The sequence below is a fragment of the Streptomyces sp. NPDC020422 genome (assembly GCF_044386705.1).
In the GTDB taxonomy this organism is placed as follows: domain Bacteria; phylum Actinomycetota; class Actinomycetes; order Streptomycetales; family Streptomycetaceae; genus Streptomyces.
The window spans coordinates 450,740-502,825 of the sequence record NZ_JBIRVJ010000007.1; the positions used below are offsets into that span (position 1 = coordinate 450,740).

General features: G+C 74.4%; 44 protein-coding genes (1 of these 44 running past the window's edge). 29 read left to right on the forward strand and 15 right to left on the reverse strand.

Annotated elements, in window-relative coordinates:
* Positions 1-2,872, forward strand: the 3' portion of a protein-coding gene (locus ACH414_RS21635; RefSeq protein WP_398942945.1) for an NHLP bacteriocin export ABC transporter permease/ATPase subunit. The gene continues 50 nt to the left of window position 1, outside the view; the window shows 2,872 of its 2,922 coding nt (coding positions 51-2,922); its start codon lies off the left edge, out of view; its stop codon occupies positions 2,870-2,872.
* Positions 2,873-2,923: 51 nt separating this feature from the next.
* On the opposite strand, the gene ACH414_RS21640 is transcribed toward ACH414_RS21635, so the two are convergent.
* The 4 genes from ACH414_RS21640 to ACH414_RS21655 are packed head-to-tail and all read right to left on the reverse strand — an operon-like array spanning position 2,924 to position 6,751.
* On the reverse strand, positions 2,924-3,379 hold the full coding sequence (locus tag ACH414_RS21640) for a MaoC family dehydratase (RefSeq protein ID WP_398942946.1): 456 nt from the start codon (positions 3,377-3,379) through the stop codon (positions 2,924-2,926).
* A 29-nt stretch (positions 3,380-3,408) separates the two neighbouring features.
* Positions 3,409-4,923, reverse strand: a complete 1,515-nt coding sequence (locus ACH414_RS21645; protein WP_398942948.1) for a long-chain fatty acid--CoA ligase — start codon at positions 4,921-4,923, stop codon at positions 3,409-3,411.
* Positions 4,924-4,934: 11 nt separating this feature from the next.
* Entirely contained in the window at positions 4,935-5,828 is an 894-nt protein-coding gene (locus tag ACH414_RS21650; protein ID WP_382536328.1) for an amidohydrolase family protein, read from the reverse strand.
* On the reverse strand, positions 5,828-6,751 hold the full coding sequence (locus ACH414_RS21655; RefSeq protein WP_391767962.1) for an SDR family NAD(P)-dependent oxidoreductase: 924 nt from the start codon (positions 6,749-6,751) through the stop codon (positions 5,828-5,830). The genes ACH414_RS21650 and ACH414_RS21655 overlap by 1 nt, the downstream gene beginning before the upstream one ends.
* A gap of 164 nt (positions 6,752-6,915) precedes the next feature.
* On the opposite strand from ACH414_RS21655, the gene ACH414_RS21660 reads away from it, so the two are divergent.
* On the forward strand, positions 6,916-7,365 hold the full coding sequence (locus tag ACH414_RS21660) for a MarR family winged helix-turn-helix transcriptional regulator (protein ID WP_382536322.1): 450 nt from the start codon (positions 6,916-6,918) through the stop codon (positions 7,363-7,365).
* A 47-nt stretch (positions 7,366-7,412) separates the two neighbouring features.
* On the opposite strand, the gene ACH414_RS21665 is transcribed toward ACH414_RS21660, so the two are convergent.
* Positions 7,413-8,138 (reverse strand): SDR family NAD(P)-dependent oxidoreductase, encoded by a 726-nt coding sequence (locus ACH414_RS21665; RefSeq protein WP_398942952.1) that lies wholly within the window; start codon positions 8,136-8,138, stop codon positions 7,413-7,415.
* 105 nt (positions 8,139-8,243) lie between these two features.
* Here ACH414_RS21665 and ACH414_RS21670 point away from each other — a divergent pair, with 105 nt between their 5' ends.
* Together ACH414_RS21670 and ACH414_RS21675 are read left to right on the forward strand one after the other, a co-directional pair.
* Entirely contained in the window at positions 8,244-9,083 is an 840-nt protein-coding gene (locus ACH414_RS21670; protein WP_398942954.1) for a LysR family transcriptional regulator, read from the forward strand.
* Positions 9,084-9,152: 69 nt separating this feature from the next.
* Complete coding sequence (locus tag ACH414_RS21675; RefSeq protein ID WP_391767964.1) at positions 9,153-9,770, forward strand: LysE family translocator; 618 nt, start codon at positions 9,153-9,155, stop codon at positions 9,768-9,770.
* A 19-nt stretch (positions 9,771-9,789) separates the two neighbouring features.
* Here the strand turns inward: ACH414_RS21675 and ACH414_RS21680 are convergent, their stop codons facing one another.
* Positions 9,790-12,255, reverse strand: a complete 2,466-nt coding sequence (locus ACH414_RS21680) for a discoidin domain-containing protein (protein WP_398942957.1) — start codon at positions 12,253-12,255, stop codon at positions 9,790-9,792.
* A gap of 120 nt (positions 12,256-12,375) precedes the next feature.
* On the reverse strand, positions 12,376-13,401 hold the full coding sequence (locus ACH414_RS21685; protein WP_398942959.1) for a LacI family DNA-binding transcriptional regulator: 1,026 nt from the start codon (positions 13,399-13,401) through the stop codon (positions 12,376-12,378).
* A 274-nt stretch (positions 13,402-13,675) separates the two neighbouring features.
* Between ACH414_RS21685 and ACH414_RS21690 the strand changes: the two genes are divergently transcribed.
* From ACH414_RS21690 to ACH414_RS21720, 7 genes are all read left to right on the forward strand, one after another.
* Entirely contained in the window at positions 13,676-14,968 is a 1,293-nt protein-coding gene (locus tag ACH414_RS21690) for an ABC transporter substrate-binding protein (RefSeq protein ID WP_398942960.1), read from the forward strand.
* 8 nt (positions 14,969-14,976) lie between these two features.
* Positions 14,977-15,855, forward strand: coding sequence for a carbohydrate ABC transporter permease (locus tag ACH414_RS21695; protein WP_398942962.1), 879 nt, complete (start codon positions 14,977-14,979; stop codon positions 15,853-15,855).
* A 4-nt stretch (positions 15,856-15,859) separates the two neighbouring features.
* The gene (locus tag ACH414_RS21700) at positions 15,860-16,699 is read left to right on the forward strand and encodes a carbohydrate ABC transporter permease (RefSeq protein ID WP_382536298.1); all 840 of its coding nucleotides are present in this window, start codon (positions 15,860-15,862) and stop codon (positions 16,697-16,699) included.
* A 49-nt stretch (positions 16,700-16,748) separates the two neighbouring features.
* A complete protein-coding gene (locus ACH414_RS21705; RefSeq protein ID WP_382536295.1) occupies positions 16,749-18,050 on the forward strand; it encodes a glycosyl hydrolase in 1,302 nt (433 codons plus the stop codon).
* Between the two features lie 103 nt (positions 18,051-18,153).
* Positions 18,154-21,186 carry an alpha-mannosidase gene (locus ACH414_RS21710; RefSeq protein WP_398942965.1) on the forward strand — a complete coding sequence of 1,011 codons (3,033 nt, stop codon included), beginning with the start codon at positions 18,154-18,156 and terminating at the stop codon, positions 21,184-21,186.
* A gap of 369 nt (positions 21,187-21,555) precedes the next feature.
* Positions 21,556-22,350, forward strand: a complete 795-nt coding sequence (locus ACH414_RS21715; RefSeq protein WP_398942966.1) for a maleylpyruvate isomerase family mycothiol-dependent enzyme — start codon at positions 21,556-21,558, stop codon at positions 22,348-22,350.
* 56 nt (positions 22,351-22,406) lie between these two features.
* A complete protein-coding gene (locus ACH414_RS21720) occupies positions 22,407-23,618 on the forward strand; it encodes an ROK family protein (RefSeq protein WP_382536286.1) in 1,212 nt (403 codons plus the stop codon).
* 265 nt (positions 23,619-23,883) lie between these two features.
* On the opposite strand, the gene ACH414_RS21725 is transcribed toward ACH414_RS21720, so the two are convergent.
* Together ACH414_RS21725 and ACH414_RS21730 are read right to left on the reverse strand one after the other, a co-directional pair.
* Entirely contained in the window at positions 23,884-24,882 is a 999-nt protein-coding gene (locus ACH414_RS21725) for a M23 family metallopeptidase (protein WP_398942968.1), read from the reverse strand.
* Positions 24,879-25,979 (reverse strand): SPFH domain-containing protein, encoded by a 1,101-nt coding sequence (locus ACH414_RS21730; protein ID WP_398942970.1) that lies wholly within the window; start codon positions 25,977-25,979, stop codon positions 24,879-24,881. Before ACH414_RS21730 ends, ACH414_RS21725 begins: the two co-directional genes overlap by 4 nt.
* A 208-nt stretch (positions 25,980-26,187) precedes the next feature.
* Here ACH414_RS21730 and ACH414_RS21735 point away from each other — a divergent pair, with 208 nt between their 5' ends.
* The 3 genes from ACH414_RS21735 to ACH414_RS21745 all read left to right on the forward strand — a co-directional run bounded on the left by ACH414_RS21735 (position 26,188) and on the right by ACH414_RS21745 (position 29,431).
* Positions 26,188-27,624 carry a WGR domain-containing protein gene (locus tag ACH414_RS21735; protein WP_382536280.1) on the forward strand — a complete coding sequence of 479 codons (1,437 nt, stop codon included), beginning with the start codon at positions 26,188-26,190 and terminating at the stop codon, positions 27,622-27,624.
* Positions 27,621-28,088, forward strand: a complete 468-nt coding sequence (locus ACH414_RS21740; protein WP_382536277.1) for a hypothetical protein — start codon at positions 27,621-27,623, stop codon at positions 28,086-28,088. The genes ACH414_RS21735 and ACH414_RS21740 overlap by 4 nt, the downstream gene beginning before the upstream one ends.
* A gap of 128 nt (positions 28,089-28,216) precedes the next feature.
* Positions 28,217-29,431 carry a serine hydrolase domain-containing protein gene (locus ACH414_RS21745; RefSeq protein WP_382536275.1) on the forward strand — a complete coding sequence of 405 codons (1,215 nt, stop codon included), beginning with the start codon at positions 28,217-28,219 and terminating at the stop codon, positions 29,429-29,431.
* Between the two features lie 13 nt (positions 29,432-29,444).
* On the opposite strand, the gene ACH414_RS21750 is transcribed toward ACH414_RS21745, so the two are convergent.
* From ACH414_RS21750 to ACH414_RS21760, 3 genes are all read right to left on the reverse strand, one after another.
* On the reverse strand, positions 29,445-29,867 hold the full coding sequence (locus ACH414_RS21750; protein WP_382536272.1) for a DUF350 domain-containing protein: 423 nt from the start codon (positions 29,865-29,867) through the stop codon (positions 29,445-29,447).
* 119 nt (positions 29,868-29,986) lie between these two features.
* Complete coding sequence (locus tag ACH414_RS21755) at positions 29,987-30,589, reverse strand: HdeD family acid-resistance protein (RefSeq protein ID WP_382536269.1); 603 nt, start codon at positions 30,587-30,589, stop codon at positions 29,987-29,989.
* A gap of 4 nt (positions 30,590-30,593) precedes the next feature.
* Positions 30,594-31,994, reverse strand: a complete 1,401-nt coding sequence (locus ACH414_RS21760; protein WP_382536266.1) for a dipeptidase — start codon at positions 31,992-31,994, stop codon at positions 30,594-30,596.
* 197 nt (positions 31,995-32,191) lie between these two features.
* On the opposite strand from ACH414_RS21760, the gene ACH414_RS21765 reads away from it, so the two are divergent.
* The 3 genes from ACH414_RS21765 to opcA all read left to right on the forward strand — a co-directional run bounded on the left by ACH414_RS21765 (position 32,192) and on the right by opcA (position 34,695).
* Positions 32,192-32,755 carry a DoxX family protein gene (locus tag ACH414_RS21765; RefSeq protein ID WP_382536264.1) on the forward strand — a complete coding sequence of 188 codons (564 nt, stop codon included), beginning with the start codon at positions 32,192-32,194 and terminating at the stop codon, positions 32,753-32,755.
* Positions 32,756-32,774: 19 nt separating this feature from the next.
* On the forward strand, positions 32,775-33,689 hold the full coding sequence (locus ACH414_RS21770; protein ID WP_382537360.1) for an NADP-dependent oxidoreductase: 915 nt from the start codon (positions 32,775-32,777) through the stop codon (positions 33,687-33,689).
* 94 nt (positions 33,690-33,783) lie between these two features.
* Positions 33,784-34,695 carry a glucose-6-phosphate dehydrogenase assembly protein OpcA gene (opcA, locus tag ACH414_RS21775; protein WP_382536261.1) on the forward strand — a complete coding sequence of 304 codons (912 nt, stop codon included), beginning with the start codon at positions 33,784-33,786 and terminating at the stop codon, positions 34,693-34,695.
* 253 nt (positions 34,696-34,948) lie between these two features.
* Here the strand turns inward: opcA and ACH414_RS21780 are convergent, their stop codons facing one another.
* Complete coding sequence (locus tag ACH414_RS21780) at positions 34,949-36,088, reverse strand: winged helix DNA-binding domain-containing protein (RefSeq protein WP_382536258.1); 1,140 nt, start codon at positions 36,086-36,088, stop codon at positions 34,949-34,951.
* Between the two features lie 179 nt (positions 36,089-36,267).
* Here ACH414_RS21780 and ACH414_RS21785 point away from each other — a divergent pair, with 179 nt between their 5' ends.
* The 8 genes from ACH414_RS21785 (at position 36,268) to ACH414_RS21820 (ending at position 47,974) form a co-directional block, all read left to right on the forward strand.
* The gene (locus ACH414_RS21785) at positions 36,268-37,587 is read left to right on the forward strand and encodes a nucleotide disphospho-sugar-binding domain-containing protein (protein ID WP_398942976.1); all 1,320 of its coding nucleotides are present in this window, start codon (positions 36,268-36,270) and stop codon (positions 37,585-37,587) included.
* Positions 37,588-37,727: 140 nt separating this feature from the next.
* Positions 37,728-38,738: an alpha/beta hydrolase gene (locus ACH414_RS21790; protein ID WP_398942977.1), complete on the forward strand. Its 1,011-nt coding sequence runs from the start codon at positions 37,728-37,730 to the stop codon at positions 38,736-38,738.
* Positions 38,735-40,870 carry a hypothetical protein gene (locus ACH414_RS21795; protein WP_391767976.1) on the forward strand — a complete coding sequence of 712 codons (2,136 nt, stop codon included), beginning with the start codon at positions 38,735-38,737 and terminating at the stop codon, positions 40,868-40,870. Before ACH414_RS21790 ends, ACH414_RS21795 begins: the two co-directional genes overlap by 4 nt.
* A 34-nt stretch (positions 40,871-40,904) precedes the next feature.
* On the forward strand, positions 40,905-41,843 hold the full coding sequence (locus ACH414_RS21800; protein WP_382536246.1) for an AAA family ATPase: 939 nt from the start codon (positions 40,905-40,907) through the stop codon (positions 41,841-41,843).
* Entirely contained in the window at positions 41,836-46,611 is a 4,776-nt protein-coding gene (locus tag ACH414_RS21805; protein WP_398942980.1) for a NaeI family type II restriction endonuclease, read from the forward strand. Before ACH414_RS21800 ends, ACH414_RS21805 begins: the two co-directional genes overlap by 8 nt.
* A 191-nt stretch (positions 46,612-46,802) precedes the next feature.
* Positions 46,803-47,363 (forward strand): SixA phosphatase family protein, encoded by a 561-nt coding sequence (locus ACH414_RS21810; protein WP_398942982.1) that lies wholly within the window; start codon positions 46,803-46,805, stop codon positions 47,361-47,363.
* A gap of 63 nt (positions 47,364-47,426) precedes the next feature.
* The gene (locus tag ACH414_RS21815; RefSeq protein WP_382536238.1) at positions 47,427-47,651 is read left to right on the forward strand and encodes a DUF6479 family protein; all 225 of its coding nucleotides are present in this window, start codon (positions 47,427-47,429) and stop codon (positions 47,649-47,651) included.
* A gap of 47 nt (positions 47,652-47,698) precedes the next feature.
* Positions 47,699-47,974 (forward strand): hypothetical protein, encoded by a 276-nt coding sequence (locus ACH414_RS21820; RefSeq protein ID WP_382536235.1) that lies wholly within the window; start codon positions 47,699-47,701, stop codon positions 47,972-47,974.
* Between the two features lie 145 nt (positions 47,975-48,119).
* Here the strand turns inward: ACH414_RS21820 and ACH414_RS21825 are convergent, their stop codons facing one another.
* Complete coding sequence (locus ACH414_RS21825; protein WP_382536232.1) at positions 48,120-48,263, reverse strand: hypothetical protein; 144 nt, start codon at positions 48,261-48,263, stop codon at positions 48,120-48,122.
* Between the two features lie 130 nt (positions 48,264-48,393).
* A complete protein-coding gene (locus ACH414_RS21830; RefSeq protein ID WP_398942985.1) occupies positions 48,394-49,461 on the reverse strand; it encodes a serine/threonine-protein kinase in 1,068 nt (355 codons plus the stop codon).
* A 310-nt stretch (positions 49,462-49,771) separates the two neighbouring features.
* Between ACH414_RS21830 and ACH414_RS21835 the strand changes: the two genes are divergently transcribed.
* The 4 genes from ACH414_RS21835 (at position 49,772) to ACH414_RS21850 (ending at position 51,864) form a co-directional block, all read left to right on the forward strand.
* Positions 49,772-49,996 (forward strand): DUF6458 family protein, encoded by a 225-nt coding sequence (locus tag ACH414_RS21835; RefSeq protein ID WP_382536226.1) that lies wholly within the window; start codon positions 49,772-49,774, stop codon positions 49,994-49,996.
* A 60-nt stretch (positions 49,997-50,056) separates the two neighbouring features.
* Positions 50,057-50,431 (forward strand): PRC-barrel domain containing protein, encoded by a 375-nt coding sequence (locus tag ACH414_RS21840; protein ID WP_382536223.1) that lies wholly within the window; start codon positions 50,057-50,059, stop codon positions 50,429-50,431.
* A gap of 85 nt (positions 50,432-50,516) precedes the next feature.
* Complete coding sequence (locus ACH414_RS21845) at positions 50,517-50,969, forward strand: SRPBCC family protein (RefSeq protein WP_382536220.1); 453 nt, start codon at positions 50,517-50,519, stop codon at positions 50,967-50,969.
* Between the two features lie 373 nt (positions 50,970-51,342).
* Positions 51,343-51,864 (forward strand): DUF6328 family protein, encoded by a 522-nt coding sequence (locus ACH414_RS21850; protein ID WP_382536218.1) that lies wholly within the window; start codon positions 51,343-51,345, stop codon positions 51,862-51,864.
* Positions 51,865-52,086: the final 222 nt, after the last annotated feature.

The following is a 52,086-nucleotide window of genomic DNA, read 5'->3' on the forward strand; positions in this document are numbered from 1 at the left end:
GCTCGGCACCCTCGGCACCCAGTTCACCCCCGTCGACGGCAGCGGATCGCGCAGCCTCACCCTCGAAGGGCCGCACGTGCTGTGGCTCGTCGAGCACGGCGCCCTCGACCTGTTCGCCGTCGACGCCGCCCTGCTCGGCACCTGGCACTTCCTCGGACGCCTGGAGCCGGGCACCCTGCTGCTCGGCCCCCCGGAGGGCCCCGCCCACACCCTCGTCGCCCGCCCGGCCCGCGAGTGTCTGCTGCGCCGCATCGAGCTGCACGAGCTGCGGCGCCCGCCGCACGGCACGCAGGGGCACGAGCCCGCGGGTCACGCGTCGCCGTGGCACGAACCCCAGTGGTACGAGCCGCAGTGGTACGAGTCGCAGTGGTACGAGTCGCAGGGCTACGGGACCCGGGGGCACGGCAGCCAGGGCGACGCCACCGGGCCGTACGGCACCGCCCCCGGCCCCCTGGAGAACGCCTTCGCCCTCGGCGTCGGCCGGGGGCTGCACCTCCTCCACCAGGCGCCGCTCGACGGCCGGGCCGACGACGCCATCGAGTGGCTGCGGGTCACGGCCGGAGCCGTGGCGTACGCCGCCGAGGGCCACGCCCTGCTCGTCGACCCGGCGCTCTGGCAGGGCCTGGTCGAGCAGCAGTACCGGCTGCTGCACGCCCTCGACCGCTGGATCGAGCACCGCGAACACACCCACGCGAGCCGCGCCGAGGCCGGTCTCGCGGCCGGCCGGCAGGCCAGCGACGACGCCGACCGGACGCTCCTCGCCTCCATCGGCCGCCCCCGCCGGGGCGCCCGCACGGGCGCGAACGCCGACGCGACCCTCGCCGTGTGCCGCCTGGTCGCCGCCGAGGCGCGCATCACCCTGTCCGACACCCCGGCCGACCGGGCGGGGAGCGGCGACGAGCACACCGACCCGGTCGAGGCCGTGGCGCTCGCCTCGCGCGTCCGCACCCGCTCCGTCCGGCTCGGCGGGCGCTGGTGGCGGGAGAACAGCGGCCCCCTGGTCGGGCGGCGGGAGCGGGACGGAGCGCCCGTCGCCCTGCTGTGGCGGCGCGGCGGGTACGTGGCGGCCGACCCGGCGACCGGCCGGCGGGAGAGGATCGACGCCACCCTCGCGAACGCCTACGAACGGCAGGCCGTGATGTTCTACCGCCCGCTCCCGGAGGGCCGCCTCGGGCTGCCGGCCCTGCTGCGGTTCGGCGTCCGGGGCACCGGCCCGGAGCTGCGCGCGATCGTCCTCGGCGGGCTCGTCGCGGTGGCCCTGGGCGCGCTGGTGCCGGTGGCGACCGGCACGGTGCTCGGCCGCTACGTACCGGCCGGCGAGACCGGGCTCATCGTGCAGACCGCGCTCGCGCTGATCGCCGCAGGTGTGGTCTCGGCGGTGTTCATGCTGCTCCAGAACGTGGCCGTGCTGCGGATGGAGGGCCGTATCGAGGCGACGCTGCAACCGGCTGTGTGGGACAGGCTGTTGAGGCTGCCCACGGGCTTCTTCGCCGGGCGCTCCACCGGGGAGCTCGCCGGCGCCGCCATGGGCGTCAGCGCGATCCGCCGGACCCTGTCCGGGGTCGGCTCCGTCTGCGTCCAGGCCGGTACCGTCGCCGTCGTGGAGCTGGCCCTGCTCCTCGTCCACAGCACCCGGCTCGCGCTCGCCGCCCTCGCCCTGGTGCTCGGGATCGCGGTGGTCTTCCTGGCGCTCGGAGCGGCCCAGCTCCGTTACCAGCGCCGCCTGGTGAAGATGAACCACCGGCTCGACAACCGGGCCTTCCAGACCCTGCGCGGTCTGCCCAAACTGCGGGTCGCGGCGGCCGAGAGCTTCGCCTATGCCGCCTGGGCGCGGGAGTTCGCCGGCACCCGGGTGCTCCAGCAGCGGGCCGGGCGCCTGCAGAACGTGTCCACGGTCCTGGGCGCGGTCTGTCTGCCGCTGTGCACCCTGGTGATGTTCATGCTCCTCGCCGGACCCGCCCGGGGCACCCTGTCCGCGGGGGAGTTCCTCACCTTCAGCACCGCCGTCACCCTGCTGCTCTCCTCGGTGAACCAGCTGACCGGGGCGCTGCTCTCGGTCGCGGCCGTGCTGCCCGTCTTCGAGGAGGTCGCCCCGATCCTGCGGGCCGAGCCCGAGGTGCGCGCGGAGGCGACCAGGCCGGGCGTCCTGAGCGGGGCCATCGAGGCCAGGGGCCTGTCGTACCGCTACACCGAGGACGGCCCGCTGGTCCTCGACGGCGTCGAACTCCAGGTACACCCGGGAGAGTTCGTGGCCCTCGTCGGGGCCAGCGGCTGCGGCAAGTCGACCCTGCTGCGGCTGCTGATCGGCTTCGACCGGCCCACCGCCGGCAGCGTCCTGTACGACGGCCAGGACCTCGCCGCCCTCGACCAGGCGGCCGTCCGCCGCCAGTGCGGGGTCGTCCTGCAGAACGCCCGGCCGTTCACCGGCTCGCTGCTCGACTGCATCCGGGGCACCGAGGCGTACACCCTCGACGAGGTCTGGGAGGCCGTCGCCCTGGCCGGCCTCGCGGACGACGTCCGGGCCATGCCGATGGGGCTGCACACGATGCTGTCCGACGGCGGCGGCACCGTCTCCGGCGGCCAGCGCCAGCGTCTGATGATCGCCCAGGCGCTCGTCCGCCGCCCCCGCGTGCTCTTCCTGGACGAGGCCACCAGCGCGCTGGACAACGAGACCCAGCGCGTGGTCATCGAGTCCACCCGCGCCCTGCGGACCACCCGCGTGGTGATCGCGCACCGGCTCTCCACCGTCATGGACGCCGACCGGGTGCTCGTGATGGCCGAGGGCCGGATCGTCCAGCAGGGCACCCCCGCCGCCCTGCTGGCCGACACCGGCGGACTCTTCCACGAGCTGGTGCGCCGCCAGCTGAGGTGACCCCCGGGCGTCCCGCGCGCGAGGACGCCCGGCGGGACCGGGCCGGGGCCGCTACGCGTAGAACCGCGAGAGGCTGCGCAGCACGCAGGCCGGCTTCGCGGCACCCTCGATCTCGATCGTGCCGTCGACCGCGATCTGCACGCCGCCGGGGACGTCCTCGACGGAGGCGAGCGTGCCGACCAGCCGCAGCCGGGAGCCCACCTTCACCGGGGCGGGGAAACGCACCTTGTCCAGGCCGTAGTTGACCTTGGTGGCGACCCCCTGGACGTCGAGGAGCTCCGTGAACAGGGGGATGAAGAGCGCGAGGGTGAGGTAGCCGTGGGCGATCGGGGCGCCGAACGGGCCCTCCTTCGCACGCTCGACGTCCACGTGGATCCACTGGTGGTCGCCGGTGGCGTCGGCGAAGCCGTTGATCCGCTCCTGGGCGATGTCGATCCACTCGCTGGTGCCGAGCTCGCTGCCGGCCAGCTTCTTCAGCGCGTCGATGCCGTCGACGGTGATGCTCATGGGAAGTCCTGCTCTCTGTTTGTCGGTTGTCAGTCGGTGGTGCCGTAGCGGGTACGGAGGTGGTGCTTGAGGAGCTTTCCGGAGGCCGTGCGCGGGAGTTCGGCCGCGATCACGATCGACTTGGGGATCTTGTAGCGGGCGAGACGGCCGCCGAGGGACGCGAGGATCGCGGCCGGATCGGGCGTGCTGCCCTCGCGGACCACGACGACCGCGCGGGCACTCTCGCCCCACTTCTCGTCGGGCACGCCGATGACGGCGCACTCGGCGACGTCCGGGTGGGCGAGCAGGGCGTCCTCCACCTCGGCCGGGTAGACGTTCTCCCCGCCCGAGATGATCATGTCCTTGAAGCGGTCGACGATGGTGACGTAGCCGTCGGCGTCGACCCGGGCCGCGTCGCCGCTGCGGAACCAGCCGTCGGCGAAGGCCGCGGCCGTCTCCTCGGGCAGGCCCCAGTAGCCGGCCATGACGTTCGGGCCCTGGACCAGCACCTCGCCCGTCTCGCCGGTCGCGGCGGGGGACAGGTCGGGGCGCACGACCCGGACGTCGGTGAAGAAGTGCGGCACCCCGGCTGACCCGGACTTGGCCACGGAGTGCCCCGCGTCCAGGAACAGCGCGCCGGGGGAGGCCTCCGTCATCCCGTACCCCTGGCAGAAGGTGAGACCCCGCTCCTGGTACGTGGCGATGAGACCGGTCGGCACGGGCGCGCCGCCGCAGTTGAGCAGGCGCAGGCTCGACAGGTCGGCGGCGGACCAGCGCGGATGCGCGGCGACCTGCTCGAACATGGTCGGCACGCCGAACATGAAGGTGACGCCGTGCCGTTCGACCAGGTCCAGCGTGCCGCCGGCGTCGAAGGACTCGACGAGCACACAGGCGCCGCCCTTGAGCAGGACCGGCAGGGCCAGCATGTTGAGGCCGCCGGTGTGGAACAGCGGGGCGGAGACGAGCGCGGTGTCGTCGGCGGTCACGTCGAGGTCGACGAGGACGTTGAACGCGTTCCACACGAGGTTGCCGTGGGTGAGCATCGCGCCCTTGGGGCGCCCCGTCGTGCCCGAGGTGTACATGATGATGCAGACGTCGTCCGGTGTGACTCTCTCGTCGAGCGGCTCCGTCGAGGCGGCGGCGAGCAGCTCCTCGTACGCGCTGCCGCCGACCTCGACGACGGTCCGGACGCCGACGCCCTGCTCGGCGGCCGCGGCGGTCGCGAGCGCCCCGAGGGCCGGGGAGTGGAGCAGGACGGTGCTGCCGGAGTCGCGCAGCTGGTACGCGATCTCGGGCGCCGCGAGGCGGGTGTTGAGCGGGACGAAGACCGCGCCGAGCTGGCCCGCGGCGAACAGGCACTCCAGGAAGGAGGGGTGGTTGGGGCCGAGGTAGGCGACGCGGTCGCCGCGCCGGACGCCGGCCGCCCGCAGGGCCCGGGCGAGCCGGGTGGTGCGTTCGTGCAGCTCGCCGTAGGTCAGGGTGGCGGTCCGGTGGATCAGGGCGGTGCGGTGCGGGGTCTTGCGGGCCCGGCGTGCGGGCCACGACCCCAGTCCCTCGTTGCGCATCACGTGCCCTTTCAGGAGGGGGAGTCGGAGCCGGTGAGGCCGAGCAGCCGGGCCGCGTTCTCCTTGAGGATCTTCGGGCGGACCTCGTCCTTGATCGGGAGCTTCTCGAAGTCGGCCAGCCAGCGGTCGGGGCTGAGCACCGGGAAGTCCGAGCCGAACAGGACCTTGTCCTTGAGCAGCGTGTTGGCGTACTGCACCAGCTGCGGCGGGAAGTACTTCGGGGACCAGCCGGACAGGTCGATGTGCACGCCCGGCTTGTGGGTGGCGACGGCGAGCGCCTCGTCCTGCCAGGGGAAGGACGGATGCGCCAGGATGATCTTCAAGTGCGGGAAGTCGACGGCGACGTCGTCCACGTGCAGCGGGTTGGAGTACTTCAGGCGGATGCCGCCGCCCCCGGGGACGCCCGCGCCGATGCCGGTCTGGCCGGTGTGGAAGAGGGCGATGGCGCCGGTCTCCTCCATGACCTCGTACAGGCCGTACGCCAGCCGGTCGTCGGGGAAGAAGCCCTGGATGCTGGGGTGGAACTTGAAGCCCCTGACCCCGTACTCCTCGACCAGGCGGCGGGCCTGCCGGACGCCGGCCCGGCCCCGGAACGGGTCGATGGACGCGAAGGGGACCAGCACGTCGGGGTGGGCCGCCGCGGCCTCGGCGATCTCCTCGTTGGGGATCGGCTCGGTGCCGGTGGCGTGCTCGGCGTCCACGGTGAAGACCACCGCGGCCATCCGGCGCTCGCGGTAGTAGGCGGCGGTCTCCTCCAGGGTCGGCTTCCGGTCGCCCTCGACCCCGAAGTACGCGCCGGAGGCCTCGTGCAGTTCGTCGGAGAGCGAGGCGTGGCCCTTGGCGGAGACCTCGCAGTGGGTGTGGACGTCGATCGCGACCAGGTCGTCGACGGAGAGCGGGCTCATCACGCCTCCGGCAGCTTCGGCGCGGGGATGCCGACGGTCTGCGGCTCGCGGCCGACCGAGGTGCCCCAGGCGGCGGCCAGCGTCTCGGGGCTCCAGCCGCCGTCGGCGAAGGCGGTGGCGACCTCCTGCGGATGCGACCACAGGGCGACCTTGTCCCCGCCGATGCCGATGCACTGGCCGGTGACCCCGCGGGCCGCCTCCGAGGCCAGGAAGGGGACGACGGCGGCGCAGTCCTCCGGGGTGCCGAAGCCCTCGCCCTTGCGCAGGAAGTCCGGCAGCGGCTCGCCCCGGCGCATCGCCTCGACGTACGGGGCGAAGGCGGGGATGGTCTCGGTCATGGCGGTGGCGGCCACCGGGATGACGGCGTTGACCGTGATGTCCGCGCGGGACAGCTCCATGGACCAGGTGCGGGCCATGGCGGCGATGCCGGCCTTGGCGGCCGCGTAGTTGGTCTGGCCGAAGTTGCCGCGCTGTCCGGCGGGGGAGCCGATCAGGATCAGGCTGCCGCCCTCGCCCTGCTCGCGCATGCGGACGGCGGCGGCCCGGGCGCAGGTGAAGGTGCCCTTGAGGTGGGTGGTGACGACGGCGTCGAAGTCCTCGTCCGTCATCTTCCACAGCACCTTGTCGCGCAGGATGCCGGCGTTGGTGACCAGGACGTCCAGCCGGCCGAAGGCCTCCACGGCGCGCGCGACGAGCCGGTCGGCGGCCTCGGCGGTGCCGACCGCCACGGCCTCGGCGACGGCCCGTCCGCCGGCCTCGACGATGGCGTCGGCGGCCTGCTCGGCGACCTTCGCGTCGAGGTCGTTGACGACGACGGAGGCGCCGGCGGCGGCGAGCGCGGTGGCGTAGGCGAGGCCGAGACCGCGACCGGAGCCGGTGACGACGGCCACCTTGCCGGAGAGGTCGACGGGGGAGTGCGACATGAGCTGTCCCTTCGGGAGCTACGGGGGCACAGAAGCGTTGGGGCGACGGCCGCCGGGAGAGCGTGGGGCTCGATCGGGACGGCGGTCCGCTGAATGGAAGGTAAGACCAATCATTGTTGTCGTCAACAGTTGTCAGTGACACTCGTTTGCTTCATGCTGGACCCATGGACGAACCCTGGATGCGCGGACTGCACTCCGACAGCGGCTATCTGCTCTACCGACTCGGCCTGCGCTCCGGGCAGCTCTTCAACACGGTGCTGCAGGAATCGGGCCTCCGGCTGCGCCACTACGCGCTGCTGCGCTACCTGGCCACCGTCGACGGCGCCCTCCAGCGCGAGTTGAGCACCCGCCTCGGCTACGACCCCAGCGCCATCGTGGGCCTCGTCGACGACCTCGAGGGCCTCGGCCTCGTCGAGCGCCGCCCCGCCCCGGGCGACCGGCGCAGCCGCATCGTGGTCCTCGTCCCGGCCGGCCGCGACTTCCTCCGCGACTCCGACCGCACCAGCCGCCGCGTCACCGACGAACTGCTCGAGCCGCTCACGGACGCCGAACGCACCCAGCTGCACGCACTGCTGCTGCGCGTCTCCGAGCCGGACAGCGCCGAAGGGCCGTAGCGCCCGGCACCCGCCGAGGCGCGACGGCCCGTCAGCCCGACCGCCCGTCACCAGGGCACGGTTCCGCCGTCGTCGAAGAAGCGGCCGGTCGGTCCGCCGGCGGGCAGGGTCGCGAGGCGAATCGCGATCGCCGCGCCCTGCCGGGCGGTGCGGACGCCCTGGAAGCCGTTGAGGTCGGTCGCGGTGAAGCCGGGGCAGCCGGAGTTGACCAGGATGCCGGTGTCGCCCAGCTCCTTGGCGTACTGGACGGTGACGGCGTTCAGGAAGGTCTTGGACGCCAGGTACGCGGCGGGAACCGGGCCCATGTCGACGCCCGGCGTGGTCTGCAGGGTGAGCGATCCGACACTGCTGGACATGTTCACGATCCGCGGTGCCGCAGAGCGGCGCAGCAGGGGCAGCATCGCGTTGGTGACGCGGATGACGCCGATCACGTTGGTCTCCACGACGGCCCGCACCGTCGCGGGGTCGACCGTGCTGGGCGTCTGCGGCGTACGGCCCGTGATCGCCGCGTTGTTGACCAGGACGTCGAGTCCTCCGGCCCGCTCGGCGACCAGCTCGGCCGCGGCGCCCGCACTCGCGTCGTCCGCCACGTCGAGCGGAACGCCGAACGCGTCGACCCCGGCCGCGCGCAGCCTCTCCACCGCGAGCTCGCGGCGCCGCCGGTCCCGCGCGCCCACACCGACGCGCCAGCCGAGCGCGCCGAGACCGGCCGCGATCTCGTATCCGATTCCCTTGTTCGCGCCGGTCACCAGCGCGATCCTCTGTTCACTCATGCCGTCGAGCGTGGTCCGGGCCCCGCCAAGACGTCCAAGACCGGCTGGGTCGGCGGCGATACCGCACCGATATCGCCCCTGGTGGGCGCCGGATACGATGACGCGGTGGAGACGCGGGAGCTACGGTACTTCGTCGCCGTCGCGGAGGAGTTGCACTTCGGGCGGGCGGCCCAGCGGCTCGCCATGGCGCAACCGCCGCTGTCGCGGGCGATCCAGCGGCTGGAGCGGCGGCTCGGAGTGGTCCTGCTGCACCGCACCCCCCGGGCGGTCACCCTGACCGAGGCCGGTTCGGTCCTCCTGCGGGAGGCCCGGACGGCGCTCGACGCGATCGAGGCCGCCGAGCGCCGCACCCGCCGCGCAGCCGCCGGACCGCCCGGCGTGGTGCTGGCCACGAAGGCCGGAGCCGCCGGCGAACTGCTGTCGAAGCTGCTGGACGCCTACGCCGCCGAGCCCGGCGCGGTCGCCGTCGAGGTCGTGCTGTGCGGGCCCGGCGAGCAGGAAGGGCTGCTGCGCGAGGGGCGGGCCGATGTCGCCCTGCTCCAGCGGCCCTTCGACACGACGGCCGGGCTCGACACCGAGGAGCTGCACACCGAACAGCAGGTCGTGGTCCTGCCCGCCGGACACCCCCTGGCCGACCGCCCCCGGCTTTCGATGGCCGAGGTCACCACCCTGACGGAGCTGCCCCTGCCCCGCTGGCCCCGACGGGGCGGCGGCTATCCGGACGGGCCCGGCCCCCGGGTGCGCGACCACACCCAGCTGTTCCAGCTGATCGCCCTCGGCCGGGCCTGCGCGCTCGTCCCCGAGTCCCTCGGGGCCCAGCTGCGCGACGCCCATGCCACGGTGCCGGTGCCGGACGCACCGGCCGTCACGACCGTCATCGCCTGGCCACCCCACAGCAGGTCCCGGGCCGTCGCCGACCTGGTCCGCACCGCGACCCGCCTCTAGGCCGTGTCCGGAAGGCGGCGCCGTCCGCCTCCCGCGCCACCCGGGTCGTGCGGGTGGCAGACTCGCCCCATGGGCTTCGAACTTCTCGCGGCGACGGGTGTGCTCGCGCTCCTGACGATGGTCCCGGGACCGGACATGGCGATCGTGACCCGCAGGGCCGTGGCCGTCGGACGGCGCGACGGACTCCTGACCGTCGGGGGCATCGCCAGCGGGCTGCTGGTCTGGGGCGTCCTCGCGGTGGCCGGACTCGCCGCCGTCCTCGCGGCCTCGGCCGCCGCGTACACCGTCGTGAAGTTGGTCGGCGCCGCCTACCTGGTCGTGCTGGGGGCGCGGGCGCTGTGGCGGAGCAGGCGCGGCGGGGCGGCGGCGCCCGTGGACGCGCCGCCGCCCGCCGGCCACCCGTGGCGGACGGGCCTGGTCGGCAACGTGCTCAACCCGAAGATCGCCGTCTTCTACACGGGACTGCTGCCGACCCTCGCCCCGTCCGGGCTCTCTCCGCACACCGGAATGGCCCTGCTCGTGCTGATCCATGTGGCGCTCACGGGCGTCTGGCTCTCCGGCTACGTGCTGTTGCTCGCCGGCGCCCGCTCCTTCTTCGCCCGGCCCGGGGTGCGGGGCGCCATGGAGCGGATCACCGGTGTGGTCCTGATCGGCTTCGGGCTGAAGGTCGCCACCGCCCAGCCCTGAGGCCGGCGCGGCCGGGCCGTCAGGAGCCCCAGGCCTCGAACTCGTAGATGCGAGCCGCCGGATCGGTGGTCTGCGTCGGTGTGGTGACCACCAGGCGGAGATGGCGGGCGGTCAGGGCGACCGGGTGGGTCGTGGTCGCCGCCGTGTTGCCCGTGACGGTGACGGCGGTGGTCCAGGCGGCGCTGGTGCTGTCACGGACCTCGATACGGAAGTCCCGGGTGTTCCAGCTCGCGCTCTCGCCGCCCGCAGCCGCGTGCTTCACCACGAAGCGGGTCAGTGCCCGGGGCGAACCGAGGTCCACCTCCAGCCACTTGGCCGAGGTCGTCGTGCACCACTTGTCGGCGTTGCCGCCCGAGACGCTGCCGTTGACCGCCTTGGCCGGCGTCTCGGAGGTGTTGCACTGGCCGGAGGCCGTCGCGGGCCGGTTCAGCGCCAGATCGGCCTCGGCGGTCGCGGACCAGGTGACCGTGGTGCTCGCGGCGGGGGAGCGGCCGAACTCGGTGGAGACGGCCTCGACGTCGAGCGTCGTCGTGGTCTCGGTGCCGACCCTCTCCAGCCTCGGCACGAAGTAGGCGTCGTTCGGGGTCGCGCCCAGGAAGGTGCGGCTTCCGTCGGGGTTGCGGCGGTACACCTCGTAGTGGTGGACGTCGCCGAGGGCGGAGGCGGTCCACCCGAGACGGAGCGACTTCACGGTGGTGCCGGAGTCCGTGGCGCCGAGGACCGTCGCGGCCGAGGGCGCGGCGGGCGCGTCCACCGCCCCGTCGTACAGGGCGAGTTCGCCCACCTTGATGTCGTACGACGAGGCGGTGCCGGTGGTCTGCAGCCCGATCTGGGCGACCGTGCGCCCGGCGTACCCCGACAGGTCGAGCACCTTGCGCTCCCAGCCCGCCGTCGTGGTGGAGCCGAGGTCGAGGGTGGTGAAGGCGGTCGGGGCGTCGGTGAAGGAGACCGCCGCCTTGAGCCGGGTCGGACCGGCGGACGGGGTCTTCACGGCGACCGACAGCCTGGTGTCGGCGGCCACGGGCAGCCGCGTCTGGTAGAGCCGTACGGTGTTCACCGCGTCCAGCGTTCCCGTCAGGCGCAGGGCGGACCCGCCCTCGTAGGCGTCGCCGAAGTCGATCGACGGCTTGAGCTTCGTGCCCGAGGACTGCACCAGCCAGCGGTAGGTGGGCGGCACGTCCTGGAGGGAGAGGTTGTTCCAGCCCGCGCCGGACACCCTGACCCCGCCCGAGTGGTAGAAGTCGCCCTGCCCGGCGTCGAAGTGGGTGACGAACGGCTTGGCGGTCACCGGCGAGGACTCGGCGACGTACTGCGCGAGTCCCTTCCAGGACGAGGAGGTCGTGGTGTCGGACGGGTCGCCGTTGGCGCCGTCCCAGTAGCGCGCCTCGCGGGCGACGGCGTCGGCCCGGTCGGCGGCGGACTTCCACGTCCACTCGGGGCGGTAGAGCCCGAGCGAGGTGGTGTGCGGCCGGCCGGCGGGGAAGAGCGCGTCCCAGTCGACGCTCGTGTTGTAGCCGTTGGACTCGGTGTCCACACCGCTGAACAGCTCGTACTCGCCGCGCCCCAGTCCGCGGGCCAGGGTGCGGGAGGAACCCAGCCCGGCGGCACTCCAGTTGAAGTTGAGGAACACCGAGTCGCTGGTGCGGAGCGAGCCCTCCTGGAGGAAGGCGTCGTTGGCGGAGGTCAGCGCGTTCTGCCAGCTGACCGAACCGGACTCGGTCATCGCGTCGTACCACATGAACTCGACCGGGCCGAGCGAGCGCGCGTACCGCAGGGTGTTGCGCACCTCGGTCGCGAGGGCCGAATCTCCCCCGGCCGTCTCCTGGTTGACGAACCAGCCGTCGAAGCCGTAGTGCCGCGCGACCTGGGCCAGCTTGTCGGCGACGGGGTAGCGGGTGCCGGACTTCTGCGTGAAGTCGCGCACCCACTGGAGCTGGCCGCCGTACGCGGTGGGCGGGAAGAACACCGTGCCGTAGACCTTCACCCCGTTGCGGTGGGCGGCGTCGATCACGGTCGGGTTCGGTGCCAGGATCAGCCCCTCGCCGGCCGAACCGCCCCAGAACACCAGCGTGTCCACGTACTGCCAGTGCCCGAAGGCGTAGTAGTTCGGGTCGGCCGAGCCCTGGGAGGGGTTGTTCGAGGTGGGCGCGAACGAGACCAGGGAGACGACCTTGCCCTCGCCCGTGCGGGAGTTGGCGTTGGCCTTGAGCGCCGGATCGGAGACCCGCGGCCTCAGCGGGACGCGGGAGCGGTTGAACCGGGCGTCGGGATCGGTCGAGGGGTCCCAGTTCAGGAGGGAGTTCGGGTACCAGTAGGAGGCGTAGGGCTGGCTGCCCGAGGCGGCGGGGGCGGCGGGGGCGGAGACAACGTTGTCGGGAGTCGAGGCGGACGCCGAGGTGGACGCCGAGGCGCCGGGTGCGGAAGTGAGGCCGAGGGCGGCCGCGGACAGGGCCGCGGCCAGGAGGAGATGCAGGGGTCGTCTCATCGGAGCTCCGGTCCAGCTGAGGGGGAAGGGGCTGGTGGTGCCGGTGGCGCGATGGTGCGGGGTCGGTCCGGAGCGGAGGCTAAAGTGCTTTAGCGACCAGGGTCAAGAGGGCCGCCGGGGTCAGCTGCCGGGCGGGGTCGTGCTCTCGCGGACGGTGAGCCGGGGGGTCGGGTTCCGGACGTCCCGGGCCGAGGCGGGGTCGTCGACCTGGGCCAGCAGCGCCGTCGCGACCTGCTCGCCGAGCGCGAAGGTGTCCCGGGACAGGGCCGTGAGCGAGGGGTGGACGATCCGGGTGAGGGCCGAGTCGTCGAAGGAGACGATCGAGAGATCGCCGGGGACCGCGACCCCCATCTCGGTGGCGACGCCGAGCCCCGCGACCGCCATGACGTCGCTGTCGTAGACGATCGCGGTGGGCCGCTGCCGCCCCGGGCGGGCGAGCAGGGTCCGGGTGGCCGCCGCGCCCTCCGCGTCGCTGAAGTCGGTCGGCACGGAGACGGCTTCGGTCAGGCCGAGCCTGCGCGCCGCGTCCCGCACCGCCCGGATCCGGCGCTGGGTGTGCTGGAAGGAGGGCAGTCCGGCGAGATGGGCGATCCGGTGGTGGCCGAGGGCCGCGAGGTACTCGACGATCGAGGTCATCGCCTCGCGGTCGTCGGCCCAGACGGCGGGCAGCCGCCCGTGCCGGCCGGGACCGCCGAGCACCACCGTCGGCACGCCGAGCTCCTCGAGGACCGGGATGCGCGGGTCGCGCACCTGGAGGTCGACGAGGACGAAGCCGTCCACCCGGTGCTCGGAGGTCCACCGCCGGTAGACCTCGATCTCGGCGGCGGTGTCCTCGACGACGAGCAGCTGCAGCGCGGTGCCGCGGCCCGAGAGCGCGGCCTGGATTCCGGAGAGCAGATGGCTGAAGAAGGGTTCGAGGCCGATGGTGCGCGCGGGGCGGGCGAGCACCAGGCCGACGGCCCCGGCGCGGGCCCCGCCCAGCGCGCGGGCGGCGCTGTGCGGTCGCCAGTTCATCCGCTCCGCCACCTGCAGGATCCGCTCCCGGGTCGCCTCGCTCACCCCCGGGCGCCCGTTGAGCGCGAAGGAGACGGCGCCCTTGGAGACGCCGGCCTCCCTGGCGATGTCGGCGATGGTCGGTCTGGCCACCGGACGCCCTCCCTGATCGGCCGATTCCGCATGCTCCCTTGACAGCGGAGTCTAGCCGGGAGCATAGTCCCGCATCGCTAGACCGGTTTAGTCAAGCTCCAGTCAGGACACGACACCCACGGCGCGACGACACATGCGCGACGACACATGCGTGACGACGCAGGCGCGACGACACATGCGCGCCGACGCAGCCACGCCGCCAAGGACGCGACGGCCTCCAAGGCGCGACACACCAGACCCTCCCTGCACCATCGATCAGCAAGGAGACACCCTCGTGCGAGTCATACGGAGAGGCCGCTGGGCCCGTTGGACGGCGATCGCGGTGGCGGCGGTGACCCTCGCGGGCTGCGGCCTCGGCGGCGCCGAGGACTCCGGCGCCCCCGGCCCGGTGGCCGGCGGCGAGGTGAAGGGCAAGGTCTCCCTCCAGACCTGGGCCCTCAAGCCGAAGTTCACGTCCTACATGGAGGGCGTGATCGCGGGCTTCGAGAAGAAGTACCCGGGCGTCGAGGTCGACTGGCTCGACCAGCCGGGCGAGGGCTACTCCGAGAAGGTCCTCAGCCAGTCGGCCGGCGGCACCCTCCCCGACGTCGTCAACCTGCCCCCGGACTTCGCCCTGCCGCTGGTCAGGCAGAACCTGCTGCTCGACATCGCGGGCGCCGACAAGTCCGCCGCCGCCGACTACGTCAAGGGCGGTCTCGACGCCTACCGCTTCCCCGGCCACGAGGGCACCTACGGCTACCCCTGGTACCTCAACACCGACGTCAACTACTGGAACTCCGAGCTGCTCACCACCTACGGCCTCGACCCGAAGAAGCCGCCGGCCACCCTCGACGAGCTGGTGGCGGCCGCCCGTACCGTCAAGGCGAAGTCCGGCGGCCGGACGTATCTGATGAGCCGCAAGCCCAACCTCATGGACCTCGCCAACGCCGGCGTCCCCCTCATGTCCGCGGACGGGCGCAGCTTCACCTTCAACACCCCCGAGGCCGCCGCCGTCCTCGACACCTACCGCGCGGCCTTCAAGGAGGGCCTGCTCCCCAAGGACGTGCTGACCGAGACCTACGCCGGGAACACCAAGCTGTTCTCCTCCGGCACCGCCGCCTGGACCACCGCCGGCGCCAACTACATCACCAGCCTCGCCACCGACAACCCGACGCTGGCCCCCAAGGTGGTCTCCTCGCCGGCCATGGGCACCCCGCCGCTGTACGTCCAGGGCCTGTCCGTCCCCCGGTCCACCAAGAACCCCACCGCGGCCCTCGCGCTCGCCCGCTGGGTGACCAACCCCGTCAACCAGGCCGCCTTCGCCCACGAGACCAGCATCTTCCCCTCCACAACCGCCTCCGCCGCCGACCCCTTCTTCAGCAAGAGCGACGGCACCAACGCCGCCGACGCCAAGGTCACCGCCTTCCGCTCGCTGGCCTCCGCGCGCGTCCTCGAACCCGTCCAGGCCAACGACGCCGTCAAGACGGTCGTCAACCAGCAGATCGCCCTCGCCATCAGCGGCCAGGCCGGATCCAAGGAGGCCCTGGACACGGCGGTCGCCCGCGCCAACCAGCTCATCAAGGACTAGACCCTCCGATGACGCTGACGCACCGGCGCTGGTTCACGCCCTGGCTGCTCGCCGCTCCCGCCCTGGTCTGGCTCGCCGTCTTCAACCTGTGGCCCGCGGTCAACACGCTGATCCTGTCCTTCACGAGCGCCAGACCGCTCGGCGGAGGCCGCTACACCGGACTGGCCAACTACCGGCGGGCCCTGGACGACGCGCAGTTGACGGACGCCCTCGTGAACAGCGTCCTCTACCTCCTGGTCTGTCTGCCCCTGCTCACCCTGCTGCCGCTGCTGCTCGCCCTCCTGGTGGAGAAGAAGCTGCCCGGCATCACCTTCTTCCGCACCGCCTTCTACACCCCCGTCGTCGCCTCGGCCGTCGTCGTCGGCCTCGTCTGGGGCTGGGTGCTCGACGACCGGGGGCTGGTCAACGGCCTCCTGCAGCAGCTGGGCGCCGTCGACCGGCCGGTCTCCTTCCTCACCGACCGCTGGCTGCTGCTGTTCAGCGCCATCGCCCTCACCGTGTGGAAGGGGCTCGGCTACTACATGGTCATCTACCTCTCCGCGCTCGGAAACGTCGGGCGCGAGCTGCACGAGGCCGCCGCCGTCGACGGGGCAGGCGCCGTCCGCAGGTTCTGGCACGTCACCCTGCCCGGCGTACGCCCGGCGATGCTGCTGATCTCCGTCCTCATCTCGGTCTCCGCACTGCGGATCTTCTCCGAGCTGTACGTGCTCTCCAACGGCACCGGCGGGCCCGGCGGCCGCGACATGTCGGTGGTCATGCTCATCCAGCTGTACAGCCGCGGCTTCACCGGGCACATCGGCTACGCCTCCGCCCTCAGCGTGCTGCTCTTCGTCCTCACCGTCGGCCCGATGCTCTTCCTGGCCCGGCTCAACCGGAAGGCGGCCTGACCCCATGGCCCTGAGCCGCACCCCCTCCGCCGGCGAGAAGGCGGTGCGCTACCTGCTGCTCGTCCTCGTCCTGCTCCTCACCGTCGGCCCCTTCCTGTGGCAGCTGTCCACCTCGCTCAAGGGGCCCGCGGAGGACGTCTTCTCGCGCACCCCCCGGTTCCTGCCCGAGGACCCCACCCTCGACAACTACGCCAAGGTCGCCGACACCATCCCGGTGTGGACCTACGCGGCCAACTCGCTGGTCGTGGCCGCGATCGCGGTCCTCGGCAACGTCGTCGGCGCCACCCTCGCCGGCTACGCCCTGGCGCGGCTGAGGTTCCGGGGGGCCCGGCTCGCGCTCGGCCTCGTCGTCGCCGCCCTCGTGCTGCCCGGCGAGGTCACCATCGTCTCCCAGTACGTGACCGTCCGCAGCCTCGGCCTCACCGACACCCTCCTCGGGGTCGCCCTGCCCGGCGCGATCGCCATGCTCAACGTCCTCCTGATGTACACGGCCTTCCGGGCCGTGCCGCCCGAGCTCGACGCGGCCGCGCTCGTGGACGGCGCCAACGTCTGGCAGCGGCTCGTGCACGTGGGGCTGCCCAGCGTGCGCGGCATGCTGAGCGTCGTCGTCATCTTCACCTTCATCGGGGCCTGGGACGACTTCCTGTGGCCGCTGATCGTGCTCAACGACCCCGGGCGCTACACCCTCACGGTCGGACTCCAGTACCTCGACGGCACCTTCTCCGCCAACCCCCGCCAGATAGCCGCCGGCACCATGATCGCCTTCCTGCCGGTGGTCGCCGTCTTCGCGGTGCTCCAGCGCTTCTTCTTCAAGGGGGTCGAGGAGGGCGCGATCAAGGGATGACCCCCAGGGCCTGCCAGCACCCCTCCTTCACGAAGGAACCGCACCCCGCATGACGAATCGTCCGCTCCCTCCCGGCCCGCGCTTCGGCGTCAACTACACCCCCAGCCAGGGCTGGTTCCACCACTGGCTCGACTTCGACCTCGACGCCGTACGCGCCGACCTGGACTCCGTCGCCGCCCTCGGCCTCGACCACATCCGCGTCTTCCCGCTCTGGCCGCTCTTCCAGCCCAACCGCACCCTGATCCGCCCCCGTGCCGTCGAACAGCTCGGGCGCCTCGTCGACGCGGCCGGGGAACGCGGCCTCGACGTCGCCGTCGACGGCCTCCAGGGCCATCTCTCCAGCTTCGACTTCCTGCCCGCCTGGACGCAGACCTGGCACCGGCGCAACCTGTTCACCGACCCCGAGGTCCTCGACGGACAGAGCGCGTACCTGCGCACCCTCGCCGCCGCCCTCGCCGACCGGCCCAACTTCCTCGGCATGACCCTCGGCAACGAGATCAACCAGTTCTCCGGCGACCCCCACCCCGACCCCGACCGCGTCACGCCCGACCAGGCCGCGAGCTGGCTGCGGCGGATGCTCGCCGCCTGCGCGGAGGGCGCCCCCGGCCGGCTCCATCTGCACGCCGCGTACGACGCCGCCTGGTACCAGGACGGCCACCCCTTCACTCCCGCCCACGCCGCCCGGATCGGCGACGCCACCGCCGTCCACTCCTGGGTCTTCAACGGCACCGCCCAGCGCCACGGCCACGACTCGGTGCCCGTCGCACAGCACGCCGCCTACCTCGTGGAGCTCTCCAAGGCGTGGGCGAGCGACCCCCGCCGCCCCGTCTGGCTCCAGGAGGTCGGCGCCCCCGCCCCGCACATCCCCGCCGACCGCGCGGCCGAATTCACCCGTACGACCGTCGCCGCCGTGCTCGACTGCCCCGATCTGTGGGGTATCACGTGGTGGTGCTCCCACGACGTCGACCGCGCGCTCGCCGACTTCCCCGAACTGGAATACAGCCTCGGCCTGTTGACCAACGACCGCCGGGTCAAGCCGGCCGGCCGGGCGCTCGCCGACGCCGTCGCCGAGGCCCGCGCCGGCGCGCCCGCCCCGGCGCCCCGCGGCACGGCGCTCGTGCTCGACCTGCCCGAGGACGGCACGGCCGGACGCGCCGCGTGCGCCCCCGGCGGTCCCTACTTCGAGGCGTTCATGCGGCTCGCCGGGGACGGAGCCCGCCCCTCGGCGGTCCTCGCCGCGCGCGCCGACGACCCCGCGTACCTCGCGGCCCGCGGCATCACCGAGCTGGTCACCCTCCGCGACCTCGGCGCCCTCGACCCGCTCGGCGCCACCGTGCCCCCCGTCGCGTAGGCCGTGCCCGGACAGCGCCCGGCCCACTCCGCCCGGCCCGCACGAGCGCCGCGTCGCACCGCCCCCGCCCTCCGCCCCTCCCGCGATCCGGAGAGACCCCGCCATGCATGACGACCGCACCCTCGTCGAGAACCGGCTCAAGCGCGTCCTCGACGAACGCGTCCGCCCCGCCGTGTACCCCGAGTCCGTGCCCCTCCGGGTCGGCATCTGGACCGCCCCCGGCGAGCCCGTGCCCGTCGCCGAGGGGCTCGCCGCACCCAGGAGCCCGATCGCGGTCGGCGACGCCTGGGGCGCCCCCTGGGGCACCAGCTGGCTCACCGTCTCCGGCACCGTGCCCGAGACGTGGGCCGGCCGCACGGTCGAGGCGCTGATCGACCTCGGCTTCGACGCCAACATGCCCGGCTTCCAGTGCGAGGGCCTGGTCTACCGCCCCGACGGCAGCCCGGTGAAGGGCCTCAACCCGCGCAACCAGTGGGTGCGGATCGCGGACCGGGCGCGGGGCGGCGAGGAGGTGCTGCTGCACGTCGAGGCCGCCTCCAATCCGGTCATCCTCGACTACCACCCCTTCCTGCCCACCGACCTCGGCGAGAAGGACACGGCGGGCGACTCCCCGCAGTACCGGCTGGCCCGGATGGACCTCGCCGTCTTCGACGAGACGGTCTGGCAGCTCGTCGCCGACCTGGAGGTGCTCGGCGAGCTGATGGCCGAGCTCCCCGTCGAGGGCGCCCGCCGCTGGGAGATCCTGCGGGCCGTCGAGCGGGCCCTGGACGCGCTCGACCTCCAGGACGTGGGCGGCACGGCCGCCGCCGCCCGCGCCGAGCTCACCACCGTCCTCGCCTCGCCCGCCGAGCCCTCCGCGCACCGCATCAGCGCCGTCGGCCACGCCCACATCGACTCGGCCTGGCTGTGGCCGCTGCGCGAGACCGTGCGCAAGGTGGCGCGCACCACCGCCAACATGACCGCCCTCCTGGAGGACGAGCCCGACTTCGTCTACACGATGTCGCAGGCCCAGCAGTACGCGTGGATCAAGGAGCACCGGCCGGAGGTGTACGCCCGGGTCAAGAAGGCGGTCGCCGAGGGCCGCTTCGTCCCGGCCGGCGGCATGTGGGTCGAGTCCGACACCAACATGCCCTCCTCGGAGGCGATGGCCCGTCAGTTCGTGCACGGCAAGCGCTTCTTCATGGACGAGTTCGGCGTCGAGAACCAGGAGGCGTGGCTGCCCGACACCTTCGGCTTCGCCGGCGGGCTCCCGCAGATCATCAAGGAGGCCGGTTCGCAGTGGCTCCTCACCCAGAAGATCTCATGGAGCCAGGTCAACTCCTTCCCGCACCACACCTTCTGGTGGGAGGGCGTCGACGGCACCCGCGTCTACACCCACTTCCCGCCCATCGACACGTACAACTGCTCCATGCAGGGCAAGGAGATCGCCCACGCCGTCCGCAACTTCAAGGACAAGGGGCGCGCCTCGCACTCCATCGCCCCCACCGGCTGGGGCGACGGGGGCGGCGGCACCACCCGCGAGATGATCGCCAAGGCGGCCCGGCTGCGTGACCTGGAGGGCTCCGCCCGGGTGCGCTGGGAGCGGCCCGCCGAGTTCTTCGCCAAGGCGCAGGCCGAGTATCCCGACCCGCCCGTGTGGGTGGGGGAGCTGTACCTGGAGCTGCACCGGGCCACCCTCACCAGCCAGGCGCGGACCAAGCAGGGCAACCGGGCGAGCGAGAACCTGCTGCGCGAGGCCGAGCTGTGGTCCGCCACCGCCGCCGTCCGGACCGGACTGACCTACCCCTACGCCGAGTTGGACCGCATCTGGAAGACGGTGCTGCTGCACCAGTTCCATGACATCCTGCCCGGCTCCTCCATCGCCTGGGTACACCGCGAGGCGGAGCGCACCTACGCCGCGCTCGCCGAGGAGCTCACCGCGCTCGTCGATCGGGCCCAGCGGGCGCTCGCCGGGCAGGGAGGCGGCGAGGTCGTCTTCAACAGCGCCCCGCACGCGCGCGGCGGGGTCCCCGCCGGTGGCGCCCGGCGCGCCGACGCCCTGCGGGAGGCCCCCGGGCGCTGCACGGTCGAGCCGCGCCCCGGGGGCGGCTTCGTGCTCGGAAACGGGCTGCTGCGGGTCGTGGTCGACGCGCGCGGGCTCGTCGTCTCCGTCGTCGACCTGGCCACCGGCCGCGAGACGATCGCCCCCGGCGCCGCCGCCAACCTCCTCCAGCTCCACCCGGACTTCCCGAACATGTGGGACGCCTGGGACGTCGACCGCTTCTACCGCAACACCGTCACCGACCTCACCGGCGTCGACGAGCTGACCGTCACCGCCGACACGGCCACGGCGGTCGCCGTCCGCGTCACCCGCTCCTTCGGTTCCTCCCGGGCCGTCCAGACCCTCACCCTCGCGGCCGGCGCCCGGCGGCTCGACCTCGACACCGAGGTGGACTGGCACGAGACCGAGAAGTTCCTCAAGGCCGCCTTCCCGCTCGACCTGCACACCGACCGCTACGCCGCCGAGACGCAGTTCGGGCACCTCCACCGGCCCACCCACACCAACACCAGCTGGGAGGCCGCCAAGTTCGAGGCCTGCAACCACAAGTTCGTCCACTTCGAGGAGCCCGGCTGGGGCGTCGCCCTCGTCACCGCCTCCACGTACGGCCACGACGTCACCCGTACGGTGCGCACCGGCGACCACGGCACCACGACCACCGTCCGGGCCTCCCTGCTGCGCGCCCCGCGCTTCCCCGACCCGCACACCGACCAGGGCGTGCACCGCTTCCGGCACGCCCTCGTCCCGGGCGCGGCGATCGGCGACGCCGTCCGCGAGGGGTACCGGATCAACCAGCCCGAGCGGCGGGTGCCGGGCGGCACCGACGTGGTTCCGCTGGTGAGCGTGGCCGACCCGGCCGTGGTGCCGAGCGCGGTGAAGCTGGCCGACGACGGCAGCGGGGACGTCGTGGTCCGGCTCTACGAGTCCGGCGGCGGCCGCGTCCGCACCCGGCTCGCCGCCGGCTTCGCCCTCGCCGGGGCACGCCGCTGCGACCTCCTGGAGCGCCCGCGCGACGAGGAGGTGCGGGTGGAGGGCGACGAGGTCCTCATCGAACTGCGGCCCTTCCAGCTGGTGACACTGCGGCTGAGGCGGGCTTGAGGCGGGCCTGAAAGGGGTCCGATCCCGGCCCGATCCGGGCCTGAGCCGGCCCTGAATGGGGTCTGATCCCGGCCTGAGCCGGGCCTGGGCCGGGCCTGGGCCGGGCCTGAGCCGGGCCCGATCCCGGCCCGAACCCGCCCTGAGCCGGGCCTGGATCGGGTCCGGCCCGGTCCCGGCCCGCGCCCGGCCGTCGGGGATTCCTCTGGCCACCAGGGGCTACCCCGCCGGGGACTCCCCTGGCCACCAGGGGTTACCCCGCCGGGGATTCCCCTGGCCACCAGGGGTTACCCCTGGTCACGGAGCGCCCCGCCCCCTACTCTTGCGCCCTGATCCGTCCTGATCCGTCGGGGCGCGAAGAGTGGGGGGACCATGGGTGTGCTGCCGGAAGGGCTCGGCGAGGCGATACGCGGCACCGCGCGGGACATCGCCGACGTCCTGCGCGGAGCGCCCGACACCGGGCTGCCCGTGCCCCGGCTGACCTGGACCGTCGGCGAGACCGCGGCCCACCTGGGCCAGGCCAACCTGCTGATGGCCGAGCTCGCGGCGGCCCGCCACCACCCCTACGGCGACGGCACCGTGGCGGGCATCGCCGCCGCCAACGAGGAGGCCCTGGCGGCCTTCCCCGAGCGGGCCGCGGCACCGCTCGCCGACCTCATCCTCGACCAGGCCCTGGCCTTCGTCGACGCCGTCGAGGAGCGCCGGCCCGACGAGATCGTCGAGACCCCGATGGGCCCGCTCGACCCGGCCCGCCTCGGCGCGTACCTGCTCACCCACATGCTGGGCCACGGCTACGACCTCGCCAAGGCGCTCGGCCGCCCGCACATGCTCGACCGCAGCCGCGTCGAGCTGACCCTGCCGTTCATGGTCGCCGCCATGCCCCGGGTGGCCGACCCCGCCGCCGTCGCCCGGCTCACCGCGCGCTACCGGGTGCGGCTGTGGGGCGGCGCCCAGTTCGGCGTGACCATCGCCGACGGGGCCGTCACGACCACGCACGGCCCCCTGGACCGGCCCGACTGCACCGTCCTGACCGAGCCGCTCGCCTTCTTCCTCATGGCCCTCGGCCGCATCGACCCGGTCCCCGTGATGGCCACCGGCCGCGCCCTGGCCTGGGGCCGCAAGCCCTGGCTCGGCCCGCGCTTCCCCGGCCTCTTCGTCGCACCGTAGGCCCCACGGCACTCGTACGGGACGTTCCGCCGCCCTCCGGATAGGCTCGTCGCACGATGAGCAGTCCCCACCACCCCTCGGAGCCCAAGGCCGACAAGGCGGGCGTACGCCGGCACAACCTGAGCCTCGTCCTGCGCACCGTGCACGAGGCCGGGGAGACGACCCGGGCGGCCGTCGCGGCCCGCGTCGGCCTCACCCGGGCGGCCGTCTCCTCACTGGCCGAACAGCTCCTGGAGCGCGGGCTGCTCATGGAGTCGGGCAAGACGTTCAGCGGTCAGGCCGGGCGCCCCGGCACCGTGCTCAAGCCCGCGGACACCGGTCCGGCCGGTCTGGGCGTCGAGATCAACGTCGACTACGTGAGCGCCTGCGTCGCCGACCTCACCGGAGCCGACCGGGTGCGCCGCACCGAACCGCTCGACAACCGCGCCCTCGCCGCCGAGGAGGTCCTGCGCCGGGCGGCGGACATCACCGCCGAGGTCCTGACGGAGGCGGCGGGGCAGGGGCTGCGCCCGACCGGGGTCCGGCTCGCGCTGCCCGGCCTGGTCTCCGGCGGCACCGTCCGGCAGGCCCCCAACCTCGGCTGGAACCGGGTCGACGCGGACGCGCTCTTCAGCGCGGCGCTCGCCACCGTCCGCCCGCCCGGGAGCCCGGTCCTGCCCGTCGCCTCCGACAACGAGGCGAACGTCGCCGCGCTGGCCGAGCTGTGGTTCGGGGAGCTCGGCGGCATCCGAAGCTTCCTGCACGTCACCGGCGAGATCGGGGTCGGCGGCGCGATCGTCCTGGACGGCGAACTGCTGCGGGGCGCCCACGGTTTCGCGGGGGAGATCGGGCATCTGCCCGTCAACCCGGACGGCCGCCGCTGCCGCTGCGGGTCCCACGGCTGCCTGGAGCAGTACGCGGGCCAGAGCGCCCTGCTGCGCGCCGCCGGGGCGCGCTCGCTCGACACCCTCGTCCAGCGGGCCGCCGCCGGCGAGCCCCGCACCCTCGCCGCCCTCGACGAGGCCGGCCGGATGCTCGGCGTCGCCCTCTCCGGCGCGGTGAACCTGCTCGACCCGCAGGCCGTGGTCCTGGGCGGCATCTATCCCCGGCTCATACGGTGGCTGGCCCCGGCCGCCGAGGCCGAGCTGGCCCGCCGGGTCGTCTCCGCCCTGTGGCAGCCCGCCGCCACGCGCCTGCGCCCGGCCTCCACCACGGCCACCACCGCCCGCGGCGCGGCCGCGCTGGTCCTGCGCGACATCCTGGCGGACCCCCTGACGTACGGCGGCTGAGTCCGGCGGGGCCGTCTCCCCGCGGGCGCCGGGCTCTCCCGCCGCCTTCCGCCCCGAGCCCTGTCAGGCCGTCACCGGGCGCGCCCCCCCTCACGCGACCCGCGCCGGGGCCGGAGCACGCCGAAGGACGACCGGCCCGCGGACGGGTCGGCGGCCCTGACCGCGGGCCGGGTTCCCCGGAGAGGGCCCTGGGCCGTGTCCGGAACGTCCCGCCTGGCCCGGGACCCTGCCCCGCGGGCAGACGGTGCCACCTTCCGGCCACGGCCTAGACGCGCACCCCGTGGGAGCGCAGATAGGCCAGCGGGTTGACGTCCGAGCCGAAGTACGGCGTGGTCCGCACCTCGAAGTGCAGGTGCGGGCCCGTCACCCGGCCCGTCGCCCCGGACCCGCCGATGCGCTGCCCGGCGGACACGCTCCGGCCCGCCGACACGTCGATGCGGGAGAGATGGGCGTACTGGGTGTACCGGCCGTCGGCGTGCCGGATCACCACCTCGTAGCCGTAGCTGCGGTTGTACCCGGCGTGCACCACCCGGCCGGGACCGACCGAGCGGACCGCGGTGCCGGTCGGCACGGCGAAGTCCTGGCCCGTGTGGTAGCCCCTCGACCAGGCGCCGGGCTGGCCGTAGTAGCCGGTGAAGACGTACGAGGAGACCGGCGCCGTCCAGCCCCGCGAGCTGCCCGTGGCGGAGCCGCCCGAGGAAGCGCCGGTCGAGCCGCCGCCCTTCGCGCCGGTGCGCTGCTCGTACTTCCACCGGTGGCTGGTCCAGTACCAGTGGCCGCCGCTCTCGAACCAGTACACCCGGTACGCGGGGTCCCAGCCCCGCCGCCCGGGGAACGCCGGCTCGCCGCCGGTGCGGCTCGGCTGCCGCGCCGTGCCGGACGCGCCGGCCGTGCCCGTCCGCTTGCTGTACGTGGCGTGGTGGCTGGTCCAACGCCACTGGCCGGCCTCGTTCTTGAACCAGTAGCGCGAGCCGTCCCAGCCCGCGTGCGACGGGGCGGACTCGGCCCCCGCCGTGCCCGCGCCCGTGCCCGCGAGGGCCATCGCCCCGACGGTCGCGACCACGGCGCACCGCACCCCGCGCAGGGCCGCGGCCCCGCCGCCGCGCTCCGCGCGGGCTGCCGTCCGGGCCGCCGCGCAGCCGGCGCAGTCACAGCCGGCGGCGGGTATCTCGTCGGTGAATCCGGGGGTCCGCAGGTCCATGGGGTCCTCGCTCTCTCGGGAGTGGTCGGGGGCGTGGCGGTGGTCGTGCGGGCCGGCGCTCACTGCCTGTCCCCTTCCGGCAGGTCGCCGCGCCGGGTGTAGAAGGCCACGGTCAGGTCCTTGACCAGGGCCTGCCGTTCGAAGTCGTCGAGCTCGACGAGACCACGGGAGGTCAGCCGGGTCACCGTGTCGTCCACCGCGTCGATCACGCTGGTGAGCACGGTGTCGCGGTGCCTGGCGTCGAGCGCGGCGATCTGCCGCCGGTGCATGGCCGCCGCCACCTCGGGCGCGTACTCGATCCGGGTCGGCTGGGCCGAGAAGACCGCGATGCCGACCGGGCGGCACTCGGCCGCGAGCAGCCGGGTCAGCGTGGCGCCGACGGACTCCGCGTCGCGCAGGGTGGGCCCGTCGTCCCGGAAGGCGTCCGCGGGCAGCTGCGACAGGACCCGCACGGCCGCCGCCTCCACCTGCTCGCGCAGATAGTCGAGATGGTCGTCCACGGCGAGCAGCGCCCGTGCGGTGTCCTTCACCGACCAGACCACCAGGACCACCACCCGCAGCGCGGCCCCCTCGGAGTCGACCACGGCGATCGGCTCGCTGCGCCAGTGCCGCAGCCGCACGTCGACCCGGCGGCGCAGCACGAGCGGGCTGATCCAGACCAGACCGGTGCGCCGCACACTTCCCCGGTAGCGGCCGAAGAGCGAGAGCACCCAGGCGGATCCGGTCCGCCCGCGCGTCAGCCCGCCGAAGGCGAGCACGGCGAGGGCCACGCAGCCGCCGAACGCGGCCCACTCCCACGGCTCCAGACGGATCGTGCGCAGCGGGCGGGCCCGCCACAGCAGCGCCCCGGCCGCGCCGAGTGCGGTCAGTCCGAGCAGGACGGCCAGCCACCCGGGGGCCGCCGGCCCGTTGCGCTCCACGAGGTCGGGGTCGTCGGGCGGCGGGCGCAGGGGCAGCCCCTGCGGCTCGTCCGGCTCCGGACGGGTCCGCCACCGCGGCGGTTCGGGGCGGGCGGGGCGCGCCGGGCGGGGCGGCTGGGGGAGCGCCGGCAGCGTCGTGGTCGGCGCCGCGGGGTCGGCACGGAACAGGTCGTCCATCGGTATGCCGGCGGCGTGGAATCGCGCGCGTACGGGCAGGGGCCGCTTCTGTCGCTCGGTCATGTGGCCCTTCCGGCCGTCCCTCGTCGAGGTGACGACGTGTCGGATGATCTTCAGAACCATCGTCACAGGGGTTAATGTCCGAATTGCCGCGACGAAGGTCCCGAATCGGACGGACTTTGGTCCCTGGCGAAGCCCAGGCGGGCCGCCGCCGGGCCCCTGCCGGGCCGCCGCCGGGCCGTTGTCAGTGGCTCCCCCTACCGTTCTCGACATGACGACGAAGACCTATCTGGAGCTGTCGCAGGACGGCGGCGGCGCGCACAAGTTCTACGAAGTGACGGTCGACGGCACGGTGGTGTCGGTCCGTTACGGACGCATCGGCGCGAGCGGACAGACCCAGACCTCCACGTTCGCGACGGCCGAGAAGGCGCAGGCCGCGGCGGCGAAGAAGATAGGCGAGAAGGTGCGCAAGGGATACGCCCCGGCGATCCAGGGGCAGCGCGCCGCCCGGGCGATCAGCCGCCGCGAGGTCAGCTCCGCGCCCTCCACCGCACGCGCCGTCGCCCCCGTCCTGTGGCGCTTCCGCACCGGCTCCGCGGCCTTCGGCATCCACGTGGACGACGAGCGCTGCTGGGTGGGCAACCAGGCGGGCGAGGTCTTCACCCTCGGCCACACCGGCGAGGTCCACGCCCGCTTCAGCCTGCCCGACGGCGTGAAGTGCCTGGTCGCCGACGACTTCTGGATCTACGCGGGCTGCGACGACGGCCGGGTCTACGACCTCTCCTCCAAGCTGCCGTTCGCCGCCTACGAGATCGCCACCGACGTCGACATCTTCTGGCTCGACATCCACGAGGGCGTGCTCGACGTCGCCGACCGCTCCGGCCGGCTCACCGTCATCGACCACGAGGACGAGCACCAGTGGTCCCGCTCCGGGCGCGGCGAGCACGCCTGGATGGTGCGGGCCGACGACCACGGCGTCTACTACGGCGACAGCCGCGGGGTGACGGCCTACGCCCCCGACGGCGGCGGCGAGCTGTGGCACACCCCGGCCGAGGGCGGAGTGCTCTTCGGCTGGCAGGAGGACACCTCCGTCTACGCGGGCACCGCGCGCCGCAAGGTGCACCGGCTCGCCAAGAAGGACGGCCGGACGGAGGCGGTGTACGGCTGCGACAGCGCGGTGTACTCGTGCGCCACCTCGCCCGGCGGCCGCTTCGTCTTCGCCGGCGACAACGCCTCCTCGGTCTACTGCTTCGCCGAGGACGGCACCCGCCTGTGGAAGCTGGGCACCGGCGGCGGCTCGGCGCTCTCCATGCAGTACCGCGACGAGCGCCTCTACCTGGTGACCACGGACGGCTCGCTGGTGTGCGTGGACGCGAGCGAGGCGGCCATCGCCGCCGCCCAGCAGGGCAGCGTCCCCGTCGCCCAGGACATCAAGCTCGCCGCCGCGCTGCCCACATACGCGCCGGCGACCACGGCGACCGCCGTCGCCGCGGTCAGCGCGGCACCCGCCGGCTCGATCGTCGTGGAGTGCGTCCAGGAGGGCGGCAGGACCCGGGTCCACGTCGTGACCGAGGGATACGAGCCGGGGTGGAACGTGCAGTTCCCGCGGGCCATCCGCGAGCCGGGCGCCCGCTACGTCGTCGACGCCCTGCACCCGGCCTCGGGCGGCTTCTACCGGGTCCGCGGCGATATCCGGCGGCTGCTGTGAGCACCTTCGAGGCGGCCACGGGGGACGGGCCCGCGCTGCCCGAAGCGGAGGCGGAGCAGCGCTCGCGTGAGGTGCGGGCGGCCTTCGAAGGGCTGCTGCAGATCAGACGGCTGACCAACCGCCAGGGCGGCGACCCGGCGGCGAGCCCCGCGGAGTGGGAGCGCCGGCAGCCGGTGCGGGCGGTCGCCCTCGCCCTGGAGGCGGCCCGGCAGCCACCCTCGGCGGTGGACGCCGCCGGCGCCCGCACCGCCACCGGCTACCGGGTCACCGCGGGGGAGCGGCCCGGCACGGCGGTGGTGGAGTGGCTGGGCCCGCCGGGCGCGGGCGCCGCCCGGGAGGAGGAGCCGGCCCTCACCGCGTGCGCCGCCGCGCTCGAACGGCTCGGCTGGGAGGCCCTGCTCTACCGCGGCCCGCGCCGAAGACACTTCCTGGAGGTGGAGGCGGCCCGGCCCGGAGGAGCGTAGGCCGCCCCGGCGACCGCGCGGCGCCGATCGAGTGGACTCGGGTGAACACGCCCGGTGCCGGGCGCCTCCCGCCCGGCGCCGGTGGTCCTCTGGCCGTCCGTGCCCGTGACCCGGAAGAAGCGTCCCGAATGCGACGACGTACCCCCTACCGCCGGCTGTTCGCCGCGACGCTGCTGGTGGCGTCCGTGCTGGCCCCGGTGGCCGCGACCCCCGCCACCACCGTCCACGCGGCGAGCCCCGGGCCGCTCGGCACCGCGCGGCACGACGAGGACGACTGCCCGCCGGACGGCCTCGGGCCCGAGCTGACCGCGCGCCTCGACAAGACCATCGAGACCGTCCGCAGGCAGGCGGGCATCCCGGGCGTGGTGGTCGGGCTGTGGCTGCCGGGGCAGGGGAGTTACGTGCGGGCCACGGGCACCGCCGACAAGGCCACCGGCGAGCCGATGTTCCCCGACACCTACGTCCGGATCGGCAGCGAGACCAAGACCTTCACCGTCACCGCTCTCCTGGAGCTCGTGGACCAGGGGAGGATCGGGCTCGACGACCCGATCGCGAAGTACGTCCACGGCGTGCCGGGCGGACACCGGATCACCCTGCGCCACCTCGCCGAGATGCGCAGCGGACTCTTCCCGTACACCTCGGACGCGACCTTCGTCCACGACTTCCTCGGCGACCCGCACCGGCAGTGGGCCCCGCGGGAGGTCCTGAAGTACGGCTTCAGGCACAAGAACACGTTCAAGCCCGGCGAGAAGTTCGAGTACTCCAACAGCAACCTCGTCCTGCTCGGCCTCGTCGTGGAGAAGGTCACCGGGCACCGGCTCGCCGACGTCATCCGCCACCGGGTGCTCCGGCCCTCGCACATGAAGGACACGGCGCTCCCCCAGGCCGCCGAGTTCCCGCGGCCGCACGCGCACGGCTACACCGACCAGACGCTGAGCGGCAGGGTCGAGGACGCCACCGACTGGAACCCCAGCTGGGCCTGGGCGGCCGGCGCGATGACCTCGAACCTGCGGGACCTGCGCGCCTGGGCCGAGATCCTCGCCACGGGACGGCTGCTCAGCCCCGAGACCCAGGCCCAGCGGCTCAGGATGCTGCCGACCGGCATCCCCGGCACCGCGTACGGCCTCGGCATCCTGAACACCAACGGCTGGATCGGGCACAACGGTTCGCTGCCGGGGTACGAGACCGTGACCGTCTATCTGCCCGAGCGGAAGGCCACCCTGGTCATCATCATCACCACCGACTCGCTGGTCGGCGGGCAGGAGCCGTCCACGCTGCTCGGCCGGGCGATCACCGAGGTGGTGACCCCGGACCACGTCTACGCGGGCGCGATCCCGCGCTGACGGCGGTGCGCGGTCAGGCGATGGAGGCGGAGAGGACCGCGGAGACGGCGAGGTTGCACGAGGCGGTCACCCAGACCGCCGGATGCGGCTCGGGGTCGACCAGGGTCGCGCCCAGCTTCCCCGGCGTTACCAGGTCCACCACGAGGAACGCGAGCGCCATCATCACGAGACCGAGCAGCCCGAACGCGGCCGTGGAGACCAGGCCCTTGGCGAAGTCCTCGTAGGTCGTCCAGATCGACGTGAAGACGATCCCGCCGACGCCGAGCAGGGCGGAGGACAGGAGGATCGCGGCGTTGCGGTTGCGGTCCTCCCAGATCTGCCGGCCCAGCTTGCCGGGGGTCAGCAGGTCGACCAGGAAGATGCCGAGGATCAGCAGGACGACGCCGAGGGCGCCGTACGCGGAGGCCCGGCCGAGGCCGTTGACGATGTCGCTCATGAGGATGCCGGCTCCGGAAGGAAGTGATCGTGAATGATCGCGGTCAAGGACCGGCAAAATGTAGCGCAGCGCCGAGAGGCCCCGGCCGGGTGGGCCGGGGCCTCTCGCCGGGTGGGCCTTCAGACGCCCGGCGGGATGCGCTTGGCGCGGGAGCGGACCATGAAGGCGGTCACGATCTCCGCCACGCCCACGACGAGCAGCCAGATGCCGCCGAGCACCGTCAGCACCGCCACCGACTCCAGCGGCGAGACGATCAGCACGACGCCGGCGAGCGCGCTGATGACGCCCAGGGCGATCTGCCAGCCGCGGGCCGGCATCGCCGGGTCGGAGGCCGCCGCCACCGTCTGCGTGATCCCGCGGAACAGCCAGCCGATCCCGATCCACAGCGCGAGCAGCAGGATCGACTGCGTCGCGCCCCGGAAGCAGAACAGACCGAGCAGGATCCCCAGGGTGCCGCTGATGAACGCCATCACCCGCAGCGAGGTCCTGGCGTGCGTTCCGAAGGCCGCGACCAGTTGCAGCACACCGCTGACCAGCAGGTAGACACCGAAGAGCACACCGACGACGGTCAGGGTTGCCTTCGGCCACGCCAGCACCATCGCACCCAGGGCCAGTGCGAGCACACCGGCGATCAGCAGCGCCTGCCAGGCGACGCCGGCCAGCAGACCGAGCGGCCCCGGTGGCAGGTCGTCCCGTGAGGGACGGTCGTCCGTCTGTGTCATGACGTCACTCCACTCCTCTTGGCGCGCCCGGGGGACGGGTCGCGTACGTGCTCAGGAACAGCGCCTCGGCCAGCGCCATCGTCTCGATCTCGGTGGGGTCCACGCTCTCGTTGGGCGCGTGGATGAGGCAGCCGGGCTCCTCGACCCCGATCAGGGCGATCTCGGCGTCCGGGAACTGCTCGGCGAGCACGTTGCACAGGGGGATCGAGCCGCCCTGCCCCGACTGGACCATGTCCTTGCCGTACGCCCGGCGCATCGCCGAGCCGAGCGCCCGGTAGGCGGGCCCGTCGGTGCGGGCCCGGAACGGCTGGCCCACGCCCTCCGGCTCCACCTCGACCCGCGCGCCCCAGGGCGCCGCCGCGATCAGATGGGCGGTGAGCGCCGCCTCGGCCTTGTCGGCGTCGACCCCCGGGGGGACGCGCAGGCTGACCCGGGCGCGTACCTTCGCCTGCACGGCCGCCGCGGAGCCGACCACCGGCGGGCAGTCGATGCCGAGCACGGTGACCGCGGGCCGCGCCCACAGCTCGTCGGCGACCGAACCCGTGCCGAGCAGCGCCACCCCGTCCAGCGCGCCGACGTCGGCGCGGAACTGCTCGGCCGGGTAGTCGACGCCGTCCCAGGTCCCGTCGGCGGCCAGACCGCCGATCGTGGTGTTGCCCTCCGCGTCGCGCAGGCTGTCCAGGATGCGGACGAGCGCGGCGAGCGCGTCCGGGGCCGGGCCGCCGAACATGCCCGAGTGCATCTCGCCCCTGAGGGTGGAGACGGTCACCACCACGTTGGCGAGGCCGCGCAGCGAGGTGGTGGCGGTCGGCAGACCGCGCGCGAAGTTGCCGGTGTCGCAGACCAACAGGGCGTCGGCGGCGAAGAGTTCCGGCTGCAGCGGCACCAGTCGCTCCAGACCGCCGGTGCCCTGCTCCTCCGAACCCTCCGCGACGAACTTGAGGTTGACCGGGAAGCCCCCGCCCTCCGGGCCGCCGAGCGCGCGCAGCGCGGTCAGGTGCATCGCGATGTTGCCCTTGCAGTCCGCGGTGCCCCGCCCGTACCAGCGCCCCTCGCGCTCGGTCAGCTCGAACGGCGGGGTCCGCCAGGCGGCGTCGTCGAGCGGCGGCTGCACGTCGTAGTGGCAGTACAGGAGCACCGTCGGGGCGCCCTCGGGTCCCGGGGCGTGCCCGACGACCGCGTCCGTGCCGTCCGGGGTGGTCACCCGGCGCATGTCCCGCAGGCCGGCCTCCGTGAAGGCCCGGACCAGGAAGTCGGCCGCCGCGGCGCACTCCTCCGGCGGGAACTGCCTCGGATCGGCGACCGAGCGCATCGCGACCAGCGCGGTCAGATCCTCCTTGGCACGCGGCATCAGCGCGCGGACCCTCGCGCGCAGGGCGGCGGTCTCCGGGGAATCAGCGGTCATGCGTGTCCCACTTCCTTCGGCACGACAACAGCGCTCTCACACAGCGCTCTCACTAAAGCAATACCGGACGAACGCCGCAAAACATGACCTGTATGGAGCAACAGCGCAGCGGGTTGCGGCGGCATCCGGAGCAGAGTGGAGAGCGTCTGCGAAGGGCGCCGCACCCGCCGCGCCCCCGTCACGCAACGGGAGACCCCATGACCCCGCTCAACCGCCGCGACCTCGGACTCCTCGTCCTGCGGGTCGGCACCGGCGCCGTCCTGGCCGCCCACGGGACCCAGAAACTCTTCGGCTGGTTCGGCGGCGGCGGCATCGAGGGCACCGCCAAGGGGATGGAGGCGATGGGCTTCTCACCCGCCAGGGAGAGCGCCATCGCCGCCGGACTCGGCGAGGCCGGCGGCGGCGCCCTGCTCGCCCTCGGTCTGGCCACCCCGGCCGCCGGCGCCGCCGCCGCGGGCGCCATGGCCGGCGCGGTCGCCGTGCACGCCCCGGCCGGCTTCTTCGCCCAGGGCGGCGGATACGAGTACCCCGCCTTCCTCGGCTTCACCTCCGCCGCGATCGGCATCGCCGGAGCGGGCCGCTACTCCCTCGACCACGCCACCGGACACGTCCTCGACCGGCCCTGGGTGGTCGCCGTCGCCTTCATCGGCACCGCGCTCGCCGCCGCGGCCGTCGTCGGCCGCCGCGCCCAGGCGCAGGCCGAGGCCCGGCAGCCCGAACCGGAGCCCGAGCACACCACCGCCGCCGAGCCCGGGGAGTGAGCCCGTGAAAGCCGTCACCATGCCGCGATACGGCGGCCCCGAAGAGCTCGCCCTCGTGGAGCTCCCCGACCCGAAGGTCGCCCCCGGCGAAGTCCTGATCCGGGTGGTGGCCGCCGGGGTCAACCCCGTCGACTGGAAGCTCGCCGCGGGTGGCCTCGACCCCCTGATGGTGACCCACTTCCCGCTGATCCCCGGCTGGGACGTGGCCGGGGTCGTCGAGCGCAACGGTCTGGACTCCACCGAGTTCGCCCCGGGCGACGAGGTCTTCGGCTACATCCGCAAGGACAGCGCCGAGCACGGCTCCTACGCGGAGAAGGTGTCCGCCCAGGTCCGCATGCTCGCCCGCAAGCCGCGGTCGCTGAGCTGGGCCCAGACCGCGGGACTCCCGCTCGCCGGGCTCACCGCCCTGCAGGCCGCCGACCGGGTCGGCGTCGGCGCCGGCGACACCGTGCTGGTCCACGCCGCCGCGGGCGGCGTCGGCTCCCTCGGCACCCAACTCGCGCTCGCCCGCGGCGCCCGGGTCATCGGCACCGCGAGCCCCGCCAACCACGACTTCCTGCGCTCCCTGGGCGCCGAACCCGTGGCGTACGGCCCCGGTCTCGCCGACCGGGTGCGGGAGCTGGCCCCGGACGGGGTCGACGCGGCGCTCGACTTCGTGGGCGGGGAGTCCGTGGACGTCTCCGTCGAACTCCTCGCCTCACCCGCCCGCCTCGCCTCCGTCGCCGACCACCGGGCGGCCGCGCTCGGCGGCCACTACGTCTGGGTCCGGCCCGACGGCGCCGGCCTGGCGACGCTCGCCGCGCTCGCCGACGAGGGCCGGCTCACCGTGCCCGTCGAGAAGGTCCTGCCGCTGAGCGAGGCGGCCGAGGCCTGGCGCCTCAACAGCGAGGGCCACACCCGCGGCAAGCTGATCCTCTCCGTCGAGGAGCCCTGACCGTCTCGGTACTGTTCGGTAGGGAAGATCCGGAGCGGATCCAGCGCTACGGGGAGAGCACGCGGACACGCGAGGGAAGGAACGGGCGCCGACCATGAAGATCGATCTCACGGACACCAACTCCAGCAAGATCAACAAGGCGATCCTGGAGGGTCGCCGCGCCGTCGGCACCCCGGCCGTCGGCATGGTGCTCACCCTGGTCGTCGTCACCGACGAGGAGAACGCCTACGACGCGGTGAAGGCCGCCAACGAGGCCTCCAGGGAACATCCCTCGCGCACCCTGGTCGTCATCAAGCGCCATGCCCGCTCCCCCCGTGGCCGCAGCGAGACCCGCCTCGACGCCGAGGTCCGGGTCGGCACCGACGCCGGTGCGGGCGAGACCGTGCTCCTGCGCCTGCACGGCGAGCTCGGCCGGCGCGCCGACTCCGTCGTCCTCCCGCTCCTCCTGCCGGACGCGCCGGTCGTCGTCTGGTGGCCGGTCGACGCCCCCGAGGTGCCCTCCGAGGACCCCCTCGGCGCCCTCGCCCAGCGCCGGATCACCGACACCTACGCCGTCGAGGACCCGATCGCCGCCCTCGCCGAGCGCGCCGCCTCGTACGCCCCCGGCGACACCGACCTCGCCTGGACCCGGCTGACCCCGTGGCGCTCCCTGCTCGCCGCCGCCCTCGACCAGGCCCCTACGACGGTGCTCTCGGCCGCCGTCGAGAGCGAGGCCCACAACCCGAGCGCCGAGCTGCTCGCCCGCTGGTTCGGCGAACGCCTCGACGTCGAGGTCGAGCGCGTGGTGACGGACGGCCCCGTCGTCACGGCCGTCCGCCTCGGCACCCCGGACGGCGAGATCCGCATCGACCGCCCGGAGGGCCCGGTGGCCCACCTCGCCATCCCGGGGCAGCCGAGCCGCGTCATGGCCCTCAAGGTGCGCACCACGGCCGAACTCATCGCCGAGGAGCTCCGCCGCCTGGACCCGGACGAGGCGTACGCGGCGGCCCTGCGGTACGGGCGGTAGCGGGGCCCCCGCCCCCTCCCGCCCCCTCAGCCGTCCGTCCCTGTGACGGTGCGCCCCGCGACGGGGAGGACGTACGGCCACGCAGTACCGGCACTGAGCCCGAGCCACGTCGGACGAACACCGCGCCCCGTCCGCCGCTCGGGCGCGGCGCCCCGGTCCGCCGCTCGGGCACCGCGCCCCCGTCCCCACGCTGGGGCACCGCGCCCCGGTCCCGGTGGCCCCACTCGCCGCGCCCCCGGACGGTGCCGGAGGCCTACCCGGGCAGCACCCGGACCCGCCCCTCGGGCAGCTTGGCCCACCAGTGGTCGTAGCGTCGGTAGAGCGCGGGGTCGCGGGCGGCGAGCAGGGCGTTCAGGGCCCGGGCCTCCTCGGCGAGCGCCTCCCACGCCTCGCCCGGCAGGTCGTGGAAGGCCGTGGCCTCGATGCCGCCCTCGACCGGGCGCCACACCCCGGCCACGTACCCGTCGACGAGAAGGGTCGGCAGCACGTCGCCGTTGACGCGGATCACCACGCGCCGGTAGTCGGGCGGCAGCACCCGGCTCCGGTCCGCGTACGCGAGCAGCACGCTGTCCCACATCGCCATCAGACGAGGCGGCGCGGGCGTGTCCGCCGCCGGGCGCAAGGCACCCGGCAGGTCGAACAGCACCGTGCCGTCCGGCCCTTCGAGCCGCTCGACGACCCCGTCGAGCTCCTTGAGGGCCCGGCGCACGGGGGCCCGCTGGACCATCGCGAACTGCGCCACGTCCGCCACCGACGCGGGCCCGAAACCCTCCAGACAGCGCACCACCAGCCCCCGCAGCGCCTCGGGCGAGACCTCGCGGCCGCCGGTCACCGGCCCGCCTCCGGACGCCACGTACGAGGGGCGCGGGCCGAACGCCCACGGGCCGCCGGTCGGATGGTGGTGCAGGGGCGCGTACGCCCGCAGCCCCCACAGCGCCCCGTCGACCCGCTCGGCGCCGACCCGCTCCCGAAGCCACCCGCGGAGTTCGGCCATCGTCCGCGGCTCCTCGGCGAAGGCGAGCAGCCCCGGCACCAGCTCCTCGCCGTCGGCGGGCGAGAGCCCGGCGGCGGCGAAGCGGAATCCGAGACGGGAGGCGTACAGGGTCTGCTGCATCGCCTCCCGGAACAGGCGGTAGTCCCCGGCGTGCACCGCGTGCAGCGTGATCCGCATGAGGGTCGCCTTGACCACCTCGCGGCGCGCGAACACGGCGTCCACATCCGCCGGATCCAGTCCCACCAGCCGGTTCCACAGGGCCAGATACGGCGAGCCGGCGTGCTGCGCCTGGAGCGCGACCACCCGCCGGACCCCTTCGGCGACGCCCAACGGGGCGCGCTCCAGGAGGAGCTGACGGCCGAGGGTGGCGCGGTTGAGCTCACGGGCGCTGATCTTCACGGGGGGCATTCTTCCCGAGCCCGTGCGGGCACGGACGCGCAGGCGGGTGCGGGCGGTGCGACGCGCCGTCGCCCGGCGAAGCGTGGAACCCGCGTCGCCGCAGGTCGTACGCTCCCCAGGCGCGTCACCGCACGGGTCGGTCGACCGCTCTGCACCGTCACCCCGGGGGGAACTTCACCATGTCCAGGATCATCGTCGCCGCGACGCCCGTTTCCGGCCATCATGCTCCGCTGCTCCAGATCGCCCGCCACCTCCACGGCCTCGGCCACGAGGTGGTGTTCCTCGGCGGCTCCCGCTTCGCCGCCCAGGTCGAGGCGGCCGGACCCGCCTTCCGCGCCCTGCCCGCCGAGGCCGACTACGACGACCGCGACCTGTCGGCCCGGTTCCCCGGGCGGGACGAGATCCCGGCCGGGCCCGGGCAGGTCATGTGGGACGTCATGCACGTCTTCGGCGACCCCATCCCCGCCCAGCTGCGCGCGCTGAAGGAGGTCCTGGCGGGGTTCCCGGCCACCGTCGTCCTCCACGACAACCTGTTCCTCGGCGGCGTGGCGCTCGCCCTCGGCGAGGAGCCGGGGCGCCGGCCCGCGGTGTTGAGCGTCGGCATCTCGCCGCTCGGCGTCGACAGCCGGGACACCGCGCCGCACCTGCTCGGTCTGCTGCCGCCCACCGACGACGAACAGCGGGCGCGGTACGCGGAGATGGCCGCGCAGATGGCCGAGCGGAGCAAGCCGCTCGCGGCGCACCTGCGCGGCTGCTTCACCGCCGCCGGAGCGGTCATCGAGGAGGGCTCGCTCGGCTGGCTCCGGATCCAGGCCGCCGACGCCTTCCTGCAGCTCACCGTGGCCGGATTCGAGTACCCGCGCAGCGACCAGCCGGCCAACATCCGCTTCGTCGGCGCCATCCCCATCGAGCCCGGCGCCGCGCAGGAGCCGCCCGCCTGGTGGCCCGAGCTGCGGCGGGCCCGCGAGGAGGGCAGGCGGATCGTCGTGGTCACCCAGGGCACCCTCGCCAACACCACCCTGAACCGGCTGGTCGTCCCCACCCTGCGGGCCCTCGCCGACCGCGAGGACGTCTTCGTCGTCGCCGCCACCGGCCGCCCCGACGCGGCCGAGCTGATCGCCGGCGAGCTGCCCGCCGTCCCCGCCAACGCGCGCGTCGCGGGCTTCGTCCCCTTCGCCGAACTCCTCCCGCTGACCGACCTGCTGGTCACCAACGGCGGCTACGGCGGCACCCAGGCCGCCCTCGCCCACGGCGTGCCGCTCGTCGTCGGCGGCGACACCGAGGACAAGCCCGAGGTGGCCGCGCGGGTCGAGTGGTCCGGGACCGGCCTCAACCTGCGTACCGGCGACCCCTCCGTCGAGGCCCTCCGGGAGGCCGTGGACACGGTCCTGTCCACGCCCGGCTATCGCGAACGGGCCGCCGAGCTGGCCAAGGAGTACGCCGCCCACGACGCCCTCGCCACGATCGACGGGCTCGTGCGGGAGACCGACCCGTGCTGAGCGCGGGCTCGCGAAGGTCCCGATCTCGCCAAGCTGACGGACGAGTTGGCCGAGACCCGGTGCTGGTTCCGGCACAGCTTGCTCCCGCCCCGTCCGACCCGTCAGGATCGCCCGCAAGCAATGTGTCGAACGGGGGAGCCATGAAACCTCGCCTGGTCTTCGTCCACGGCATCGGCGGCCCCCGTGACCCCGTCGCCGACCTCGACGAATGGCTGCGGGCCGTGGCCGCGGGGGCGGGCGCCGCCGGACACTCGGCGAAGATCTCCGGACTCACCGGCGGCTGGGCCGCCGACGCGCGGTTCGCGTACTACGGCGACCTGTTCCGTGCCGCGGGATCCCAGGGCGCCGGCGGCGCCGCCGCGGGGTCGGGGGAGGAGGACGACGAGCTGCTCGCCAGCCTCCTCCTGGAGGCCGTCGACGCACGCCTCGCCGACTCCTCCTCCGACCCCGACGCCGCCCTCTCCGCGACCGAGGCCCGGGCCCTGCGACACGCCAGGACCCAGCTCGCGCCGCCGTCCGGGGCGCAGGGCGCAGGGGCGCCCGCCCGCCGCGTGGTCAACGCGGTCACCACCCTGCTCGCCGTCCCCGGCGTCCGCGCCCTCGGCGGCTGGCTCAGCGCCCGCACCACGGCCGGCATGCTCGGCCAGGTCGCCCGCTACCTCAACCGCGCCGAACCCGACGCCACCGGCGCCACCCTCGACCAGCGGATACGCGCCCGGGTCGCCGCCTGCCTCGACCCCGAGGGCCCCAACGTCGTCGTCGCCCACTCCCTCGGCACCGTCGTCGCCCTGGAAACCCTCCACGAGGCCCTGCCCGCGTCCCCCGACGGGCGGCACCCCGGCGTCCCGCTGCTGATCACCCTCGGCTCGCCCCTCGGCATCCGCACCGCCGTCCAGCCCCGGGTCCGTCCGCACCCCCTCGCCACCCCCGACTCCGTCGGGCGCTGGCTCAACTTCTGGGACCGCGACGACCTCGTGGCCGCCCGCCCGCACCTGGAGGACTTCGTCCGGCCCAACGCCGCCGCCGTCGCCCCGTCCTCGCGCCGGGTCGACTCCGACGGCGCCTGGGTGCACCCGGCGGCCAAGTACCTGGCACAACCGCACGTCGCCGGGCCCCTCATGGAGGCGCTGACCACCCTCGGGGAGCGATGAGCGCACCGCGACACGTGCTGGTCATCGGCGCCCAGTGCCCCGAACTCGGCCTGCTCGCCGAACTGGAGCAGGCCACCCGCGCCCTGCACGACACCCTCGTCACCCCCTGGGCCGGCGCCTGCGAGAAGGACCAGGCACACGGCCCCACCCTGCTGTACGGCCCCGGGCTCACCAAGGCCGGTGTGCAGGAGGCCGTCCTGCGGGCCGGCCGCGCCGCCGTCGACGCCGGTGCGGTGCTCGTGCTCGGTCTCCTCGGCCACGGGATGGCCGCCGGCACCAAGCTCTACTTCATGGCGGGCGACTCACGCGCCGAGGACCCGGGCAGCGCCGTGGACGTCGGCTCGCTCCTCACCGGACTCGTCGACACCCCCGGCCTCGACGGGGTCCTCGCCCTCGTCGACACCTGCCACGCGGGCAACGCCCACCCCGACCTGTCCTCGCTGGCCCAGGGCATCCGGCGCGGCGACACCCGCTTCTCGCTGCTCATGGGCTCCGGCGCCGGCGAACTCGCCTACCAGCTGCGGTTCAGCCGCACCCTGGTCAAGGTGCTCCACTCGGGCATCGCCGAAGCCGGCGAGACCCTCGTCCCCTCGGCCGTCGTCCGCGCCGTCCGCGAGGACGGCGGCGCCGAAGGACAGGCCGTGCTGCTCACCGAGTACGACGGCGCCCAGTTCACCGACGGCGTGCTCTGGCTGGCGCGCAACGCCCACCCCAGCGTCAGCCGGTCCGGCCCGCTGCTCGGCCCGCTCGGCCGCGCCGAACTCGACCGCGCCCTCGGCCCCGCGACCGCCCCGGACGCCGTCGCCCACCCCCGCGACCTGGAGGAGCTGCGGGGCCGCCTGACGGCGCTGCCGGAACCCCAGCGGAGCTGGGCGCGCCGGGTGGTGGGCGCCCTCACCGGCGCCGTACGCACCCAGCGCCTGCTCGCCGACTGGCCGGGCGACGACCTGACCAGCGCCCTGCTGCGGCGCGCCCTCTCCGAGGCCTGCCCCGCCCCGGGCACCGCGCCCCCGGAGTCCACCGGCGGCGAACTGGCACGGGACGCCGTGGAGTACCTGCTGCTGCGGGCCCCGCGCGCCGGACAGCGGCCCACCGAACCGCTCGCCGCCTTCGTCGCCGTACTCGCCAAGGAGACGCGCGTCGACCCGCGCAACCACGCCCTGCGCGGCTGGGCGAACGCCCTCGACGCCGCGATCGACCTCAACGACGCCTTCGAGCGGCTCGCCGAGCACAACCGGGAGACCCGGCTGCGGCTCGTCGTCAGCCTGCACGCCGCCGTCGGCGACGAATGGCCCGAGTCGCTGGCCGTCTGGCTCCTCGACGGCAAGGACGTACGCCACCACGAGGAGTTCCCGTGCGCCGCACAGGACCGCACCGGCGTCGAGCGCACCCTCGCCGGCGTCCTGCACTGGGCGACCCGGCACGCCGACGCGCTCGACACCCCGCTGCGCCGGGTCGAGATCGCGGCCCCCGCCCCGCTCCTCGCGACCTGGCGCCCCGAGGAGACCGACTTCGGCATGCGCCTCGGCGACCTCCACGACGTGGTGCTGCACTGGAGCGACCGCATCCAGCCGCCCGAGCACCTGTTCTGGATCAACACCCAGGCGAGCCGGGCCCTGGAGGCCATGGCGGCGGGCGGCGAAGGCAGCCGGGTCGACTGGCTCGGCGAGGCCGACACCCGGCGCGCGGACGAACTGCACGAACGGCTGCGCCGGGCCGGGCCCCGCGGCCGCGCCGTCGCCCTGGAGCACCGGCCGCCCCACCTCAAGGACATGATGGACGTGCTGCTCGCCTCCTCGCCCATCGTGCTGTGGCCCAACGAGGACCCCGGCGCCCTCGACGGCTCCGGGCCGGCCGCCCCCGTACCGGAGCCGGTGCGGCGCTCCGTGGACACCCACTGGCACCGGCTGCCCGGCGAGTTCAGCCGCGCCTACCGGGAGCGCTGGCGGTGCGACTCCGGTCCCGCGCCCTGCGGACACGCCGACGGCGGGCGGCGCCACCTCGCCGGACTGCGCTCCGTGTGGGACGGTCCCGAGTGGCTGGAATTCTGCAAATGGTTCGACCGCGCGCACACGTCTCAGGAACGCTTCCCCGGGGAAACGTTCCAGAGGAGGGGGGATGGCTCGGCATGACCCGGCAGCCATCCACGAGGGGGGAGAGTCCCGCATGACCTGGCAGCCTTTCTACGTCGGCGACGGCAACGCCCCCGCCGGGGAGCCCGTGGCGCTTCCCCCCGCCCCGCCCTGGCGGGAGTTCCCGCGCCGCTCCCTGCACGAGCAGTTCGTCCCGCCGCCCGGTCTCGTCGAGGCGGTCAACGCGGCCCTCGCGCTGCGCCGCCCGCTGCTCGTCACCGGACCGGCCGGCTCCGGGAAGTCCACCGTGATCGAACAGGTCGCGGCCGAACTCGCCCTCGGCAACGTGCTGCGCTGGCACATCACCTCGCGCAGCAGCCTCACCGAGGCGCTCTACCGCTACGACGCCCTCGGCCGGATCCACGCCCAGCGCCTCAAGGGCCGCGACGGCGGCGACGACATCGCCCCCTTCCTGCGCATGGGCCCCCTGGGCACCGCCCTGCTGCCCACCGACCGGCCCCGCGCCCTGCTCATCGACGAGATCGACAAGAGCGACCTCGACCTGCCCAGCGACCTCCTCGACGTGCTCGAACGCGGCGAGTTCGAGATCCCCGAGCTCGCGCGCTACGGACACGACGTGGTCTCCGTACGGGAGTGGAAGGGCGACGACCACCACGAGGTGCGCCGCGGCCGCGTCCAGTGCACCGAGTTCCCCTTCATCGTCATGACCAGCAACGGCGAACGCGACTTCCCCGCCGCCTTCCTGCGCCGCTGCGTCCGCTTCTCCATGCCCCTGCCGACCCCCGAGACCCTGCTGCGGATCGTCGAGGCCCACATGGGACCCGAGACCGCCCGCACCCCGGAGGCCGACCGGCTGCTCCGGGTCTTCCTCGAACGGCTCACCGCGGGCGAGAGCCTCGCCGTCGACCAACTGCTCAACGCCGTCCATCTGCTCGCCGGCACCGGAGCACCCGACGAGAACCGGCGGCAGGCCATCGAGGACCTGATCCTGCGCGAGCTCTCCCATGCCTGACCCGCTGCCCGGACTGCTCTCCGCCCTGCGCACCGCCGTCCCCGAACTGGACGGCACCGCGCTGGCGGAGGCGCTCTGGCTGGCCGCCCACATGGCCGGGGAGCGGGCCGACACCACGGACCGGCCCGCACCCGTCTCGCCCGCCGCCGGCCCGGACGAGCCGCCCCTGCCCCGGGACACCCCGCCCCGCCCGCCGGAGACCGTGCCGGCCCCGACGCCCCGCCCGGGCGCCGCCGCACCCGAACCGGCCCCCGCCACCCGGCCCCTGCACGAGCGGCTGCCCGGCAGCGGCGTCCGCGTCCGCGGCCACGCCGTCGCCGCGCCGCGCGCCGCCGGGCTGCCCCGTGCCCTGGAGCTGACCCGGGCCTTACGCCCCTGGAAGCGGCGCTGGCCCCGCGGCCGCCACGCCGAGCTGGACATCGACGCGACCGTCGACGGCTACGCCCGCAGCGGAGAGCTCATCCCCGTCCTCGCGGCCGCCCCCGAGCGCTGGTTCGACCTGGCCCTCGTCGTCGACCGCTCGCCCGGCATGCGCGTCTGGCGGGAGACGATCGCCGAGTTCACCCACGTCCTCGACCGGCTCGGCGCCTTCCGCACCCTCCAGGTCACCGACCTCGCCTTCGACGCGGCCGGCGAACCCCTCGTCCCCGGGCAGCTGCGCTCCAGCGACGGGCGCCGGCTCGTCGTCGTGGTCTCCGACTGCATGGCCGACGCCTGGCGCCGCCCCGAGGTCTGGCACCTGCTGCGGGAATGGGCGGGCGCCACCCCGACCGCCGTGCTCAACCCGCTGCCGACCCGGCTGTGGCGGCGCGGCGGCCTCAACCTGCCCACCGCGCGCTTCACGCCCGCCGCCCCCGGCACCCACCGCAGCCGCGTCCCCGTCGAACCGCCGCCGCTGCTCGACCCGGGGAGCCCGGACGACGACGGCGACTGGCTGCCGATCCCCGTGCTCTCCCTGACCCCGCACTCGCTCGGCCGCTGGTCGCACACTCTCATGCGCAGCGCGCCCGAGGGCTGCACCGCCGTCCTCGTCCCGCCGACCGGTCGCACCCTGGGCCCCGCCCGGCCCGTCCCGATCCCGCTGCCTCCCGGGACGCTCGCCCGGAACCTGCTGCGCACCGCCTCGCCCCGCGCGGCCCGGCTCGCCGTGCTCTGCTCCCCGTTCGACCGGCTGAGCCTGCGGATCCTGCACCTGCTGCGCGAACAGCTCGTCCCCGAGGCGGGCATCGCGGACGTGGCGGAGCTGGTCACCAGCGGGGTGTTCGAGCTGGAGGAGAACGGCACCGGCGGCATCGAGCTGCTGCTGCCGCCCGACGCCCAGGCCGTCCTGCGCGCCGAGCTGCCCGCCCACGAGCTGTGGGCCGTCCACCAGGAACTCGACCGGTACGTCGCGCGACGCGGCGCGGGGCCCGCCCGGCTGCCGTCGGTGGCCCACGACGGGGAGGGCCCGCACGACTGGGCGGCCGAGAAGGAGGCCTTCGCCCGGGCGACCCGGCAGACCCTGGAGTTGCTGGGCTTCGCGGAGCCGGCCCGGCCGGCGGCGACGGAGGCACCGGCCGCGCCCCAGGCGTACGTCGGGCACGCGGAGCTCGTCGAAGGGGCGGTCGGCGGGCTGGCCGCGGGCACGACCCGGGTCCTGTACGTGACCGCGCGCGACGGCGTCCCCGGCGCCGGGCGCACCGCGTTCGCCCGGCAGGTCGCCCACCGGGTCCGCGAGCACTTCCCCGACGGCGTCGTGTTCGTGCCGCTGCGGGGCTCCACCCCCCACCCCGTGCCGCCGGAGGCAGCGTTGTACGGGGTGCTGCGGGAGCTCGGCGTGGCGGCGGAGGACATCCCGGACGAGCCGCCGCCGCACGCGTTCGACGCCCTCGTCGGGGCCCTGCGCCAGGTGGCGGACGGCAAGCGGATCCTGCTCGTCCTGGACGACCTGGGCGCACAGGCGGAGATGACGCGCTTCGCCGTCGCCCCGCCCGCCGGCTGCACCGTCCTCGTCACCTGTCGGGAACGCCCCGGGGACGCGCCCTCCCACGCCGAGGTCGAGATCCCGCCCCTCAGCGGCGAGCCCGCCGCAGAGCTGCTCGCCGCGAGCATGGGCCCCGCCGCCACCGTGGCCGAGGCGCGCGGGACGGTCGGCGCGGGCGCGTGGTGGCCGCTGACGCTGCGCGTCCTCGGGGGCGCGCTCGCCTCGGAGGACCGTGCGGCGTTCGCCGCGGGGCGGCCCGGCCTGCGCAGGGCGCACGAAAAGGCGCTGGATCCACGGGAGATGGTCCGCTACCGCATCGACCGGGGCCGGCTGGGCCGAGGCCTCGACGAGGCCCTGGTGCGCCTCGCCGTGGCCACCTCCGGGGAGTGCACGCTCCAGGAGGCCGCGGCCGTCCTGGACACCGACGCGACCGACGCCGCCGACCGGCTCGACGCCCTCGTCCGCGGTGCGCTCCTGGACCGTACGGGGCCGGAACGCTACGCCTTCCCCGCCGCCGTCCATGCCGAGGCCGAGCAGGCGACGGGGTACGAGCTGCGGCGCCGCAGGGCCCAGGAACTCATCGCCGTCTTCCGCCGCGCCGCGGCCGCGGCCCTCCGCGAGGAGCGCCACCCGGGCAGTGCCCTGCCCGCCCTGCTCGGCGCGGCGCCCGAGCCCGCGCCGCAACCGGACGTCTGGCTCGCCAACGCGCTCGTACCCGCGGGTCTCGGCTCCACCGGCGCGGAGGCCGACACCCTGCTGCTCCTGCACGAGACGGCCGCGTCGCTGCCGTACCGCGCGCGCTTCGCCCAGGCCGCCCGTTCGCTCATCGACGGCCGGCGGCTGCAGGCCGACGAGGCCTGGGTCCGGGCCGTGATCGCCCTCGCGCACGCCCAGCAGGCGTCCGGGCGGGCGCGCGCCGCGTGGGACACCGTGCACAAGGCGAGCACCTTCCAGCTCCAGGGCGACGCCGCCACCTACGGCCTGACGGCCCTGCTGCTCACCCGGCTCTCCCTCACCGGGCAGTCGGACGGCACCCGGGCGGCGGTCTCCTGGGCCGAGGAGGCCCTGGCGTACCTCGACGTCGGCGACACCGCGCCGAGCCCCGAGACCGGGGACGCGCTGCGCTGTCTGGAGCAGGCCCTCGCCGCCTCGGGGGAGTACGAGGAACTGCGCGCCGCCCAGCGGCGCCTGAGCCTGCACCTCCGGGCCCGGGGACGCCACGAGGAGGAGGGGCGGGTGCTCCTCCGGCTCGCCGACACCCTCCTGTACCTGAGCCGCCGGCGGGAGGCGGAGGAGTCGGCGCAACGGGCCCTGGAGCTCCTCGAAGCGGCGGGGGACACGGACGGCGCGGACACCGCCCGGAGCTTGCTCCGCACCGCCCGGCGCACGGCGTCCTCGTCCGCCGTGCGCACCTTCGTCGTGCTGGAGGCGGCACCCGTCCGCCCCGAGCGGCTGGAGGCGGCGGCGCTCGTCGCCGTCGGCCTCGCCGACCGGTGCGAGAGCCATGTCCTGGACGACTGCGTCCTGCTCCTCGTGGACACCCGCGTCCCCCTCGACGAGCTGGTGGGGGACCTCCTGGACTCGCTGTCGGGCCGGACGGACATGAGCCCGCTGCGCATCGGCGTGCACACCGGCCCGACGCGCGTCGGGCCGGACGACCCGTTCCCCGGCCTCGGCGCCGAGTACACCCGGACGCTGCTGCGCTCCGCCGAGTTCCGCAGGGTGTCGGAGAACTACCCGGACGACCCCACCCTGTGCGTCTCGCCCGAGGCGTACGCCGTTCTGCGCGAGGCCGACCTGATGAGGCGCTTCACCGCCCAGGAGGTGCGCACCCAAAACGGCACGGAGGTCTGCGTGATCCTCGCGCCGGAGGTCGACCTCTCCGCGTACGACAGCGAACTCATGGCTCTGGCGCGGGCGTTCAACGGGGTCGACCCGAACGGCCGTCGCCTGGCGGGGATCCTGCGGGACTGTCTCGACGTGGCGCTCGACGCGCGCAACACCGGCCGGTTCGACCCGCGGGAGCTGCGCCTCGACGAACGCGCCAGACTCCCCTGGGGGTTGCGATACGCGCTGCAGACCTTCTTCCCCTTCACGCCCGGCCCCGACTCCGACCTGCTGTGGGACGGACCCCAGGGGGTCGTGTCGTTCGGCCTCCGGTTCTCCTTCCAGGGCCCGGGGGGGAGATTCGACCGGGCGGCCGTCGGGGGCGTGTCCCTGATCGTGTACGCGGACGACGCCCGGTCCACCTGGTCCGCGGGGCTGATCCGGCTGCGGCCCGAACACCTGACGCCCGGCACCGACCAGGACGGCTCGTCCGCGCTCACCGCGGAGGCCCGGCGAAACGCCGTGCTGTGGCTGCACCGGGACGCGAAGCTGCCCGAGAACGTCCTGCTCCACCTCGACCAGAGAGGGCGGGAGGCGATCCTCTCCCGCCCCACCGAGGCCTCCCGGGTGGCCGAGCTCTTCCGCCGGGTCCGGTTCCGCACGGTCCCCCTCTCCGCACTGCGCCCCCTGATCAGCTCGGCGGACCACGCCAAGGCGGTGCGCCTCGCGGCCACCACCCTGCGCCAGGAGGGCCTGCTGCTCCTGACGGGCAACCAGGGGGGCCGCGACGTCGCCACGAAGCTGAGGCTGCCGGTGCCTGAGCGGGACGAGTACGTGTGCGTCCCGCTCGCCCGGCGCCGCTCCGAGCACGGCGCCCGGCCCTCGGTCGTCGCCGACGCGACCGCATGGGTGGTGGCGGGCGAGGACGACGAGCTCGTTCCGCTGCCCACCGGTTTCCCCGCCGTGCGCAACCGCTAGGGGGATCCCCCCAGCGCGCGGCGTGCGCACGCGGCCGCCGGCTCCTCCGGAACCCGTCCGGCGGCCGATGCCGACTGCTATCGAACGAAGGTTCGAGGCGACTGGTGTGCCCGCCTGTGCGTGCGGCCACGGAGACGGGGTACGCGCACCTTCCGAACGACCGGAGCCGTACACGCGCGGAAGGAGACGCCATGTCCCCGGAGCCCGGATCCCCGCGGGCGTCACCGGTCGGCGAGGGCGCGGCCGCGGTTCGGCTGCTGCTGGTGCGCCACGCGAAGGCCGTGCGCAAGGACCGGCGGATCGACGACTTCGACCGCGCGCTGAGCAAGCGGGTCAGACGCGACGCGCCCCGGACCGGCCGCCGGCTCGCCGAGTCGGGCCCCAGGCCCGACTTCGTGCTCTGCTCCCCGTCGCGCAGGACCCGCCAGACCTGGCGGCTCGCGGCCCCCGCCCTGGACGACCCGCCGCCCGTCGTCTACGACGAGCGCCTCTACAAGACACCCCCGAGCAAGCTGGTCCCGGTGCTGGCCGAGCTGGGCCCCGGCCTGCGTGCCGTGGTCCTCGTCGGCCACAACCCCGGGATCCACGAGCTGGCCGCCGGCCTGTGCGGGAGCGGCCCCGCGGAGCTGCTGAAACGGGTGAGGGCGGGCTTCCCGACCTCGGGCGTGGTGGTGATCGAGGTGCCCGGCGGCTGGGAGTCGCTGTCCCCGGGCAGCGGAAGGGTCATCGCCTGCTGGTCACCGGCCGACTGATCCCGCCGCCCGGCGGCTCCGAACGCGACACCCCGGTACTGATCCCCTCGGAAAGGAAGAACCATGACCGTCTCCCTGGTCACCGCCTCCGGCCTCGCCGCCTCCGGATCGTCCTCGCTGTTCCTGATCCTGGTGGGGGTGGTGTTCGTCGCCGTGCTGATCGCCGCGTTCTGGTGGGGCTCACGGCGCGTCGCCCGCGGCCGGCGCAACGCCCGTGCCGCCCAGCCGCCGCCCGTGGAGGCGAGGCGCGATTCCTGGTCCACCCCGGACGACGGGCCGGAACGATGAGGAGGGACGCGCGCGTCCCGCGACGGAACGGAAACGGAGGAGACGCCATGGGCGAGCAGCAGCACCGGACGGACGAGGGCCGCGCCGGCCGGCCCCGCACCACCCCTGCCGACGCGGTGGGGGAGAGCGGCGACGAGGAGGCCCGCAGGGAGGCCGACGAGGGCGTGGCCTCCCGGGGACTCCCCGGCGACCGGCGCGAGACCGAGCGGCAGGGGGCGGCCGGCCGTGGAGTCACCGACCGGGAGGGTGCCGGCGGCCACACCGCCAAGAAGCAGCGCCCCGGGGTGGGGCGTGAGGAGCAGACGCGACAGCACGACGGCTGACGGCCCCGCGCGCCACCACCGAGCCGACGGGCTCCGGCGGTGGCGCGCACGCCGTACGTGCACCGACGCCCCGCGCGGAACCACCGCGCGGGGCGTCGTCGGTCCCGCCGTGAGCGCCCCGGGGGAGTGGCGCGCGGGGCGCGCGTCAGCGGTGGCGCAGCTTGCCGAACAGACGGCGTGCCTGGGCGCGCCGGCGCGGATCGTTCGCGGCGCGGCGAAGGGACGCCGCCGCGCCCCGGCCCTGGGGGCTGCGGGCGAATCGCTTGATGCGGTCCAGCAGTGCGGTCATGGGATTCTCCTCCGATGTCCGTGTCCTGGCACTCCGTGTTGCCCTCCGCGTCCGTCTCACACCTCCCTGGTGCTGACGAGTCGTCAGGCATGCTGGGTGGAGCGGGCGTTCTCGTGCGCGAGCGGTGACGTCAGGTCGCCCGTCCGGGTTCCGTCCATCGCCGGCCCGCGGGCGCGCTGCCCAGCGAGCCGGTCAGGGTGAGCCCGAGCGTGACGAGAGTCGCCGTCAGCGCCCGCCTTGCGGCGGTCCGCCCCGGGCGGGCGGCGGAGGACCGGCGCGGCCGAGGCGACCGGTGCGTGCGGTGCGTGCGGTGCGTCCCCGTCTCCCGGGAGCCCGGTGCCGCGGAGGGCGCCGGGGTGCCTGCGGTGGTCCGCGGGTCGGCGAGGACGCGGGCGCAGGCGGCGGCGTCCGGACGGGCCTCGGGGGAGCGCGCGGTCATCGCCGTGAGCAGGCGCGCGAGTTCGGGCGGGAGACCGGCCGGCAGCACCGGGGGCCGGTGCAGGTGCGCGAGGGCCGCCTCCAACGGCGCTCCGCCGTACTCCGCCTCGCCCTTGAGGGTTTCGAGCAGCACGAGGCCCAGGCTGTACACGTCGGCGGCGGGCCCCGTTCCGCGGCCCAGGGCCTGCTCGGGCGCCATGTAGGAGGCGGTGCCGACGAGGGTGCCCGCGCCCTCGGGGTCGTCGCATGGGCCCCCGACGCGGCGGGAGATGCCGAAGTCCGTGAGGAACGGGGAGCCCGAGCGGTCCAGGAGGATGTTCGACGGCTTGACGTCACGGTGCACGACGCCGTGGGCGTGCACATGGGCGAGGGCCGACGCCAGGGCGGCCCCCGTCCGGCAGGCCTCGGCGGGCGAGAGGACACCGCGGGCGATCCGTCGCCGCAGGGTCGTCCCCCGGACCAGCTGCAGCACCAGGAACGGCCGGCTGTCGTCGCGGCCCGTGTCGTAGAGGGTCACCAGACCCGGATGGTGCATCCGGGCCAGCAACCGGGCCTCCTCGTCGCATCGGGCGACGGTCCGGCGGGCGCCCGCGGGCCGGAACAGCTTCACCGCCACGGGGCGGCGCAGCCGCAGGTCCAGCGCCTCGTACACGTCCGCCGCACCGCCCCGGCCCAACAGGAGGTCGAGCCGGTAGCGTCCGGCGACGGTACGGGCCGTGCCTGTGGCGTCCGGAGGTACGGGCCTCGTTCGGACCTGCATCGGGGGCTCCCTGGGGGTGTGGCCGGCCCTGTGCCGACGGGCCGGAGAGTCGGGTGCGTCACCCGCCGTGGGTGTGCGGGCCCGCAGCTGCACGCGTGCCCCCTCCGTCCATGAACATCCCCTGGAGGAAGGCGAATCGGCGGTCGGGTCCGATCGCGGGCGGTCTCGGGTCCGATCGCGGGCGGTCGGGGCCGGGGCGGGGCGTGGTGAGGCGGGGTCAGGTCCGAACGTCTCCGGGCAACGGCGGAATGATCCCGGGAGACCCGGGTACGCGGACGCTGTCCAGCCCGCAGGGGAGGAGCAACCAACCATGGGTATGGGACTTTTCATCATCATGATCGCCGTCGGCGCCATCCTCACGTTCGCGACCGACTGGGAGATCCAGGGAGTCGACCTCGATCTGGTCGGCCTGATCCTGATGGGCGTCGGCCTGCTCGGGACCGCCGTCTACACCAGCGTGCTGCGCCGCCGCCGGATGGTGGTCCCGCCCGTGGCGCCCACGGTCACCGACGACGACCGTCGTGACCTGCTCTGAGGCGGCCCGCGCAGCCGGCGCCGCGTCCTGCACGAACACATCGACAGAGGAGTGACAGCGATGACCGAGCATCTGTGGTCCTTCAGCACCGAGTCCGGCCACCTGGCGGGTACCGACCTCACCGGGTGGCGGGTCGAGGCCTCCGACGGGCACATCGGCAAGGTGGACAAGCACTCCGACGAGGTGGACGACTCCTACCTGGTCGTCGACACGGGCGTGTGGATCTTCGGCAAGGAGGTGCTCATCCCGGCGCGGGCGGTGACCCGCGTCGACCTCGAGGAGCAGACCCTCCACCTGGCCCTGTCGAAGGAACAGGTCAAGGACTCGCCCGAGTTCGTCTCCGACAAGCACCTCGCGGACCGCCAGTACCGCGAGGAGATCGACCAGTACTACCGCACGTCCTGGCACTTCCCGGGCGGTGTGGGCGGCCTCTGACGGGTCGCCGGCCCCGCCCGGCACGCAGAGCCCAGCAGCACGTCCCGACGGGGACGCGATCCCCGTCCGAGAGAAAGGTGTCGCCATGTCCCAGGTGGAGGAGTCGGTCGAGGTCGAGGTCCCGGTCCGCGCCGCGTACGACCAGTGGACCCAGTTCGAGACGTTCCCCCGTTTCATGGACGGAGTGGAGCGGATCGAGCAGCGCACGGACACGCTCACCCACTGGACCACCGAGATCGGCGGGGTGCGGCGCGAGTTCGACGCCGTCATCACCGAGCAGATCCCGGACGAACGCGTCGCGTGGACCACGGTCGAGGGCGAGGCCCGCCAGGCGGGCGTCGTCACGTTCCACCGCCTCGACGAGACCCGGACGAAGGTCATGCTCCAGATGGACTTCGCCCCCGAAGGGCTGACGGAGCAGGCGGGCGACAAGCTCGGCTTCGTCAGGCGCAAGGTGGCCGGCGACCTCAAGCGGTTCAAGTCGTTCATCGAGGAGCGCGGTGGCCTGCAGACGGGCGGCTGGCGCGGATCGGTCTGAAGGATCCGGCGCCGCCCGGGAGGAGCGCCGGGCGCCCCCGTGCACGGCCTCGCCGTGCGGGGGCTCCCCGCGGGGGCGGGCCCCCGCCCGCGCCCTCCCGCGAGGCGCAGTCCCGTCCGAGGACCCCAGTGCCCCGGGCCGGAGCGGCGAGGGCCGTCTCCACGCTCCCGCCGCGACCCCCCGGCGCACCGCGCCGACGGGACGGGGCCCCGCCACCGGTGACGGTGGCCGGACGCCCCCGCGAACGGCCGGCCCGCCGCGGCCCTGACTCCGCGCCGTGCCGCGCCGGACGGAAGCCCCCACACCCGATGGGGGCTTTCGCCATGAGACGGTGCGATTCCGTTCCTGCCCCGCTCTTCAGAGGAGGATCCCCATGAACGAACGAGACGGCGATACGCCGAAGGACGAGCCGAGGGCGTCCCGTCACGACGGGCGCGGCGAGACGGAGGAGGAACGCGCGGACCGGCGCTGGCAGGAGCTCCTCCAGGAGATCCGGGTGGCGCAGACCGGAGTCCAGATCCTCCTCGGCTTCCTGCTCACCGTCGTGTTCACCCCGCTCTTCCACGAGCTGGAGCAGACCGACAAGACGATCTACCTGGTCACGGTCGTCCTCGGATCCCTGGCGACGGGCGCGCTGATCGGCCCCGTCTCCTTCCACCGGATCGTGTCGGGACGGCGGATCAAGCCGCAGGCCGTCGTGTGGGCCTCCCGGCTCACCTTCGCCGGCATCCTGCTGCTTCTCGCGACGCTGATCGCCGCCCTGTTCCTCATCCTGCGGGTGGCGACGCACGACCCGTACGTGCCCTGGCTGGTCTCCGGCGTCCTCGCCTGGTACCTGATCTGCTGGTTCGCCCTGCCGCTGTGGGTCCGCACCCGCTACGCCGAGCGAAGCTGACCGGAGCCGGAGCCGGAGCCGGAGCCGGAGCCGGAGCCGGAGCCGGAGCCGCAGCCGCAGCCGGCTCCGGGGAGGACGGAGCCGGGGACGACGGAGAGGGGCGGGGGGCCCCGGGGGGGGGGCCCCCCCCCCCGCCCCCGCCCGGGGCCCCCGCCCGGGCGAACGGGGTGTATAAAGAAACGCAAAAGAAAAAAAGGGGGAGCGCCCCGCCCCCCGGCGCAG

Coding starts and splice junctions, on each gene's coding strand:
- ACH414_RS21640 (WP_398942946.1), bottom strand. CDS start 3,379: ATGAGCATCACCGTCGACGGCATCGACGCGCTGAAGAAGCTGGCCGGC.
- ACH414_RS21645 (WP_398942948.1), bottom strand. CDS start 4,923: ATGCGCAACGAGGGACTGGGGTCGTGGCCCGCACGCCGGGCCCGCAAG.
- ACH414_RS21650 (WP_382536328.1), bottom strand. CDS start 5,828: ATGAGCCCGCTCTCCGTCGACGACCTGGTCGCGATCGACGTCCACACC.
- ACH414_RS21655 (WP_391767962.1), bottom strand. CDS start 6,751: ATGTCGCACTCCCCCGTCGACCTCTCCGGCAAGGTGGCCGTCGTCACC.
- ACH414_RS21660 (WP_382536322.1), top strand. CDS start 6,916: ATGGACGAACCCTGGATGCGCGGACTGCACTCCGACAGCGGCTATCTG.
- ACH414_RS21665 (WP_398942952.1), bottom strand. CDS start 8,138: ATGAGTGAACAGAGGATCGCGCTGGTGACCGGCGCGAACAAGGGAATC.
- ACH414_RS21675 (WP_391767964.1), top strand. CDS start 9,153: ATGGGCTTCGAACTTCTCGCGGCGACGGGTGTGCTCGCGCTCCTGACG.
- ACH414_RS21680 (WP_398942957.1), bottom strand. CDS start 12,255: ATGAGACGACCCCTGCATCTCCTCCTGGCCGCGGCCCTGTCCGCGGCC.
- ACH414_RS21695 (WP_398942962.1), top strand. CDS start 14,977: ATGACGCTGACGCACCGGCGCTGGTTCACGCCCTGGCTGCTCGCCGCT.
- ACH414_RS21700 (WP_382536298.1), top strand. CDS start 15,860: ATGGCCCTGAGCCGCACCCCCTCCGCCGGCGAGAAGGCGGTGCGCTAC.
- ACH414_RS21705 (WP_382536295.1), top strand. CDS start 16,749: ATGACGAATCGTCCGCTCCCTCCCGGCCCGCGCTTCGGCGTCAACTAC.
- ACH414_RS21710 (WP_398942965.1), top strand. CDS start 18,154: ATGCATGACGACCGCACCCTCGTCGAGAACCGGCTCAAGCGCGTCCTC.
- ACH414_RS21715 (WP_398942966.1), top strand. CDS start 21,556: ATGGGTGTGCTGCCGGAAGGGCTCGGCGAGGCGATACGCGGCACCGCG.
- ACH414_RS21720 (WP_382536286.1), top strand. CDS start 22,407: ATGAGCAGTCCCCACCACCCCTCGGAGCCCAAGGCCGACAAGGCGGGC.
- ACH414_RS21730 (WP_398942970.1), bottom strand. CDS start 25,979: ATGACCGAGCGACAGAAGCGGCCCCTGCCCGTACGCGCGCGATTCCAC.
- ACH414_RS21735 (WP_382536280.1), top strand. CDS start 26,188: ATGACGACGAAGACCTATCTGGAGCTGTCGCAGGACGGCGGCGGCGCG.
- ACH414_RS21745 (WP_382536275.1), top strand. CDS start 28,217: ATGCGACGACGTACCCCCTACCGCCGGCTGTTCGCCGCGACGCTGCTG.
- ACH414_RS21750 (WP_382536272.1), bottom strand. CDS start 29,867: ATGAGCGACATCGTCAACGGCCTCGGCCGGGCCTCCGCGTACGGCGCC.
- ACH414_RS21755 (WP_382536269.1), bottom strand. CDS start 30,589: ATGACACAGACGGACGACCGTCCCTCACGGGACGACCTGCCACCGGGG.
- ACH414_RS21760 (WP_382536266.1), bottom strand. CDS start 31,994: ATGACCGCTGATTCCCCGGAGACCGCCGCCCTGCGCGCGAGGGTCCGC.
- ACH414_RS21765 (WP_382536264.1), top strand. CDS start 32,192: ATGACCCCGCTCAACCGCCGCGACCTCGGACTCCTCGTCCTGCGGGTC.
- ACH414_RS21770 (WP_382537360.1), top strand. CDS start 32,775: ATGCCGCGATACGGCGGCCCCGAAGAGCTCGCCCTCGTGGAGCTCCCC.
- opcA (WP_382536261.1), top strand. CDS start 33,784: ATGAAGATCGATCTCACGGACACCAACTCCAGCAAGATCAACAAGGCG.
- ACH414_RS21785 (WP_398942976.1), top strand. CDS start 36,268: ATGTCCAGGATCATCGTCGCCGCGACGCCCGTTTCCGGCCATCATGCT.
- ACH414_RS21790 (WP_398942977.1), top strand. CDS start 37,728: ATGAAACCTCGCCTGGTCTTCGTCCACGGCATCGGCGGCCCCCGTGAC.
- ACH414_RS21795 (WP_391767976.1), top strand. CDS start 38,735: ATGAGCGCACCGCGACACGTGCTGGTCATCGGCGCCCAGTGCCCCGAA.
- ACH414_RS21800 (WP_382536246.1), top strand. CDS start 40,905: ATGACCTGGCAGCCTTTCTACGTCGGCGACGGCAACGCCCCCGCCGGG.
- ACH414_RS21805 (WP_398942980.1), top strand. CDS start 41,836: ATGCCTGACCCGCTGCCCGGACTGCTCTCCGCCCTGCGCACCGCCGTC.
- ACH414_RS21810 (WP_398942982.1), top strand. CDS start 46,803: ATGTCCCCGGAGCCCGGATCCCCGCGGGCGTCACCGGTCGGCGAGGGC.
- ACH414_RS21815 (WP_382536238.1), top strand. CDS start 47,427: ATGACCGTCTCCCTGGTCACCGCCTCCGGCCTCGCCGCCTCCGGATCG.
- ACH414_RS21820 (WP_382536235.1), top strand. CDS start 47,699: ATGGGCGAGCAGCAGCACCGGACGGACGAGGGCCGCGCCGGCCGGCCC.
- ACH414_RS21825 (WP_382536232.1), bottom strand. CDS start 48,263: ATGACCGCACTGCTGGACCGCATCAAGCGATTCGCCCGCAGCCCCCAG.
- ACH414_RS21830 (WP_398942985.1), bottom strand. CDS start 49,461: ATGCAGGTCCGAACGAGGCCCGTACCTCCGGACGCCACAGGCACGGCC.
- ACH414_RS21835 (WP_382536226.1), top strand. CDS start 49,772: ATGGGTATGGGACTTTTCATCATCATGATCGCCGTCGGCGCCATCCTC.
- ACH414_RS21840 (WP_382536223.1), top strand. CDS start 50,057: ATGACCGAGCATCTGTGGTCCTTCAGCACCGAGTCCGGCCACCTGGCG.
- ACH414_RS21845 (WP_382536220.1), top strand. CDS start 50,517: ATGTCCCAGGTGGAGGAGTCGGTCGAGGTCGAGGTCCCGGTCCGCGCC.
- ACH414_RS21850 (WP_382536218.1), top strand. CDS start 51,343: ATGAACGAACGAGACGGCGATACGCCGAAGGACGAGCCGAGGGCGTCC.